The organism is Mesorhizobium sp. STM 4661, from assembly GCF_000359125.1.
In the GTDB taxonomy this organism is placed as follows: Bacteria; Pseudomonadota; Alphaproteobacteria; order Rhizobiales; family Rhizobiaceae; genus Mesorhizobium.
On the sequence record NZ_CAAF010000044.1, the window covers coordinates 1 to 41,299 of the forward strand.

General features: G+C 63.5%; 42 protein-coding genes. 19 read left to right on the forward strand and 23 right to left on the reverse strand.

Annotated features, from left to right (window positions below; all coding sequences use genetic code 11):
• Window positions 1-74: 74 nt before the first annotated feature.
• Window positions 75-581 (forward strand): OsmC family protein, encoded by a 507-nt coding sequence (locus MESS4_RS13605; RefSeq protein ID WP_006331490.1) that lies wholly within the window; start codon window positions 75-77, stop codon window positions 579-581.
• Between the two features lie 244 nt (window positions 582-825).
• Here MESS4_RS13605 and MESS4_RS13610 read toward each other — a convergent pair whose 3' ends face one another.
• The 14 genes from MESS4_RS13610 to MESS4_RS13675 all read right to left on the reverse strand — a co-directional run bounded on the left by MESS4_RS13610 (window position 826) and on the right by MESS4_RS13675 (window position 15,297).
• Window positions 826-1,047, reverse strand: coding sequence for a hypothetical protein (locus MESS4_RS13610; protein WP_006331491.1), 222 nt, complete (start codon window positions 1,045-1,047; stop codon window positions 826-828).
• A 174-nt stretch (window positions 1,048-1,221) separates the two neighbouring features.
• Window positions 1,222-1,851, reverse strand: a complete 630-nt coding sequence (locus tag MESS4_RS13615; protein WP_006331492.1) for a hypothetical protein — start codon at window positions 1,849-1,851, stop codon at window positions 1,222-1,224.
• 76 nt (window positions 1,852-1,927) lie between these two features.
• Complete coding sequence (locus tag MESS4_RS13620; protein WP_006331493.1) at window positions 1,928-2,674, reverse strand: SDR family NAD(P)-dependent oxidoreductase; 747 nt, start codon at window positions 2,672-2,674, stop codon at window positions 1,928-1,930.
• Between the two features lie 154 nt (window positions 2,675-2,828).
• On the reverse strand, window positions 2,829-4,310 hold the full coding sequence (gene purF / locus MESS4_RS13625) for an amidophosphoribosyltransferase (RefSeq protein ID WP_006331494.1): 1,482 nt from the start codon (window positions 4,308-4,310) through the stop codon (window positions 2,829-2,831).
• 120 nt (window positions 4,311-4,430) lie between these two features.
• Window positions 4,431-5,090 (reverse strand): CvpA family protein, encoded by a 660-nt coding sequence (locus MESS4_RS13630; protein WP_006331495.1) that lies wholly within the window; start codon window positions 5,088-5,090, stop codon window positions 4,431-4,433.
• 48 nt (window positions 5,091-5,138) lie between these two features.
• Window positions 5,139-6,557, reverse strand: a complete 1,419-nt coding sequence (gene radA / locus MESS4_RS13635; RefSeq protein WP_006331497.1) for a DNA repair protein RadA — start codon at window positions 6,555-6,557, stop codon at window positions 5,139-5,141.
• A 251-nt stretch (window positions 6,558-6,808) separates the two neighbouring features.
• The gene (locus MESS4_RS13640) at window positions 6,809-8,299 is read right to left on the reverse strand and encodes a replicative DNA helicase (protein ID WP_006331503.1); all 1,491 of its coding nucleotides are present in this window, start codon (window positions 8,297-8,299) and stop codon (window positions 6,809-6,811) included.
• A gap of 249 nt (window positions 8,300-8,548) precedes the next feature.
• On the reverse strand, window positions 8,549-9,511 hold the full coding sequence (locus MESS4_RS13645; protein WP_006331509.1) for a small ribosomal subunit Rsm22 family protein: 963 nt from the start codon (window positions 9,509-9,511) through the stop codon (window positions 8,549-8,551).
• A complete protein-coding gene (locus MESS4_RS13650) occupies window positions 9,511-9,834 on the reverse strand; it encodes a YnfA family protein (RefSeq protein WP_006331511.1) in 324 nt (107 codons plus the stop codon). The genes MESS4_RS13645 and MESS4_RS13650 overlap by 1 nt, the downstream gene beginning before the upstream one ends.
• An 81-nt stretch (window positions 9,835-9,915) precedes the next feature.
• Entirely contained in the window at window positions 9,916-11,205 is a 1,290-nt protein-coding gene (locus MESS4_RS13655; RefSeq protein WP_006331513.1) for a cyclopropane-fatty-acyl-phospholipid synthase family protein, read from the reverse strand.
• 270 nt (window positions 11,206-11,475) lie between these two features.
• Complete coding sequence (gene rplI, locus MESS4_RS13660) at window positions 11,476-12,060, reverse strand: 50S ribosomal protein L9 (RefSeq protein ID WP_006331515.1); 585 nt, start codon at window positions 12,058-12,060, stop codon at window positions 11,476-11,478.
• A 210-nt stretch (window positions 12,061-12,270) separates the two neighbouring features.
• On the reverse strand, window positions 12,271-12,519 hold the full coding sequence (gene rpsR / locus MESS4_RS13665) for a 30S ribosomal protein S18 (RefSeq protein WP_006203718.1): 249 nt from the start codon (window positions 12,517-12,519) through the stop codon (window positions 12,271-12,273).
• Window positions 12,519-13,010: a 30S ribosomal protein S6 gene (gene rpsF, locus MESS4_RS13670; RefSeq protein ID WP_006331518.1), complete on the reverse strand. Its 492-nt coding sequence runs from the start codon at window positions 13,008-13,010 to the stop codon at window positions 12,519-12,521. Before rpsF ends, rpsR begins: the two co-directional genes overlap by 1 nt.
• A gap of 361 nt (window positions 13,011-13,371) precedes the next feature.
• Window positions 13,372-15,297, reverse strand: a complete 1,926-nt coding sequence (locus tag MESS4_RS13675) for an LTA synthase family protein (protein WP_006331520.1) — start codon at window positions 15,295-15,297, stop codon at window positions 13,372-13,374.
• 265 nt (window positions 15,298-15,562) lie between these two features.
• Between MESS4_RS13675 and fabD the strand changes: the two genes are divergently transcribed.
• From fabD to gmk, 8 genes are all read left to right on the forward strand, one after another.
• Complete coding sequence (gene fabD, locus MESS4_RS13680; protein WP_006331522.1) at window positions 15,563-16,504, forward strand: ACP S-malonyltransferase; 942 nt, start codon at window positions 15,563-15,565, stop codon at window positions 16,502-16,504.
• A gap of 64 nt (window positions 16,505-16,568) precedes the next feature.
• Window positions 16,569-16,787, forward strand: coding sequence for a ribbon-helix-helix protein, CopG family (locus tag MESS4_RS13685; RefSeq protein WP_006331524.1), 219 nt, complete (start codon window positions 16,569-16,571; stop codon window positions 16,785-16,787).
• A gap of 44 nt (window positions 16,788-16,831) precedes the next feature.
• Window positions 16,832-17,569 (forward strand): 3-oxoacyl-[acyl-carrier-protein] reductase, encoded by a 738-nt coding sequence (gene fabG / locus MESS4_RS13690; RefSeq protein WP_006331526.1) that lies wholly within the window; start codon window positions 16,832-16,834, stop codon window positions 17,567-17,569.
• A 189-nt stretch (window positions 17,570-17,758) separates the two neighbouring features.
• Window positions 17,759-17,995: an acyl carrier protein gene (locus tag MESS4_RS13695; RefSeq protein ID WP_006203723.1), complete on the forward strand. Its 237-nt coding sequence runs from the start codon at window positions 17,759-17,761 to the stop codon at window positions 17,993-17,995.
• A 34-nt stretch (window positions 17,996-18,029) separates the two neighbouring features.
• On the forward strand, window positions 18,030-19,292 hold the full coding sequence (gene fabF, locus MESS4_RS13700) for a beta-ketoacyl-ACP synthase II (RefSeq protein WP_006331528.1): 1,263 nt from the start codon (window positions 18,030-18,032) through the stop codon (window positions 19,290-19,292).
• A gap of 102 nt (window positions 19,293-19,394) precedes the next feature.
• Window positions 19,395-20,615, forward strand: a complete 1,221-nt coding sequence (gene mltG / locus MESS4_RS13705) for an endolytic transglycosylase MltG (RefSeq protein ID WP_006331530.1) — start codon at window positions 19,395-19,397, stop codon at window positions 20,613-20,615.
• 275 nt (window positions 20,616-20,890) lie between these two features.
• Complete coding sequence (locus tag MESS4_RS13710) at window positions 20,891-21,781, forward strand: YicC/YloC family endoribonuclease (RefSeq protein WP_006331537.1); 891 nt, start codon at window positions 20,891-20,893, stop codon at window positions 21,779-21,781.
• Window positions 21,782-21,820: 39 nt separating this feature from the next.
• Window positions 21,821-22,477: a guanylate kinase gene (gene gmk, locus MESS4_RS13715; RefSeq protein WP_081609732.1), complete on the forward strand. Its 657-nt coding sequence runs from the start codon at window positions 21,821-21,823 to the stop codon at window positions 22,475-22,477.
• Between the two features lie 176 nt (window positions 22,478-22,653).
• On the opposite strand, the gene rsmA is transcribed toward gmk, so the two are convergent.
• From rsmA to lptF, 6 genes are all read right to left on the reverse strand, one after another.
• Complete coding sequence (rsmA, locus tag MESS4_RS13720) at window positions 22,654-23,487, reverse strand: 16S rRNA (adenine(1518)-N(6)/adenine(1519)-N(6))-dimethyltransferase RsmA (protein ID WP_006331543.1); 834 nt, start codon at window positions 23,485-23,487, stop codon at window positions 22,654-22,656.
• A gap of 24 nt (window positions 23,488-23,511) precedes the next feature.
• Window positions 23,512-24,540 (reverse strand): 4-hydroxythreonine-4-phosphate dehydrogenase PdxA, encoded by a 1,029-nt coding sequence (gene pdxA, locus MESS4_RS13725; protein WP_006331545.1) that lies wholly within the window; start codon window positions 24,538-24,540, stop codon window positions 23,512-23,514.
• A gap of 13 nt (window positions 24,541-24,553) precedes the next feature.
• Entirely contained in the window at window positions 24,554-25,486 is a 933-nt protein-coding gene (locus MESS4_RS13730; protein WP_006331546.1) for a peptidylprolyl isomerase, read from the reverse strand.
• Window positions 25,487-25,695: 209 nt separating this feature from the next.
• Window positions 25,696-28,113, reverse strand: coding sequence for an LPS-assembly protein LptD (locus tag MESS4_RS13735; protein WP_036241244.1), 2,418 nt, complete (start codon window positions 28,111-28,113; stop codon window positions 25,696-25,698).
• Entirely contained in the window at window positions 28,113-29,198 is a 1,086-nt protein-coding gene (gene lptG, locus MESS4_RS13740) for an LPS export ABC transporter permease LptG (protein ID WP_198292754.1), read from the reverse strand. Before lptG ends, MESS4_RS13735 begins: the two co-directional genes overlap by 1 nt.
• Entirely contained in the window at window positions 29,195-30,397 is a 1,203-nt protein-coding gene (gene lptF / locus MESS4_RS13745; RefSeq protein ID WP_006331559.1) for an LPS export ABC transporter permease LptF, read from the reverse strand. The genes lptG and lptF overlap by 4 nt, the downstream gene beginning before the upstream one ends.
• A gap of 351 nt (window positions 30,398-30,748) precedes the next feature.
• Here lptF and MESS4_RS13750 point away from each other — a divergent pair, with 351 nt between their 5' ends.
• From MESS4_RS13750 to MESS4_RS13785, 8 genes are all read left to right on the forward strand, one after another.
• Complete coding sequence (locus MESS4_RS13750; RefSeq protein WP_006331560.1) at window positions 30,749-31,918, forward strand: NAD(P)/FAD-dependent oxidoreductase; 1,170 nt, start codon at window positions 30,749-30,751, stop codon at window positions 31,916-31,918.
• A gap of 196 nt (window positions 31,919-32,114) precedes the next feature.
• Window positions 32,115-33,638 carry a leucyl aminopeptidase gene (locus tag MESS4_RS13755; protein WP_006331561.1) on the forward strand — a complete coding sequence of 508 codons (1,524 nt, stop codon included), beginning with the start codon at window positions 32,115-32,117 and terminating at the stop codon, window positions 33,636-33,638.
• Between the two features lie 166 nt (window positions 33,639-33,804).
• Window positions 33,805-34,254 carry a DNA polymerase III subunit chi gene (locus MESS4_RS13760; protein ID WP_006331562.1) on the forward strand — a complete coding sequence of 150 codons (450 nt, stop codon included), beginning with the start codon at window positions 33,805-33,807 and terminating at the stop codon, window positions 34,252-34,254.
• A gap of 40 nt (window positions 34,255-34,294) precedes the next feature.
• On the forward strand, window positions 34,295-34,915 hold the full coding sequence (locus MESS4_RS13765) for a hypothetical protein (protein WP_006331563.1): 621 nt from the start codon (window positions 34,295-34,297) through the stop codon (window positions 34,913-34,915).
• 8 nt (window positions 34,916-34,923) lie between these two features.
• Window positions 34,924-35,790: a 23S rRNA (adenine(2030)-N(6))-methyltransferase RlmJ gene (locus tag MESS4_RS13770; RefSeq protein ID WP_006331566.1), complete on the forward strand. Its 867-nt coding sequence runs from the start codon at window positions 34,924-34,926 to the stop codon at window positions 35,788-35,790.
• Between the two features lie 132 nt (window positions 35,791-35,922).
• Window positions 35,923-36,375, forward strand: a complete 453-nt coding sequence (locus MESS4_RS13775) for a hypothetical protein (protein WP_006331567.1) — start codon at window positions 35,923-35,925, stop codon at window positions 36,373-36,375.
• A gap of 142 nt (window positions 36,376-36,517) precedes the next feature.
• Window positions 36,518-37,093 carry a TetR/AcrR family transcriptional regulator gene (locus tag MESS4_RS13780; protein ID WP_036241246.1) on the forward strand — a complete coding sequence of 192 codons (576 nt, stop codon included), beginning with the start codon at window positions 36,518-36,520 and terminating at the stop codon, window positions 37,091-37,093.
• Window positions 37,090-37,926, forward strand: coding sequence for a DMT family transporter (locus MESS4_RS13785; protein WP_006331572.1), 837 nt, complete (start codon window positions 37,090-37,092; stop codon window positions 37,924-37,926). Before MESS4_RS13780 ends, MESS4_RS13785 begins: the two co-directional genes overlap by 4 nt.
• Before the next feature lie 7 nt (window positions 37,927-37,933).
• On the opposite strand, the gene MESS4_RS13790 is transcribed toward MESS4_RS13785, so the two are convergent.
• Window positions 37,934-38,533 (reverse strand): TetR/AcrR family transcriptional regulator, encoded by a 600-nt coding sequence (locus tag MESS4_RS13790; RefSeq protein WP_006331574.1) that lies wholly within the window; start codon window positions 38,531-38,533, stop codon window positions 37,934-37,936.
• Window positions 38,534-38,648: 115 nt separating this feature from the next.
• Between MESS4_RS13790 and MESS4_RS13795 the strand changes: the two genes are divergently transcribed.
• Window positions 38,649-39,182, forward strand: coding sequence for a DinB family protein (locus tag MESS4_RS13795; RefSeq protein ID WP_006331576.1), 534 nt, complete (start codon window positions 38,649-38,651; stop codon window positions 39,180-39,182).
• On the opposite strand, the gene MESS4_RS13800 is transcribed toward MESS4_RS13795, so the two are convergent.
• Both MESS4_RS13800 and MESS4_RS33945 read right to left on the reverse strand, forming a co-directional pair.
• On the reverse strand, window positions 39,177-39,464 hold the full coding sequence (locus tag MESS4_RS13800) for a hypothetical protein (protein WP_157385571.1): 288 nt from the start codon (window positions 39,462-39,464) through the stop codon (window positions 39,177-39,179). The genes MESS4_RS13795 and MESS4_RS13800 overlap by 6 nt on opposite strands.
• A 261-nt stretch (window positions 39,465-39,725) precedes the next feature.
• Window positions 39,726-40,145 (reverse strand): hypothetical protein, encoded by a 420-nt coding sequence (locus MESS4_RS33945; protein ID WP_198292753.1) that lies wholly within the window; start codon window positions 40,143-40,145, stop codon window positions 39,726-39,728.
• 333 nt (window positions 40,146-40,478) lie between these two features.
• On the opposite strand from MESS4_RS33945, the gene MESS4_RS13810 reads away from it, so the two are divergent.
• A complete protein-coding gene (locus MESS4_RS13810; protein ID WP_006331582.1) occupies window positions 40,479-41,075 on the forward strand; it encodes a glutathione S-transferase in 597 nt (198 codons plus the stop codon).
• The last annotated feature ends 224 nt before the right edge of the window (window positions 41,076-41,299 follow it).

Below are 41,299 nucleotides of genomic sequence, written 5' to 3' on the forward strand. Positions count from 1 at the left end.
TGGAATGACCTCGCGTTTCACACTTCTCGCTGGACAGTGCTATCAACTTGCAAGACTGTCGAAAGGAATGAAAAATGGACGTGACCGCACTCAAGGCCGTGCAGGCGCCGCTGAAGGAGGCCTATCGAGGCGATGCGTCGCGCGCGCTGATCACGCTGAGGGCCAAGGGCTCGATCGACGACGACTCGATCGCTTGCAAGGTCGAGACGGGCAGGGCGCTTGCCGTTGCCGGCCTGCATCCTGCAACCGGCGGTTCCGGGCTCGAACTCTGCTCGGGCGACATGCTGTTGCAGGCGCTGGTCGCCTGCGCCGGCGTGACGTTGAAGGCGGTTGCGACGGCGCTGGAATTCAGGCTCGGCGCCGCCACGGTGGAAGCCGAAGGCGATCTCGATTTTCGCGGCACGCTTGGCGTGGCAAAAGATGCGCCGATCGGCTTCCGCGCCATCCGGCTGAATTTCGGCCTCGACACCGACGAGCCGCAGGAGCGCATCGATGCGCTGCTGAAGCTGACCGAACGCTACTGCGTGGTGCTCCAGACTATCAACCAGAAGCCTGAATTGACGGTAAGCGCACAGCGCTGACGCTGCTATTCTCCCCCCTTGCGGGGGAGATGCCTGGCAAGGCAGAGGGGGGTGCTGTCCCTCGGCCTGCCAGTCGATCATATCCGCGTCATCGGCCGTTTTGTGGTTGGCGCAGGACAATGTGAAGGTTGGCGATCCTTCCCACCCCCTCTGTCCTGCCGGACATCTCCCCCGCAAGGGGGGAGATTGGCTCTCATTCCAGCCTTCGCCGATCACGAAGGAGAAGAAGGCGAGCCGAAATTGCCTACTGTGCCGATGGTTCCTCGGCGTCGCCTTCATCGGTAAAGGGCGAAGCGCTCGGCACGCACTGCACCGACCAGCCGGTCGGTGTCGGCTGCTTCTGGTATTCGGTGACGGCGTTGGTGCACTGTTCGCGGGTGTCGAAGGTGCTGGGCAGCACGACCATCCCGCCCTGAGGACCGGCAATCACCAGATACCAGACCAACGCTACGCTCGAAGCCGCCATGGGAATTTCCTCGCTGTGATTGTTGTGGGAGTTGCGGTGATCCTATCAACTCCGCACGACAGACGAAAGCACGGCAGGGGCGCGGATGGTGCGCCACGGCATCACAGCCGCGTGATAGCTGATCCTTTCCGATTTCCGGAAAGGATCATGCGCTAAGCGTTTGCGGATAACGGCTCAGTTCGTTGCAAAGCAGTAGAACAGGCCGTCGCCGCCGGTGCCCCTCAGTGCCTCCTGGTTGCAGCCGCCGCGTGAAGCGTGCGAGGAATTCCACGATTTGGCGGCAGCCGAATCGTCGAGGCCGGTGCGGTCATGATGTCCCATCATCGCCGCGCCTTCGGCGCCGCTCATAGTCCAGTCGCCGCAGGTCTGGTCGGCGATCTTCGTGCCATCGGGCTTGGAGCCGGTCAGTATGTCGTGCCGGTTGGGCTTGTCGCCGCGGCCGTTGACGACTTCGCCCTTTTCGTCGAGCGCTGTCTGCTTGGTGATGGCATTGGCGTCGCTGTGCAGCGAAGCGACGTCGTCGGCGATCTTGACGCCCTTGGCGTCGAACCATGGCCCCTTGCCGATGCGGTCGCGTGCATCGGTATCGCTGGTCGAGAGATAGGCAGCCCAGGTCTTGCCGGTGATGCCGGCGGCTTCGGCCAGCGAGGCGCAATGCGCGTCCGCACCCTTCAGCCCACCGAGATCGGCGCCCTTGCCGGATCCCACGCTGGTGACGAAGAAACTCATCGTCGCATCCTGTGACGAGGCGACGCCGGCGGCTGCAAGCAAGGTGGCGGCGGTAACGAGAAGCAGTCTGCGCATGGTGGTCCTCCGGTTTCGAATGTTACATTCGAAGAACGTAGCCGGAGGCCTATTTCATCCCTCCTGGACTCAGGTTTTATTCCGGCTGCCGGTAGGCGACAAAGCGGTTGTGCTTGGCCTGGAAGATCAGCCCGGTTTCCTTCAGGTCCGGGCTGGCCAGCGGCACGATGCGCTTGGCGATCTCTGAGGGGTGCGGCAGCGTTTCCGGATCCTCGCCGGGCACCGCCTGCGCGCGCATGGCGGTGCGGGTGGCGCCGGGGTCGGCGGCGTTGACGCGTAGCGGCAGGTTTTCCGCCTCATGCGCCCAGGAGCGCATCATCGCTTCGACCGCCGCCTTCGAGGCCGCGTAGGGTGCCCAGAAGGCGCGCGCCGAATGCGCGGCGTTCGACGACAGGATGATGGCGCGGCCGGCGTCGGAAAGCCTCAGCAGCGGGTCGACCGAGCGGATCAGCCGCCAGGTCGAGGTGACGTTGATGGTCATCACCTTCTCGAAGGTCTTGGCCTCGACATGGCCGATCGGCGAGATGACGCCGAGCACGGCGGCGTTGGCGACGAGGATGTCGAGCTTGCCCCAGCGCTCATGGATGGCGCCGCCCAGCCGGTCGATTCCTGCCATGTCGGCAAGATCGAGCGGCACCAGTGTCGCTTGTCCGCCAGCCGCCTTGATCTGGTCGTCGAGTTCCTCCAGCCCGCCGACAGTGCGGGCGACCGCAATCACATGCGCACCGGCGGCGGCCAACTCCTTGGCGATGAAATAACCGATGCCGCGCGAGGCGCCGGTGACGACCGCAACGCGGCCGGAGAGGTCGAGGTCAGGGGTCACCGGGCAACTCCAAAGGTTAGTGCTCTATGGCGGACTTGGCTCTGCCTCTTCAATTGGCGAAAGCGAAGATGAGGGTGCAATCTCCCCCCTTGCGCCCCTTGCGGGGGAGATCGGATATTCCGCCGGTTTCGCCAATCACAGTTGCGACAGGACCCTAAGCCCCGCTCGCTGCCAGCAGCGACAGCGTGCGCACATTGTCGGAGCCTTCGAAGTCGGCAAGCCGCGTCGGGTATTGCCCCGTAAAACAGGCGTCGCAGAATTGCGGCTGTTCATTGTCGCGCCCGGCTTCGCCGACAGCGCGGTAGAGCCCGTCGATACTGAGGAAGCCGAGCGAATCGACGCGGATGAAATCGGCCATCTCCTCCACCGACATGCGCGACGCGAGCAGCTTCGATTTCTCCGGCGTGTCGACGCCATAGAAGCAGGAGGCGCGCGTCGGCGGCGAGGCGATGCGCATATGCACTTCCTTGGCGCCGGCGTCGCGCACCATCTGCACGATCTTCTGGCTGGTGGTGCCGCGCACGATCGAGTCGTCGACCAGCACCACGCGCTTGCCCTCTATCATGCGGCGGTTGGCGTTGTGCTTGAGCTTGACGCCCATGTGGCGGATGGAATCGCCGGGCTGGATGAAGGTGCGGCCGACATAGTGGTTGCGGATGATGCCGAGCTCGAACGGAATGCCCGCCGCCTGGGAGAAGCCGATTGCCGCCGGCGTGCCCGAATCCGGCACCGGCACGACGATGTCGGCCTCCACGGGGCTTTCGAGCGCCAGCTCGGCGCCGATGCGCTTGCGCACTTCGTAGACATTGCGGCCTTCGACCGAGGAATCGGGACGCGCGAAATAGACATATTCGAAGATGCAGAAGCGGGTCTTCTGCGGCTCGAAGGGGAACAGGCTCTCAATGCCCTTGGCGGTGACGACGACCATCTCGCCCGGTTTCAGGTCGCGCACGAAACGCGCGCCGATGATGTCGAGCGCGCAGGTTTCGGAAGCCAGGATCCAGGCGCCGTCGAGATCGCCCAGCACCAGCGGGCGGATGCCGAGCGGATCGCGGCAGCCGATCATCTTCTTGGCCGTCATCGCCACCAGCGAGAAGGCGCCTTCGACCTGGCGCACCGCGTCGATGAAGCGCGAATTCAGGTCGCGCTCCTTGCTGGTGGCGACCAGATGCAGAAGCGTCTCGGTGTCGGAGGTCGACGAAAAGATCGCGCCCTGTTTCTGCAGCGCCCGCTGCACGGTCATGGCGTTGGTGAGGTTGCCATTGTGGGCGACGGCGAAACCGCCATCGGCGAGTTCGGCGAAAAATGGCTGGATGTTGCGCAGGCCGGCGCCGCCGGTGGTGGCATAGCGCGTGTGGCCGATGGCCCGGTTGCCTTGCAGGCTGTCGATGACATGCTGCTTGGTGAAAGTGTCGCCGATCAGGCCGACATGGCGTTCGACATGGAACTGGGTGCCGTCATAGGAGACGATGCCGGCCGCTTCCTGGCCACGATGCTGCAAAGCGTGCAGACCGAGTGTGACGATGGCCGCGGCGTCCTGCCGGCCAAAAATGCCGAACACCCCGCATTCGTCATGGAAATGGTCGTCGGCTTCGGCGGAAAGCACGTCGTCTGCGTCTGCCTTCGAAACTGCCATCGGGCTCAAGCTCCGCTAAAAACGCCATATAGGGCGATCACGCGTCGAAAGCAACGCACGCCGTGCGGCATTCACATCATCGTTGGTCCCGTCGCGCCGCGGATCGTGGGCTGTCCGGCCTCAGTTTGCCGGCGCCGGAGTGGCGGGCGGGTTGGCTGGCGCGTTGTCGGCCGGCGCGTCGGTTTCGCTGTCGTCGGGCGCCGGGGCGTCAGCCGCCGGTGCGTCGGGAGCCGCCGGCGTCTCGGCGCCGGCCTCGGGGGCGGCCGGCTGATTCGGATTGAGCCTCTTGAGGATGGTGTTTTCCGGATCCTCGGGCAGCAGGCTTTCGAGCTTGGCGCCGATCGATTCGAGCAGCGGCCGCGATTTGGCGTTGGCGACCCAGCCTGGAGCCTTAGTGCCGGCCAGCCAGTTGAAGAACAGCAAGGCCACGGCAACGACCAGGATGCCGCGCGCCGCGCCATAGAGGAAGCCCAGCGTGCGGTCGAGCGCACCGATCCTGGAATCGATGATCCAGTCCGCGAGCTTCATGGTGATGACGGAAACCACGATCAGCGCGACGACGAAGACGATGCCGGCGGACGCCGCCATGGCGATCTTCTCATTCTCGATATAGGGCTGAACGTAAGGCAGGACCGGCTTGTAGAGGAAGAACGCCGCGGCCGCCGCTGCTATCCAGGCGATGATGGACAGGATCTCGCGTGAAAAGCCGCGGACCATGGCGAGCATCGCCGAGACCAGGGTGAAGCCGACGAGAATTCCGTCAAGCAGCGTAATCGGCATGTCTTTTGCCCCACTCCGATCTCTTTTTCACGACTCGGGCGAGCCGCGTCACTCTTGCTCGTCGGCGCGGCTGCGCCGTGAGCCGGCTATGCGCGCCACGAGGTCGGCAAGCTCGGTGGGCTGGAAAGCGCCGGCCCCTATCCCCCCGGCCCCATTGCCACCAACAAGTTCCTCGCTGCCCAAGGGCAGAACCGCGCTTCCAAAACCCAGCTTTTCGGCTTCCTTGAGGCGCTGCTGCGCGTGCGCAACCGGCCTCACGGCGCCCGAAAGGCTGATTTCGCCGAAATAGACGCAATCGGCCGGAAGGGCAAGACCGGTGAGCGAGGAAACCAACGCCGCCGCCACCGCAAGATCGGCAGCCGGCTCCGTGATGCGGTAGCCGCCGGCGACGTTGAGATAGACATCGTGCGTGCCGAAGCGGACCCCGCAATGGGCTTCGAGAACGGCGAGGATCATCGACAGCCGGGCGCCGTCCCAGCCGACGACGGCGCGGCGCGGCGTGCCCAGCGACGACGGCGCCACCAGCGCCTGGATCTCGACCAGCACCGGACGCGTGCCTTCCATGCCGGCGAAAACCGCCGCACCCGGCGATTTTGCATGGCGTTCGCCGAGAAACAGCTCGGACGGATTGGCGACCTCGCGCAGGCCCTTGTCCGACATTTCGAAGACACCGATCTCGTCGGTCGGCCCGAACCGGTTCTTCACCGTGCGCAGGATGCGGTAGTGGTGGCCGCCTTCGCCCTCGAAATAGAGCACGGCGTCGACCATGTGCTCGACGACGCGCGGCCCGGCGATCTGGCCTTCCTTGGTGACGTGGCCGACGAGCACGATCGCCGCGCCTGTGGATTTCGCATAGCGGATCATCGCCTGGGCGGCGGCGCGCACCTGGGTGACGGTGCCGGGCGCCGAATCGGCCATGTCGGTCCACAGGGTCTGGATCGAATCGAGGATCACCAGGTCCGGCCGCTTGCCGTCGGCGATGGTGGCCAGGATGTCCTCGACATTGGTCTCGGCCGCAAGCTCGACCGGCGTGTCGGCGACGCCGAGCCGCTGCGCCCGCAGCCTGATCTGGGCGACGGCCTCTTCGCCCGAGACATAGACGATGCGGTGGCCCTTTGCGGCGAGTGCCGCGGCCGCCTGGGTCAAAAGTGTCGACTTGCCGATCCCCGGATCACCGCCGACCAGCAGCGCTGAGCCCCGCACGAAACCGCCGCCGGTGGCGCGGTCGAGCTCGCCGATGCCGGAGACGATGCGCGGCGCATCCTCGATGTCGCCCGACAGGCTGGTCAGCACAACGGCGCGGCCCTTGCGGGCGTTGCGCGTGTTGGCCGGACCCGAGCCGATGCCGCCTGCCGTGCCTTCCTCGACCAGCGTATTCCACTCGCCGCAGGCATCGCATTTGCCGGCCCAGCGCTGGTGCACCGATCCGCAATTCTGGCAGATGAACTGGACGCGGGACTTGGCCAAACTGCTACCTTCCCGCCAATTGGCGCGCGCCGTGATCCTTCGCGCCCCCCTCTGTCCTGCCGGACATCTCCCCCACGAGGGGGGAGATCGGATTGCGCGTCGGGCTTCGCCAATTTTCAGCGTTGCAGAAAAGAAGGCTGGCGTAGGTGACGGCCAATCTCCCCCCTTGTGGGGGAGATGTCCGGCAGGACAGAGGGGGGCGCCGTAGAGCGCTTCTGTCCCGCATCTCTGGTGCGACGTCGGACAAGCGGCTACTCAAACCTCTCCGCGATATGATGCTCCTCGGCAAGGTCGGAGAAGCGGGTGAACTCGCCCTGGAAGGCGAGGCTGACCGAGCCGGTCGGCCCATGGCGCTGCTTGGCGACGATGACCTCGGCCTTGCCGCGCATCTCGTTCATCTCGTTTTCCCATTTGATATATTCGTCGGTGCCGGGCTTCGGCTCGCGGTTCTTCAGATAATATTCCTCGCGGAAGACGAACATCACCACGTCGGCGTCCTGCTCGATCGAGCCCGATTCGCGCAGATCCGAGAGCTGCGGGCGCTTGTCGTCGCGGCTTTCGACCTGACGCGACAACTGCGACAGCGCAATGATCGGCACGGCAAGCTCCTTGGCCAGCGCCTTCAGCCCGGTGGTGATCTCGGTGATTTCCTGCACGCGGTTCTGCGAGGATTTCGAGCTCGATCCCTGCATGAGCTGGATATAGTCGATGACGATGACGTCGAGGCCGCGCTGGCGCTTCAGGCGACGCGCGCGGGCCGACAACTGGGCAATGGAGATACCGCCGGTCTGGTCGATGAACAGCGGGATCTTCTGCATGGTCTGCGAGCAGGCGACCAGCTTCTCGAAATCCATTTCGGAAATCTCGCCGCGGCGGATCTTCGACGACGGGATTTCGGTCTGCTCGGAAATGATGCGGGTGGCGAGCTGTTCCGACGACATTTCGAGCGAGAAGAAGCCGACGACGCCGCCATTGGCCGCCTTGAACGAGCCGTCGGCCTGCTGCGCCGGCACATAGGCCTCGGCGATGTTGAAGGCCATGTTGGTGGCAAGCGAGGTCTTGCCCATGCCGGGCCGGCCGGCGATGATGATCAGGTCGGACGGCTGCAGGCCGCCCATGCGGCGATCGAGATCGCGCAAGCCCGTGGCGACGCCCGACAAATGCCCGTCGCGCATATAGGCGGCGTTGGCCATGTCGACGGCGGTCTTGACCGCGTCGGTGAAGCTCTCGAAGCCGCCATCGTAGCGGCCGGTCTCGGCCAGCTCGAACAGGCGCCGCTCGGCATCCTCGATCTGCTCGGATGGCGACATGTCGACCGGCGCGTCATAGGCGATGTTGACCATGTCCTCGCCGACGGTGATCAGCGCGCGCCGCGTGGCGAGATCGTAGATGGCGCGGCCATAATCGGCGGCGTTGACGACGGTGACCGCCTCGACGGCCAGCCGCACGACATACTGTGCCACCGTCATGTCGCCGACCTTCTCGTCGGCCGGCAGGAACGTCTTCAGCGTGATCGGCGTCGCCACCTTGCCCATGCGGATGAGTTCAGCCGCGACCTCGAAGATCTTTCTGTGCAGCGGCTCGTAGAAATGGCCTGACTTGAGGAAGTCCGAGACGCGGTAGAAGGCATCGTTGTTGACGAGGATGGCGCCGAGCAGCGCCTGCTCGGCCTCGATATTGTTCGGTGCCTCGCGATAGAGCGGTTGCTCCGCGACGCCGAATTTTCGCGCTGCCTCAGCCATGATGTCCCCGATTTCGATCCCGGCTTTTCGATAACAGAACGAGAAAGAGCCGGTGCTGACTTATATACATCACTCGTGCTCAATCAGCGTTGATGCCCGCTGTTCACAGGGACGGCAAACCGTCCACAGGACAGAATTCCGGGGCTCTGATTCCAGTTGACTCGGCAAGGTCGCGATTCTACGCGATGCGTTGAACAAATCAAGAACAAAATCGAAGAGGAGGAAGCGGCACCAGGAATCGGCGCGAGACTAGATTGTGTCGCCCCAGTCGAGCCGGCGCGCCAGCCTGAACGCATCGCCATCGCGCTTGGTGAACAGTTTTTCGCCGGCGCTGCCGTCCTTTTCGCAAAGCTTGAGCAGAACCTTGCCTGAACCGGATTTCGGCGGCGCGATCACCCGCGCGGCACGGGATGGGGCAGGGTGCCGCGAGGCGGCGACATAGATGAATTTCTCGTCCTCCCATGGCACGTCGGCATCCTTGGCCAGCCGGTGCAGGCGCGAGCGGGCGACGCGGCGCGAAAAATGGCACCAGTCGGGCGCCGCGAGCGGGCAGGGCAACTCATGCGGGCAAGGGGCAAGGACATGCGCGCCGGCCTCGATCAATTGCCGGCGAACGGCAAGGATGCGCTGCCATCCGGCCGGCGTGCCCGGCTCGACGACGAGGAGTGTATCGGCCGTGAGCTGCCAGAGTCGATCGACGAGTTTGGGCAGTGACGCCGGCGCGATTTCGTCCAGCACATAGGCACAGGTGACAAGATCGGCCGGCTCGAGATCGCCAAGGTCGATGGTGACATCGCCGGTCAGCCAGGTGGTGCCGGCGGTGATGGCGTCAGTGGCAAGCGTTTCCCCGATCTTGCGCACAGTGGCGCTGGCCTCCAGCAACACCGCCTGTTGGAGATCGGGCCAGAGGTCGACCGTGGCCCAAAGCACCGTACCAGGCCCGGCGCCGACATCGAGCAGGGTTTTTGGCGCATAATCGGGCCGCGCCTCGCTGATCGCGTCCAGGCTGGCGCGGACGGCGGCGTAGGTCGCCGGCAGCCGCGTCGCCAGATAGGCCTTCACCGCCATCTCCTCGGCCATGTGCAGGCGGCCGTCGCGAAGCTCGGCGCGGTAGCGGTCCGACAGCGTCCTTGCCGCTTGCTTGAGCACCGGCAGCGGCACCTTTTCGAGGAGGCGCTCGACGCCTTGCCGAAGTGGACCGGGCAACTCCATCACGCACCCCGAGGCGCAAGCAGGATGACCGAGGCGCCGATGATGCAGAGCGCGGCGCCGGCAAGATCCCAGCGGTCGGGACGCACGCCTTCCAGCAGCCACAGCCAACCCAGCGATGCGGCTATGTAAATGCCGCCATAGGCGGCATAGGCGCGGCCGGCGGTTGACGTGTCGACCAGTGCCAGCAGGAAGGCGAACAAAGCGAGGCAGACGAGGCCCGGCGCCAGCCACAGCGGTGACTTTTCCAGCCGCCACCATGCCCAGAACGAAAAACAGCCGGCGATCTCGGCAAGCGCTGCGGCGACATAGAGGAGATAGGTCATGAAAAAAGGTCTCGCGGTGGCGAGACCTTTTTCAGCATGCGGGCGTGTAATGGCAAGCGGCAATGGCGCAGTCGCCGGGGTCTATTCCGGATCCGCGACTTTGCGGCGGCGGGCGGGCTTGGCGACCGGGGCTTTTTCGCGATGACCCATATCGCGCATCTCCAGCGCTTTCTCGCATTTGGCCATGTAGTCGCGGGTCATCGGCAGCGTGTCGTTCCTCTTGGCGATCTGGATCTGGAAGATCACCAGATCCTGCCAGCGGAAGGCGGCCTCGGAGGCTGCGAGATAAAACTCCCACATGCGGCAGAAACGCTCGTCATAGATCGCCTTGGCCTTGTCGCGGTTGGCGGCGAAGCGCTGGCCCCAGTGCTTCAGCGTGTCGGCATAGTGCAGCCGCAGCATCTCGATGTCGGTGACCACCAGCCCCGACTTCTCGATCGCCGGCATCACTTCCGAGAGCGAGGGAATGTAGCCGCCCGGGAAGATATATTTGCGGATGAAGGCGCTGGTTGCCCACGGCACGCCGGATCGGCCGATCGTGTGCAGCAGCATGACGCCATCCGGCTTCAGCAGCGTCGCCGATTTTTCGAAGAAGGTGCGGAAATGGTTGACGCCGACATGCTCGAACATGCCGACCGAGACGATGCGGTCGAAACGCTCGTTGAGTTCGCGATAGTCCTTCAATTCGAAATGCACCCGGTTTTCCAGGCCTTGCGCATGAGCGCGGTCGGTCGCGACGCCATGCTGCTCGGTCGACAAGGTTACGCCCTGGACATCGACGTCGAAGGATTTCGCCAGATACAGGCCGAGCCCGCCCCAGCCGGAGCCGATGTCGAGCACCGTCTGGCCGGCCTTCAGCCTGAGCTTGGCGGCGATGTGGCGCTTCTTGGCGGCCTGCGCCTCGTCGAGCGTCATGTCGGGCTGCTCGAAATAGGCGCAGGAATACTGCATGTCCTGATCGAGAAAGAGTTGGTAGAGGTCGCCCGACAGATCGTAGTGGCGCTGCACGTTGCGGCGCGAACGCGACGCCGTGTTGATCTGATGCAGGCGGCGGAAGGCGTGGCGCAGGCCCTCGATCGCCTTCGACCAGGTGGCGTCGATGCCGCCGCTGCCCATGTTCTGGAAGGCAATGCGCATCAGTCCGAGAACGCCCCCTTCAAGGATGTCGAGCTCGCCGTCCATATAGGCTTCCGGTACCGCCAGCATCGGATCGAAGGTGATGGCACGCTCGGCATGCCTGGTCTTGATGTGCATGTGCACCGGTTCGCCGGAGCCATCGCCGAAAATCACCGTCAAGCCCTTCGGCCCGGTTACCTTGAGATGGCCTGTGCGCACCAGGCGGTCGAGTACGCGCTTCAACAGAATATTCATGACCAAACGTCCCCTCTCAGTCAGACAGGCTGTTCGCGCATGAAATCGCTACCGAATTTCGGCAAGGGAGCATGCGCCCTAGTCAACATCCACAACGTCCGTTGCGCTTCCAAAGGACGCGCAACGCTGCAGTCTGCAACAATATATAGGGGTTCGAAAAGTTCCTTTTGGCACAAAAATGCCCGGGCGAGAGGCCCGGGCATTGGTCCAGAAAGGACTGGAAGCCGACGAATTGATTTAGGCGCCGATCCGACGCTTCGTAAGGCGCGATTACGCGTTGTCTTCCTCGCCTTCGAACTCGACATTGGGGTCGAAGAAATTTTCCGGTCGCGCATTGTCGTTGATGTCGTCGCCATAGATGGCTTCGGCGGTGGTCAGCGTCTCGCCCTTGGCCTGGCGCTCGGCTTCGTCGGCCGTGCGGGCGATGTTGAGCGTTACGGTGACCTCGACTTCCGGATGCAGCGCGATCGCCACATTGGTGACACCGATGGTCTTGATCGGCTGGTTGAGCAGGATCTGGTTGCGGTTGACCGAGAAGCCTTCCGCTGTCAGCAGCTCGGCGATGTCGCGGGTCGACACCGAACCGTAGAGCTGGCCGGTCTCGCCGGCCGAACGCACGGCGATGAAGCTCTTGCCGTCTAGCTTTTCCGAAACCTGCGCGGCTTCCGACTTGCGCTCGAGGTTGCGGGCTTCGAGCTGGGCGCGCTGTCCCTCGAACTTCTTCTTGTTGGCTTCGTTGGCGCGCAGCGCCTTGCCCTGCGGCAAAAGGAAATTGCGGGCAAACCCGTCCTTGACCTTGACGGTATCGCCCATCTGGCCGAGGCGGGAAACGCGTTCGAGAAGAATGACTTCCATGGTTTTGTCCTTCTGTTTGGGCGCCAATCACCGGGATCGACGCCGAATTGTTTGGAACAGGACAGGAAGCTTGAGCGCCTTGGCGCCTATGTCGCTGTCCTGCCTGTCGCGGCAGTTAGGGGCATGTTTGCCCCAACCCGGGATTTGATGCAGACCCTGCGGCGCCCGTCGCCGTGGGAAGAAGCGGGCGGCGAACCGCCCGCTTGGGTTTTACCGAACCACGTAGGGCAGCAGGCCGAGGAAGCGGGCGCGCTTGATCGCCTTGGCGAGTTCGCGCTGCTTCTTCTGGCTGACCGCGGTGATGCGCGACGGCACGATCTTGCCGCGCTCGGAAATGTAGCGCTGCAGCAGACGCACGTCCTTGTAGTCGATCTTGGGCGCGTTGGCGCCGGAGAACGGGCAGGTCTTGCGGCGGCGATGGAACGGGCGCCGGGTCGGGATCTGATTGATGTCGACCATTATTCTGCACCCCCTTCAAGGCTGCGTGGCGGACGGTCACCGCGGTCGCGATCGCCGAAGCTGCGCGGCGGACGATCGCCACGGTCGCCGCGATCGCGGTCGCCGAACGAGCGCGGGCCGCGGTCGCCACGGTCGCGGTCGCCGAAGCCGCCGCGCTCCGAGCGCTCTTCGCGCTTCTGCATCATCGCCGACGGGCCTTCCTCATGCGCATCGACCTTGATGGTGAGGAAACGCAGCACATCCTCGGACAGGCCCATCTGGCGCTCCATCTCGTTGAGCGCGGCGGGCGGGCAGGTGATGTCCATCAGCGTGTAATAGGCCTTCCGGTTTTTGTTGACCCGGTAGGTGAGGGACTTCAGTCCCCAATTCTCAACCCGGCCGACGGACCCGCCATTCGCGGAGATGACGCCCTTGTACTGTTCGACAAGCGCATCGACCTGCTGCTGCGAGAGGTCCTGCCGGGCAAGAAACACATGTTCGTAGAGAGCCATACAGTTCTTTGCCTTTCTTCGTTTCTCTCCCGGTTCCCGGCGGCAAAAGCCTCTGCAACTTCTCTGACCCGCTGGTCCCGAAAGGGGGCGGGGAAGAAAGGAGCATCACGAGACGGTCGAGAGCGGAGACACGGGAGGCGGAAACGCTTCTGGCTTCACACGAAGATTTTCGAAAAAACCTCCGGCCCTCCGTTCAGCCCCCAGCAAGGACCGGCAGATTGCGGGCGTCTATACAGCAATCCGGCGAGAAGGCAAGGGCACGCGGAAAGCTTGTCGTAAGCACACGAGTTGTCCGGATTAGGTGGCAGATGAGTTGTCCGGTTTTCTGTCTCTGACGAGGAGACGTCGCGCCGGCGCAGGCTCAGCTTGTATGCGGGCCAAGCTTGTCCACCGTTTCGGGGAAGAAGTCGGGCGCCGCGCGGCGCTTGCCGAACATCATATCGTATTGCAGCAGGCGGAAATTGTTGATGGCCGGGTCGATGTTCTTCTGCCGTGCCCAGTCGGGGATGGCCTCGCCCGCCGGCGTCAGCAACAAATTGCGGTCGACGACGCGGTAGCGCTCTCGCATCTGGCCAAGGAAACCGGTGTAGTAGGGATGGCTGATCCCGGCCGTGGTCAGGATATGATAGGGCAGGAAAGCCGGGCTCACCGCGCCCATATCCTCGGCCGGACCGGTGCGGTTCGACCATATGATCAGCGGCGTCTGGTGATGCAGCAGCATCTGGTCGGCCGGCTCCTTGCGCGGCGCGACATTGTCCTTCATGAAGCCCGTCTCGACATAGACCGGGCCAAGCGGCGGCAGATGGTCGCCGAAGAAGGCGATGACCGTCGGTCGGTCGCGTTTCTTGGCCCATTCGATGAGGCGCTCAAGGCCGCGATCCGCATCCGAAGAGCCTTCCGTGTAGCTCAACAGCGATTCACGCGCCCACTGGCTGATCGGCGCCTGCACCTTGTGGGTCGGGTTGTAGTAGCGGTAGGGCTCGTAGGGCCCGTGGTTCTGCAGGCTGACGGCGAAGAAGAAGACGGGATCGGCGCTGGCGTCGGCCTCGCGGATGATCTCGTCGGTCATCGACGCGTCGGATGCCAGCGGCCCGCGCTTTTGCATCGGCGGCAATGTCTCGTCCGACTTGAAGTCGTTGAAGCCGAAATCGGCGTAGACCGCGCCCCGGTTCCAGAACCAGTTGGTGCCCGGATGAATGGCGCGGGCCCGGTAGCCCTCGCTCTTCAGGAAGGTCGCAAGCGAGGGGGTCGTTGTGCGCACATATTGCTGATAGGGAATGCTGCCCGCCGGCAGGAAGGCGTTCGAAAAGCCGGTCAGCGCCTCGAACTCGATGTTGGCGGTCATGCCGCCGAATTCCGGCGAGAACATGTAGCCCGAGCGCAGCGCCCGCACATTGGGGATCGGGTCGGGTGTGATGGTGACGCCCGGCAGCCTGGTCGAATCCCAGAAGGATTCGCTCATGACGACGATGATGTCGGGCTTCTCGGCCGGCATCGTGGCCGTCACACCGGGCCTGTCGATCGCCGCGATCGCCTTGTCGGAATAACCGGCGGGCGCCGAGACATGCGCCATCGGCACGTTGAGCGCGAAGGCGAGCGCAAAACCGTTGGAGGCGTAGTTTTCCTTCTGGTCCCACATGATCGGAATGATCTGCAGCCGGTCGCGGGTCCACGAGAAGGTGGCGTAATCCATGATCGAGACGAAAAACGCGAGCAGCGGCACCGTCAGCGTCAGCCGCGCAAGGCGGCCCTTGCGGCTGAGCGCCGGCACCCGGCGGCGCCACACCCGCCAGCCATAGACGAGCAGCGACAGGCCGCCGACGATGCCGATCGCCATGGCGATGGCGGTCCCCGGGCGCTCGCGCACCAGAAGCGGCATCAGCGCCACGATCTGGCGGGAATAGAGGAAATCGGTCGGATAGAGCGGATCGCCGAGATAAAGCGACTTCTGGTGGCCGACAAAGGCCAGCGCCAGCGTCAGCGGCGCGACGATCATCAGGCTCTGGTGACTGCGGCCGAGCACGGCGTCGAGCCCGATCAGGACCAGCGCGAAAATGATGATGGTGGTCCAGCCCGGCTTGAAGGGCTGCAGGAAGAAGGAGACAGTACCGGCGAAGTCGCCGCGTACGATCAATTCGATCGCAAACACCAGGATGGCGGCGGCGAGCAGGCTGGCGAGGCCATAGCGGATAACCGGCCATTTCCGCCCCGGCAAATAGCCGGTGGACGGATCGCCTTCCAGAAACTGTGGCGCAGCCTTGCCTGCGCCTTTCCTAATCCTTGCCACCTTGATCTTTCCCCGGCCCGTAACATTAGCTTCACTGAAATGTCATCGTACTGTCACGAAAAGCTAGCGCCTGTGGCGAAAATAAGAAGAGCCAGCAAACGAATCGTGAGCGATTTTCATCATGAGTGATCGCCAAAAAGCCTTTTGGAACAGGCGCTCGGCCGCCGCCACTGTGCCGAAACCGTCGCGGATCGGCCTATCGCGGACTTGACTTGGCCGGCCGCCTTGGTCACAGGCAGGGAAAACCAGCCTCTGGGGAGCAGCTATGGCCGTCGCATTCACCTTTCCGGGACAAGGCAGCCAGGCTGTCGGCATGGGCAAGGATCTCGCCGAAGCTTTTGTCGAATCGCGAAAAATCTTCGAAGAGGTCGACGACGCGCTTGGTGAAAACCTGTCGAAGCTGATCTGGGAGGGGCCGGAAGAGACGCTGACGCTGACCGCCAATGCCCAGCCGGCGCTGATGGCGGTCTCGCTTGCCGCGATCCGGGCGCTGGAATCGCGCGCCTTCTCGCTGAAGGACAAGGTCGCCTATGTCGCCGGACATTCGCTCGGCGAATATTCGGCACTTGCCGCCGCCGGTTTCGTTTCGGTCGCGGACGCTGCCCGGCTGCTGCGCATCCGCGGCAACGCCATGCAGGCGGCGGTGCCGGCCGGCGAGGGCGCCATGGCGGCGATCATCGGGCTGGAACAGGCCGACGTCGAAGCCGCCTGCGCAGAGGCGTCCAAGGGTTCCATCTGCCAGATCGCCAACGACAATGGCGGTGGCCAGTTGGTGATTTCCGGCGCCAGGGCCGCGGTCGAGCTGGCGGCGAAACTGTGCACGGAAAAGGGCGCCAAGCGGGCATTGATGCTGCAGGTCTCGGCGCCTTTCCATTCGGCGCTGATGAAGCCGGCCGCCGAGATCATGCGCGAGGCGCTTGCCGGGGTCACCAAGAACGCGCCGGTCGTGCCCGTGGTCTCGAACGTTACGGTCGCCCCGACCAGCGATCCGGACGAGATCGCGCGGCGCCTGGTCGAGCAGGTAACGGGACGCGTGCGCTGGCGCGAAACGGTGGAATGGTTCGGCGCCAACGGCGTTTTGACGCTCTATGAAATCGGCGCCGGCAAGGTGCTGTCGGGACTAGCGCGGCGCATCAACCGCGACATCGCCACCGGCGCCGTCGGCACGGCGGCCGATGTCGAGGCGGCACTGGCGGCGCTTGGTTGAGCCACTTCACTTGAATTGACCGACGCTCGGCCACGTGAATACATGCATCGCAACAAGGTGCGACATGCCCACATCGATCCGTCTTTCTCCTAAAGTCGAGCAGCGCCTGGATTTTCTCGTGGCCAAGACCGGCCGCAGCGAGGCTGATCATGTGCGTGAGTTTGTCGAGCGCGGGCTGGAGGACATTGAGGACTATTATCTTGCCGCGGAGATGCTGGAGCGGATAAGGCGCGGCGAGGACGAAATCGTGAAAGCCGAGGAATTCTGGCGCGGCGACACCTAAAGTCGAATCAGCCGGCCTGCCTGATTTTGAGAAGAGGATAGGATATGTTCGAACTGACCGGCCGCAAGGCGCTCGTCACCGGCGCATCTGGAGGCATCGGCGAGGCGATCGCCAGGGTGCTGCATGCGCAAGGCGCCATCGTCGGCCTGCATGGCACCCGTGTCGAGAAACTCGAGGCGCTGGCCGCTGAACTCGGCGATCGGGTCAAGCTGTTTCCCGCCAATCTTGCCGATCGCGACGAGGTCAAGGTGCTCGGCCAGAAGGCGGAGGCCGATCTCGAAGGTGTCGACATCCTGGTCAACAATGCCGGCATCACCAAGGACGGACTGTTCGTGCGCATGGCGGACGCCGATTGGGATAGCGTGCTCGAGGTCAATCTGACCGCAATGTTCCGGCTGACCCGCGAGCTCACCCATCCGATGATGCGGCGCCGGCACGGCCGCATCATCAACATCACCTCGGTCGTCGGCGTCACCGGCAATCCCGGCCAAACCAATTACTGCGCCTCCAAGGCCGGCATGATCGGTTTTTCCAAGTCGCTGGCGCAGGAGATCGCGACCCGCAACATAACCGTCAATTGCGTCGCCCCGGGCTTTATCGAATCGGCGATGACCGACAAGCTCAACGACAAGCAGAAGGAGGCGATCATGGCGGCGATCCCGAGCCGGCGCATGGGCACCAGTGCCGAAGTGGCCTCCGCCGTCGCCTACCTCGCCTCCAACGAGGCTGCCTATGTCACCGGCCAGACCATTCACGTGAATGGCGGCATGGCGATGATTTGACAGTTGCGGGAAAACACCCCATTTCGCCTTGGACCCAGACCGATTTTCGTGTAATGCGGCCCGCAACCCGGCGGTTCGGGCAAAACCGGTCTGGTGCCGTTGCGTTTCTGGCAGGACCATCTTTCAGCTTGATTAGCGGCATTCTGCCCGCTAACGAAGACAGACAAACAAAAGACGAGGATGCCCCAAATGAGTGACACCGCAGAGCGCGTCAAGAAGATCGTCATCGAGCACCTTGGCGTCGATGCCGACAAGGTGACGGAGCAGGCGAGCTTCATCGATGATCTGGGCGCGGACAGCCTCGACACGGTCGAACTCGTCATGGCGTTCGAAGAAGAGTTCGGCGTCGAGATTCCCGACGATGCGGCCGAGACCATCCTGACAGTCGGCGACGCCGTCAAGTACATCGACAAGGCCTCGGCCTGAGGCTTTCCGCAGGCATCACCGGGGAGGACCTGCGATGAGGCGTGTCGTCGTCACGGGCCTTGGGCTGCTTTCGCCGTTCGGCATGGGCTTCGAGCATAGCTGGAAGGAACTCCTGACCGGCCGCAGCGCCGCCAAGCGCATCACCGAGTTCGAAGTGGAGGATCTTGCCTGCAAGATCGCCCATGTCATTCCACGCGGCAACGGCGAGAACGCTACCTTCAATCCCGAGGCCGTTCTCGAGCCGAAGGAACTGCGCAAGATCGGCGACTTCATCCTTTACGGGATCGCGGCCGCCGACGAGGCGCTTAAGGACTCTGGCTGGGCGCCGAAGACGCATGAGGAGCAGTGCGCCACCGGCGTGCTGATCGGGTCCGGCATCGGCGGCATCGAAGGCATCGCCGAGAACGCGATGATCCTGAAGGAGCGTGGTCCGCGCCGCATCAGCCCGTTCTTCATCCCCGGCCAAATCATCAATCTCGTCTCCGGCCAGGTTTCGATCCGGCACGGGTTGAAAGGCCCCAACCACGCCGTCGTCACCGCTTGCTCCACTGGCGCCCACGCCATCGGCGATGCCGCCCGGCTGATCATGTGGGGCGATGCCGACGTCATGGTCGCGGGCGGCGCCGAAGCGCCGGTGACGCGGCTGTCGATCGCCGGCTTCGCCGCTTGCCGGGCGCTGTCCACCGACCGCAACGACGCTCCGCAAACGGCATCGCGTCCCTATGACCGCGACCGCGACGGCTTCGTCATGGGCGAGGGCGCCGGCGTCGTCGTGCTGGAGGCCCTCGAACATGCCATGGCGCGTGGCGCCAGGATCTATGCCGAGGTCACCGGTTACGGCCTGACCGGCGATGCCTATCACATCACAGCACCCGCCGAAGACGGTGACGGCGCCTTCCGCTGCATGACGGCGGCACTGAACCGCGCCAAGCTGACGCCCGCCGATGTCGATTACATCAACGCGCACGGCACTTCGACCATGGCCGATACGATCGAGCTCGGCGCCGTCGAGCGCCTGGTCGGCAACGCCGCGTCGAAAATATCGATGTCGTCGACCAAGTCGTCGATCGGCCATCTTCTGGGAGCGGCGGGCGCCGCCGAGGCGATCTTTTCGATCCTCGCCATCCGCGACAACATCGCGCCGGCCACCATCAACCTCGACAACCCCGAGCGCGAAACGGCGATCGACCTGGTGCCACACAAGCCACGGGCGCGCCAGATCGACGTGGCACTGTCCAATTCCTTCGGCTTCGGCGGCACCAACGCCTCGCTCGTCTTCCAGCGTTACAATGGCTGACCGGTCCGCCGACCGGCATGGCCCATGCGTGTCGTCAATTTTGCCATATTCGCCCCTACTCTGCCGCGGGGGATTCGTTGCAAGATCAAACGGTAGGGCGCTATGAACACAAATCCGGCGGACAACGGAGAATTCGGGCAACGGCAGGCGGCGCCCGGCCCGATCGTGCCGAAGACGGCCAGCGAGGCATTGCGGCCTGAAGCCGGCACGCCGCCGCCCAAGCGCTCGCGCGCCTCGCGCGGCCAGTTCGTCGTATTCATGAACTTCGTCATCTCCTCGATAATGCTGGTGGTTCTGGCGGCTGGTGTTGCCCTGTATTTCGGCAAGCAGGAATTCAACGAGCCCGGCCCGTCGGCCAATGCCGACACATTCCCGGTCAAGCCGAATTCCGGCGTCCAGGATATCGCCGACCAGCTCGAGCGGCGCGGATTGATCAGCGATGCCCGCATCTTCCGCCTTGGCGTGCGCGCTTACGGCAATGATTCGGCGCTCAAGGCCGGTGAATACGAGATCAAGCCGCGCGCTTCCATGCACGACATCATGGAGTTGCTGAAGAGCGGCAAGTCGGTGATGTATTCGCTGACCATCCCGGAGGGACTGACGGTCGAGCAGGCGCTGCAGCGCATAGCCGACCAAAGCGGGCTTGCCGGCGATATGCCGGCAACCGTTCCGCCCGAGGGCAGCCTCGCCACCGACACGCTGCGCTTCACCCGCGGCGCAACACGCCAGCAAATGGTCGACAAATTGCTGGCTGACCAGGAGAAGCTGGTCGACGATGTCTGGCAGCGGCGTGCCCCCGACCTGCCTCTGGCCAATGTCGAAGACTTCGTCATCCTGGCCTCGATCGTCGAGAAGGAGACGGGCAAGGGCGATGAACGCTCGCGGGTCGCCGCCGTTTTCCTCAACCGGCTGGCCAAAGGCATGCGGCTGCAATCGGATCCGACCATCATCTATGGTCTGTTTGGCGGCAAGGGCAAACCCGCCGATCGCCCGATCTACCAGTCGGACATCAAGAAGCCGACGCCCTACAATACCTATCTGATCAATGGCCTGCCGCCGACACCGATCGCCAATCCCGGCCGCGCCTCACTGGAGGCCGTGGCCAATCCGTCGAAGACCGACGACCTTTATTTCGTTGCCGACGGTACCGGCGGCCACGTTTTTGCCGCAACGCTTGCCGAGCACAATGAAAACGTCGCTCGGTACCGGGCACTGCAGAAGAAGCAGGCTGAGGACGCCGCCAAGGCCGATGACGCCAAGGTGGACGGTCAAACCGATGCTCCGGTGGAAGGCGGCGATGGCGATGCGGGCGCCGCTCAGTAGCGCCAGCTATTTGAAATCGTCCCTTGCGGATGCCGCGAGGGACGCACTGATATTTTGACAGGAGCGTCCTCAAGTCGGATTGGACGTGCGGGAAACGCTTTGGCTAATGCATGTCGCGCAAAAGTGCGCAGCGGTTTTGCGATAAAGACATGCATAAAAACAGGAACTTAAAGCGCGTCGCATGAATCCGTTCAAACGTGACGCGCTTTAAAGCCGCGTATGGTCCGGTCCGAAGACCGCGTCCGGGATCATGCGCCAGGGGGAAACGCGGCATCATGAATTTGCAAAGCATGACCGGTTTTGCGCGTGCTGTCGCCGAGCACGACGGCACATCGATCGCCTGGGAGGTCAAATCCGTCAACGGCAAGAGCGTCGAGGTCAGGCTGCGGCTGCCGCAGGGCTTCGAGCGGCTGGAGCCGGCCGTCAGGCAGACGGTACAGAAGCGCTTTGCGCGCGGCAATTTCCAGGCGACGCTGACCATCGGCCGCGCCGCCGGCCAGCAGGTGCAGCCGATTGTTAACGAAGCCTTCCTGAAAGACCTGGCGGGGCTGGCCAAGCGGCTGCAAGAGCAGTTCGGCGTGGCGCCCGCGACAGCCGACGGGCTGCTTTCGCTACGCGGCGTGCTCGACATCCCGGAAACCACCGAGACCGAAGAGGCGCGAGCCGCGCTCGACGCCGCGATAGTGTCGGCGCTGGAGATTGCGCTGAGCGGGCTGGAGCAGGCGCGCCAGGGTGAGGGCACAGCGCTTCGTTCGTTGCTGTCCGGCCATATCGACGCGATCGAGGCGCTGACGCTCAGAGCCGAGGCCGATCCCTCGCGCGAGCCGGCGGCGATCCGCGAAAGGATTGCCGAGCAGGTGCGATTGCTGCTGGACGCTTCCGCCAATCTCGACGCCAGCCGCTTGCACATGGAAGCGGCGTTCCTGGCCACCAAGGCCGACATCCGTGAGGAGATTGACCGGTTGAAGACGCATGTGGCGTCGGGCCGGGTGCTTCTGGCCGGCGGCGGCGCCATCGGCCGCAAGCTCGATTTTCTGGCGCAGGAATTCAATCGCGAATCGAATACGCTGTGTTCGAAGTCGAATGCCGCCGCGGTGACCGCCATCGGGCTGGAACTGAAGGCGGTCGTCGACCAGTTTCGCGAACAGGTTCAGAATCTGGAGTAACCCATGGTTGCCAAGGAGCCCTTGATTGCCAAGGACCCCATGACTGCAAAGGATTTGGGTTCGCGCATCCGCCGCCGTGGGCTGATGCTGGTGCTGTCGTCGCCATCCGGCGCCGGCAAGTCGACGATCGCGCGCAATCTGCTGGAAAGCGATGGCAGCCTCGAACTGTCGGTCTCCGTCACCACGCGGCCGCGCCGCGGCAGCGAGATCGAGGGCGTCCACTATCACTTCCGCAGCATGCGCGAGTTCGAGCGGCTGCGCGATTCCGACGCGCTGCTCGAATGGGCCGAAGTGCATGGCAATTGCTACGCGACGCCGCGCGAGCCGGCGGAACTGGCGCTGGCGCAGGGGCGCGACATGCTGTTCGACATCGACTGGCAGGGCGCCCAGCAGCTCAAGGAGAAGATGCGCGCCGACATCGTCTCGATCTTCATCCTGCCGCCGTCGATGAAGGAGTTGAAGGCGCGGCTGAAGCGCCGCGCCGAGGACCAGGAAACAGTGATCGAGACGCGGCTGAAGAACGCCCGCAACGAGATCGAGCACTGGAAGGAATATGATTTCGTCATCATCAACGACGATCTCGACCGTGCCTTCGCCGAGGTGCGCGGCATCGTCACCGCCGAGCGGCTCAGGCGCGACCGCCGGCCCGGTCTGTTCGATTTCGTCTCGGGGCTGTTGGACGAGAAGACGGATTGAGGCGGTGGCGCCTCTCCTTTTCCCCTTTTGGGAGAAGGTGGATCGGCGCGCAGCGCCGAGACGGTTGAGGGGTGCTGGACGGATCACTGTCATTGCCAAGCTGGAACGCCCCTCATCCGACCGAGCTTCGCTCGGCCACCTTCTCCCACAAGAAGGGGAGAAGGGAAGATCGGCGCTCACACCGCGTTGGTCAGCCGCACGAATTCCTCGACGCTCAAGGTTTCGGCGCGGCGGGTCGGATCGATGCCAGCGCGGGTGAGCAGGGCTTCGCCGCCGAGGCTTTTCACGCTCTGCCGCAGCATCTTTCTGCGCTGGCCGAAGGCCGCTTCGGTGACGCGGCCGAGTTTTTTCACTTCAGCGGGAAGGGGGCTGGCGCGCGGCACCAGATGCACCACCGAGGACATTACCTTGGGCGGTGGCGTAAACGCTTGTGGCGGCACGTCGAAGGCGATTTTTGCCTCCGTCCGCCAGCCGGCCAGCACGCCGAGCCGGCCATAGGCATCGCTGCCGGGGCGGGCGACGATGCGCTCGGCCACCTCACGCTGGAACATCAGCGTCATCGAGGTATAGAAGGGCGGCCACTCAGTGACCGTCAGCCAGCGGATCAGGAGCTCGGTGCCGATATTGTAGGGCAGATTGGCGACGATCTTCATGGGACCGCCGCTTGCCGCGCCGGCAAGCGCGGCGAAATCCGTCTTCAGCGCATCGCCGGCAATGACCTCGAGCCGACCGGGATAATGGTTTGAGACTTCGGCCAGCGCTTCCAGGCACCGGTCGTCGCGCTCGATGGCGATCACCCGTCGCGCGCCGCTGAAGAGCAGCGCCCTGGTCAGCCCGCCGGGGCCAGGACCGACCTCGATCACCGTTGCCTCGGTCAGGTCGCCGGCGGCGCGCGCGATCTTGCCGGTCAGGTTGAGGTCGAGCAGGAAATTCTGGCCGAGCGCCTTCTTCGCTTGTAGCCCATGGCTCTCGATCACAGCGCGCAGCGGCGGCAGCCCATCCATGCTCATGCGGCCACTTTCATGCTAACGCGCTCATGCGGCTGCGGCCTTCGTTCCGCTATCGGCCAGCCGGCGGGCGAGTCTCAGCGCTGCAATCAGGCTGTCGGCCCGGGCGATGCCCTTGCCGGCAATGTCGAAAGCAGTGCCGTGGTCTGGCGAAGTGCGGATGAAGGGCAGGCCGAGCGTCACGTTGACCGCTTCGTCGAAAGCCAGCGCCTTGGCGGGGATCAGCGCCTGGTCGTGATACATGCAGATTGCCACGTCGTAGCCGGCCCGTGCACGGGCATGGAACATTGTATCGGCCGGCAGCGGCCCGAAAGCGTCGATGCCCTCCGCCCTCAGCCTCTCGATTGCCGGGCGGATGATATGCTCGTCCTCCGCACCCATCGTGCCGCCTTCGCCGGCATGCGGATTGAGGCCGGCAATGGCAAGCCGCGGCCTGGCGATGCCGAAGCGATGTTCGAGATCGGTGGCGGTGATGCGGGCGGTCGCCACGATCAGGTCGCTCGTCAGCGCCTTCGGCACCTCGGATAACGCGATGTGGATGGTGACCGGGACCGTGCGCAACTCTGGGCCGGCAAGCAGCATCACCGGCATCGCGTCCGCGCCGGTATGGAGCGATGCCAGATGCGCCAGATATTCGGTATGGCCGGGAAAACGGAAGCCGGCATCGTAGAGCGGCTTCTTGGCAATCGGGCACGTCACCACCGCGGCGGCGCGGCCGCCAAGGCAGTCGGCAACGGCGCGGTCGATGGCCTCGATGGTGCCGGCGGCGTTAGCTGGATCCGGCCGGCCGGGACTGTCGATCGAGCGGGCAGTAAGTGGCACGATCGGCAGGGCCTGCGAAAAGATCCGCTGCGCTTGCTCCGGCGTGGTTTCCGCAATCGCCACGCTGGCGCCGAGCCGGCGCCCCCGTGCTTCAATCAGTGCCGGATCGGCGAGGAGATAAAAGGGCGCCACGCCGGCGCTGTCACGCGCCTGCCAGGCGGCGATGGCGATTTCCGGCCCCACACCGGACGGATCGCCGACGCTCAACGCTAGCGGAAGCTTTGCGTCCGCCACGGCTATGCCGACTTCAGCGCTCGACGATGCGGGCTTTCTTCCGCAACTCCTCGACATATTTCTTGGAGAGTTCGTCGGCGTCCTTGTCGTTGGAGCCTTCGCTCTGGAACACCATTTGGGCGGCCTTGTCGTCCGACACTTCGCGCGACGAGCAGATGCCGATGAACTCGACGCCGCGATCCGTCTCGCGCGTTGCGGTAGCGCCGCCAACCTTGGTGGCCTTGATCTGGTCGGCCCAATCCGGCGGCAATTGCGGCGCCAGTATCCGGCCGAGATCGCGAACGGTGACGTCGATCAGGCCCTTGGCGAATTCGCGCGTGGTGTTGCAGCCATTGAATCGGGCGCGCATGGCGTCGGCCTCGCGCTTGCGTTTGGCCAGCGTCGCGCCGCGCTCGGCCGCCGGCACGACGAAGATGACCTGCTGCAGCATATATTCCATGGCGGAGGGCTTGGCCCCGCCTTTGTCGAGCATGCGCCTGACCGCGTCCTGCTCGCTCACGGAGTCGCCTTCGCCGGAACGGTAGCGCGCGCTCAGCGCCTGATTCCAGGCCATCTGGGCGCGGATGAATTCCTTGAAATGCTCCTTGCTGACGCCGGACTGCGCCATGACGCCATCGAGCTGCTTGAGCTGCATCTTGTTGGTCGTGGCAAAGCGCTGGTAGGCGGCGTCGACCTGGGCGTCGCTGACGCGGATGCCGAGACGCTTGGCTTCGGCGACGCGCAGCGTCTGGTCGATCATTTCGTCGGCGGCGCTGCCCTTCTTGCGCTGCAGTTTCAGGAACGCGGCCCGGTGCGCGATGTCGCCGGTGGTGATCGGTACATTGTTGATGACATATTTGATCTCGCTGGCGAAAGCCGGCGACGCCGTTGCGGTGATCGATACAGAGGCCGCCGCCACCAGCAGCGCCAACCCTGCCGAAAAGAGGTAATTCCTCATCGAAAGCATCCCAATTCTATCCCGGTTTGGCTCATTCTATTTTAATCAAGGGAGCCGAAACCCGTGCCTACTTTATGCGGCGAAACGATGTCGTCGGCGCATGACCCCGAAATCGGAATCGATTTTCGCTGGGGATCATGCGCCAAATCAAAGTTCTACGGCGTCCCTTGCGCGTCCGAAAGGACGCGCGGCGCCGTAGCTGCTCGTCCAGTCGCCTGCTACTGGATGGTGTCGATGGAGCTTTGCGACGAGCCGAAATCACCGAGCGTGCGGAACGACAGGTTGAAGCCGATGTTCTGCGACACCTCCTTGGTGTCCAGGTCCCGGGTTTCCGAGAACGTCATCAAATAGGTGAAGCACGAGTCACTATAGGCAAAGCCGATCCCGTCCTTGACCAGGACACTTTGCTGCAGATCGTAGGTGCCGGTGCCGAAGACGCGCCAGTTCTCGGCAAGACGCGTCGACGCGCCGAGCGTGACTTCGTGGCGATCGGTGTCGAAGCCGTAGAGCGGCTGCGCCTGGATGAAGGCGTATTTGGCGCTCAGCGAAACCGGCAGGCCGGAATAGGCGGCCTTCACCTCGGCGCGGCGGACCTCCAGGCTCTGCTCGTCGAAACGGCCACTGAGCGAGCCGGAAAACCCGCTGGGGCTGTTGAAACCGACGAGGCCGACATAGTCGGAGGTAGCGGTCTCAAGGCCGGAATAGGCGCCGACGTTGACCAGATCCGGCGCGGCGAAGGAATTCTGGCCGCCTAGCTGATAAGATTGGCCGAACAGCGCGTTGGTGCTCCAGCCATTGTCGTAGGCGCCGGAATAGCGCAGGCCGACATTGGCGCGTGTACCGCCTTCCATGCGGTCGTAACCGGAGAACTTGTCGCGTTCGAACAATGTCGTGGCATCGAAGACGAAACTCTGGGCGTCTTCGTTGGGCACCGCGAGGCCACCGACATATTGCTCGTTCGGACGCACGAAGACCTGGGCCATTGGTTCGAGGATGTGGCTCGAACTTGGCATCGAGAACAGCACCGGCCAGCGCATTTCAAGTCCGGCGGTCGCCATGTAGCGGGCGAGCGAGGTACCCAGATCGTCACTGACGCCGAGATTCGTCGCCATCTGGTTGACCGCGGCGAGCGAGCCAGAGGAGGCGTTGAGATAGCTGGCATCGCCGCGCAGCGCCAGGAGCGGCGTCAGGAGCAGTCCGCCATCGGTGGTGAAGGTGCGCTTCCATTCGGCCTCGGCGGTGATGCGGCCGGATTGGCCCTCGATACCGCGGACGTTGTTGATTGAGCTGGAGTCCGCCGAGTCAGCCAGAGCCGTATCCAGCCTGTCGCGGCTGATGGCCCGTGCATTGACATTGAACGACAATTGTCCCCCGGCCACCGCCATGTCGGGAATGTAGGCGTAGTCGAGCGAGGGCAGCACCCAGGGCTGCTTGGCGGCGCGTGCGGTTGGATCGCTGGCGAGCGTGTTTTCCTGGACCTCGAAGCGCATGGCGCGCACGTCGAAATAGTTGCGGCCGTTGAGGCCGGTCAGGTAGATCGAGGACTGGTGGACGCTCTCGTTGAAGTCCTGGATGGCATAAGTGCGCGAGAAGTTCTTGTCGGTCTGCAGCAGGACGTCCCAGCCGAAATCCCAGCGCGGATTGATGGCGAACTGGCCCTTGGTGCCCATCATGCCGCGGAACTTGTTGGGATCGCCGGCAGCGCCCGAATCGACATTGTTCCCGTGGCTGTCGATGAATTCGTCGGGGTCCTCCTGTCGGATACCGGCGATCTTCAGGCTGTACTGGCCGTTGTTGAAGCGCTGGCGCCACTCGGCCTCGCCAAGGAAGCCCTGCTTGGTATAGCCGCTGCCGGTGACGGTGAGGTCATAGGTCGGCGAGAGCGCGAAATAATAGGGGACCTTGATACCGATGCCGAGGTCGCTGCTGTAGGCAATGCCGGGGATCAGGAAGCCGCTCTTGCGCTTGACGGTCGGGTCGGCGATCTCGAAGGCCGGCAGATAGGCCAGCGGAAAGCCGAAGAACTCGAAATTCGAATTCTCGAAGCGAACCGTCTTCTTCTCGCCGTTCCAGATGATCTTCCTGGCCTTGATGCGCCAGGTCGGCGCCTTGTCGGGCTTGTCCTCGCACGGTTCGCAGGCCGTGTAGACGCCATTGTGGAACGTCGTCAGCACGCCGCCCATGCGTTCGGCGCTTTCGGCGGCGAAATACGCCTTGTCGATGGTTTCGACACGCAGCGCATTGACGAAACCATCGGCGAAATCGTCGGTGATGTCGACATGCTGCGAATAGATCTTGGTGCCGTCGCTGTTGACGACCGCGACATTACCGCTGGCGACGAGGCGCTTGGTGTTGCGATCGTATTCGACCCGCTGGGCGACGAGGCGGTTGCCGCCATAATCGATCTGGACGCCGCCGACGGCCGTTACCGTGTTGTTATCGTTGTCGTAGACCAGCGTATCCGCAGCCAGCAGCATTTGCGAGCCGGCGGGAACATTCGCTGCCATGTCGCCGATTTCCTGGGCGGAAACCGGGACATTGAGGGCGACGCAAGCAAACAGGCACGCCAAGGCGCTCGCCCCATAGAGGCGTGCCAAACGGGCTTGCCTATGGCTGCGCAAAACCGCCTCCCTCACTAGCCGTCTTCCTTGTACAGCAGGAACGTCACCCCGAAGAACATAGCCACGACAACCGGAACCCATGCAGCCACGGCTGTGGGTACGAATCCCGCCACGCCGAATGCCTTGACCAGCACCGATACGACATAAAGCAGAAACCCGGCCATGACGCCACCCAGAATCATCGTCGCCGATTGCCCCATCCTCGCAAATCGCATTGAAACTGTTGCCGCAATCAGCGTCATGGCGACAAGCAGGAACGGCAGCGCCACCAGCGAATCGAACTGCATGGCAAAGGCATTTGCCTTGAGGCCGAAGGAGCGGGCAACTTCGATCTTGCCGGGCAGATCGTAGAAAGGGATGGTTTCCGGGCGCGCCAGCCGCTCTTGCACGAATTCGGGCTTGAGATTGGTCGCAAGCCGGTCGCTCTCCAGCGATTCGATGTTGCCGTCGCGAAAGACCTTGACGTCCCGCAACTCCCAATAGCCATCCCGCAAAAAGGCGTGCGCGGCGTCCTTGCGTTCGACGATGTCGCCCTGCGGGCTGAGGACGAAGAAGACCGCGTCGGCCATCTCCAGGCCCTGGTTGAGGATCGAGCGCGCACCGATGATTGTGTCGCCCGAACTGGTTTTCTGCCGGATCCATGGCGCGGCGTCGGCCGACACGGCGTTCGACTTGCCGGAACGGAGCTGGGTCTCGATCTGCTCGGACCAGGAAAAGGCATGCGCGGCGATCGGGTTGATGACGCCGACCGACAACACGCCGAACAATAGCGCCCCGATGCAGCACGGCAGCAGGAACTGCCATGCTGAAACGCCGGCCGAACGCGCGATGACCAGTTCATATTTGCGATTGAGCGAGACCAGCGTCGCCATCGCCGAGAACAGGCCGACGAACGGCACCGTCTGCAGCATGATCATCGGCATTCTCAATCCCGAAATCGCGAGCGCCGTCCCGTAGGTGAACCCCGGCAGGCCGGTCGTGCGGCCGGAAAGCTCGGTGAAATCGATCAGGAACACCAGCGCCAGCAGGCCGATGAAGAACCAGACGGTAATCGTCACGTAACGGAAGAAGAAGTACCTGCCCAGAGTCCAGCCCATCAGCCAACCTCCTGGCCGGAAGTGCCGCGCCTGGCGAAGCGGAGCTTGAGAGCGTTCCAGCCGTCAGTGAAGCGGCTGGCGAAATTCGTCATCCAGTCGGCCCAGGCGACCGGCAGTTCCATGGTCCGGTTGGAGACGATGAACCATATTGAGACCGCCGACGCGACGATCGGAACGCCGTAGACCATATAGGCGTATTGCGGAACCTTGTCGGCCTTCCCCGCCGCAAAGAAACCAAGCCAGCGCACGAAAAGCGCAATCGCGATGGCCGTGATCAAGGGATGGACGCGCGCCTCGCGATGCGAGCGCGCGTCTCCCGCGACCGCCAGCGCGATCAGCGCGAAAACGAGCGAATAGGACCATTCGGAAAAGCGTTGATTGAGCTCGGCCAGATATCTGTTCGGCCTTTGCTGGTACATCTTGTCGTTCGGACTGGGATTGAGCAGGTACTGGGTGGTCCGGTCCTTCGGCAGAAGCAATATGTCCGAGGAAGCAGACATGAAGGCGGACAGATCGAAGGCATAGGAGGTGAAGCGGATGACCGACAGATCGCCGGCCAGCGTTTCGCGATGGATGACGCCGTCATTCATCATCAGCACCTTCTCGTCGCCGCGTTCGATGACGCTGCCGGTCTTGGCGTAGTAGATGAGGTTGACGCCTTCCTCGCGTGAATCCGCCACGAAGATGCCGCCGAGGCGGTTGTCCGGAAGCCTTTCGCCAATCTGCAGGAACAGGCCATCGTCGATCTTGCGGAAAGTGCCTTCCTGGATGATCAGCGACAACAGGTCGGCACGCGACGACGCCACCAGCTCGCGGTTTTTCTGGCGGGCATAGGGGTCGACGCCATTGTCGACGGCGAACGAAAAGACGCTGGCTGCCAGCGCCAGAAGCATGATCGGCCTGACGATGGTCCAGCGCGAGGCGCCGGCGGCGTTGATCACCGCCAGTTCCGAATCGGTGTTCATGACGCTGAGCGTCTGGGCGACCGCCACCACCAGGGCGAACGGCACGACGATCGGAACGATCGATGGAATGATCAGCGCCGCGACCTCGAAAAAGGTCAGTGCCGACTGGCCACTGTCGGTGACGAGGTCGATGCGGGCGAGCACTTGCGTCGTCCAAACGATCGCCAGCGTCCAGATGAGCGCTGCCAGGAAGACCGCCAGCGCGCGACGCATGATGTAGCGTTCAACGACCTTCATGCAGGCTTTTCTCGATTTTGCCGAACGGCATCATGCCTCCGGACAAGGTAGTCATCCGGCGACGCCTGTACAACTGGCTCCATTGGGCGGTTCCATCAGGCGCTTCGATCCGGCCACCGTCCCATGCCCGTCCCGCGGGCCGGAGTGTCGGCGGCAATGGATAAGAAAGGGCCAACATCGATGGTTAACAACAAGTTGCGGCAGGAAGCGGGGCCGTGCCGCGACGAATCGCCCGTCGATTCCATGTGCCATATGGGGTGTGATTCCGGCAAAGTCTTGCCAAATGAGGGAAAACGACCAAATGTCGCGCCGGCCACGGTTGCGGCCGCCGTGACTGCGACAGGTGCAAGTATGGACGTCAGAGAATTGCACGGTCAAACCGGACAGGTATCGATCTCGCACGGTGCGATCGTGATCGGCGCCGGCTCTGCCGGGCTGGCCGCCGCCCATGCGCTGATCGAGGCCGGCGTTCCGACGGTTGTCCTGGAAAAGGAAAGCCGGCTTGCCGAGCCCTGGCATCGGCGGCACGAAGGGTTGCACCTCAACACGCACCGCGACCTCTCTGCGCTGCCTGGCGCCGGCTACCCCGCGGGCACTCCCGCTTTTCCCCACAGGACCGCCGTCATCCGCCATCTGAATGATTTTAGCCAGGCGCACAATCTGCCGGTGGAGTTCGGCGTGATCGTCGAGGAGGTTGTGTTCAAAGGCGATCATTGGATTGTGCAGACCAATGCAGGACCCCGGCTGGCGCGCCACGTCGTCGTCGCCACGGGCCGTGACCGGCAGCCATTCATTCCCGAATGGAAAGGCATAAAGGATTTTACCGGCCGGATCGTCCATTCGGCGGATTTTGGCGGCGCCAGGAACTATGCCGGAAAAAAGGTGCTGGTCGTCGGCGCCGGCAATTCGGGCTTCGACGTGCTCAATCATCTGGCTGAAATAGAGACCAGGAATATCTGGCTGTCGGCCCGCAATGGTCCCTCGATCCTGCCCAAGCGCATCGGCAAGATCGCCGTCCACAGGCTTTCGCCGTTCATGGCGCGCCTGCCGCTGCGGGTCGCCGATGTGGCGATGGCCGCAACGCAGCGTATCGTTTTCGGCGACCTGACGAAATTCGGCCTGCCGAAAGCGCCTTCGGGAGGCGCGAGCCGCCTGACCGCGGACTACACGGCCATCGCAACCGACGATGGCGCGGTCAGCGCCATCAAGGCCGGCAAGATCGTCGTAGTGCCGGCAGTGCGGGAATTTACCCGTGACGGCGTGATCCTGGGCAACGGCAAGCTGATCGCCCCCGATATCGTCATCGCGGCGACCGGCTACCGCGCCGGGCTCGAACGCATGGTCGGCAAGCTCGGTGTGCTGGACGGCAAGGGCGTGCCGCTTTTCAACGGCGGCGAGACCGACCTGAAACTGCCCGGCCTGTGGTTTACCGGCATGCGGCCAAGCATTCGCGGCTGTTTCGCCAATGCCGGCATTCAGGCCAAGGCGATCGCCCGGCAGATCGTCAGGCGGGGGCGATGATTTGCGACGCGCCGTGATGCCAACGCGAGCGCCCGGAACTGTCATGAGGGATAGCAGGGCAAAAACCGGCAAAAAGGCGAACAAAATCAAGGCCCGAAAAAGAGGGTGGTTTTTTTGGTCGGAAAACGGGCAAATGTCGTGCATCTTCAACGCGCTCCCCTGAAAACCCAACGCACTTCCCCGAAAGCAGGACATGATGACTTCGAGACCTTCGATCGCTTTTGCCAAATTCGCGGCGCCCAAAAAGGGCAGCGTCTTCGTGCTGGCGGCCGACGATGGCGGCCTCAGCGAGGCGGCAAGGATCTGCGATCCGGCAAAAACCTTGGAGCGGGCGTTTCCGGTGGCCGACTTTTCCGGCAAATTCGCCAGCATGGTTGAAGTGCTGGCGCCGGAGGGGACGTCGCTCGATCGGCTGGTGGCGGTCGGCGCCGGCAAGCTCACGGGGCTCGACGACTATGCCTGGTTGAAGCTTGGCGGCACCATCGCCGCGTCCTTGCGCAAGGCGACCGAGGTGGCCGTCGTGCTCGACCTGCCGGGTGTAGCCACCGGCGGCAGACAAGCGGCGCAACTTGCCGCTGGTATTCTTCTGCGCAGCTATGTCTTCGACAAGTACAAGACGAAAAAGGACAATGGCGACGGCCAGAACGACGGCCAGCACGACGGCAAGAAGGCCGAGCCCAAAAAGTCGGTCAAGGTGACCATCCAAACCACCGATCCGGCGGCGGCGAAAAAGGCCTTTGCCGACGAGGTGGCGGTGATCGACGGCGTGCTCCTGGCACGCGATCTGGTCAATGAACCGGCCAACATGCTTGGCCCGGTGGAATTCGCCGCCCGCGTCAGCGAACTGGAAGCGCTTGGCGTCACCGTCGACATCCTGGCCGAAAAAGAGATGAAGAAGCTCGGCATGGGCTCGCTGCTTGGCGTTGCGCAAGGCTCGCCGCGCGGCGCCCGCATGGCCGTCATGCAGTGGAACGGCGGCAAGGCCAAGGACAGCCCGGTCGCTTTCGTCGGAAAGGGCGTCACTTTCGACACCGGCGGCAATTCGATGAAGCCGGCCTCCGGCATGGAGGACATGAAGGGCGACATGGGCGGTGCGGCCGCCGTGACCGGGCTGATGCATGCACTCGCCTCACGCAAGGCCAAGGCCAATGTGATCGGCGTCATCGGTCTGGTCGAAAATGCCGTCGACGGCCATGCCCAGCGTCCCGGCGACATCGTCACCTCGATGTCTGGCCAGACCATCGAGGTGCTGAACACCGATGCCGAAGGTCGCCTCGTTCTGGCCGATGCGCTTTGGTACTGCAACGATCGTTTCCAGCCGAAATTCATGGTCAATCTGGCGACGCTGACCGGCGCCATCATGGTTGCGCTCGGCCAGCACTATGCCGGCCTTTTCTCCAACAATGACGAACTGGCGGACAGGCTGACCAGCGCCGGGCAGGCGACGCAGGAACGGCTGTGGCGCATGCCGCTCGGCACCGAATACGACAAGCTGATCGATTCGAAAAATGCCGACATGAAGAACATCGGCGGCCGCTACGGCGGCGCCATCATCGCGGCGCAGTTCCTGCAGCGCTTCGTCAAGGACACGCCTTGGGCGCATCTCGACATCGCCGGCACCGCGATGGGCGCGCCATCCAGCGAGATCAACCAGTCGTGGGCCTCCGGCTTCGGCGTCAGGCTGCTCGACCGGCTGGTGCGCGACAATTACGAGGGGTAAGAGACTGTTTCGAGAGTCGCTCCGGCGAGTCATATGGTGGTGGTTTCGAGAATCGGAGCGCAGCGGACGTTTGGGTCCGTGTTGGGGTGGAAGCGCAGAAAACGCCATCAGATGGCCGCCGGAGTAGAGGTTCCAAACAGTCTCGAAGGTCTTTCAAGGCACGATCATGGCCGAAGTCCTGTTCTATCACCTGACCGAATCGACGCTGGAGGATGCGCTGCCCGGCCTGCTCGAGCGCAGCGTCGATCGCGGTTGGCGCGTGGTGGTGCAGACCGGCACCGAGGAGCGGCGCGATGCGCTGGACCAGCATCTGTGGACATTCCGGGACGATTCGTTCCTGGCGCATGCGACAGACCGCGAAGCCTATCCCGCCGAGCAGCCGATCCTTCTGACCACGGGCCAGGAAAATCCGAACGAGGCGCGGATACGCTTCCTTGTCGACGGCGCGCCGCCGCCCGAGCTTGCCGGTTATGAACGAGCTGTCTTCCTGTTCGACGGCCACGACGCGGCCCAGGTCGAGGCCGCGCGCACCCACTGGAAGATAATGAAGGACGCCGGCCATGCGGTCACCTACTGGCAGCAGACACCAGACCGGCGCTGGGAACGCAAGGCGTGAGGTGCGCTGCTGCTCACGCCCATATCTCATGGAATGAACGATGCGCTTTCTGTTTCTTCTGATCCTGCTCGCCGGCATTGGCATCGGCATCGCCTATCCCTGGGCGATGAGCAATTTCTCCGGCCATGAGATCGGCACCAGGCGGGTCTATGAGCAGGGCCGGTTCAAGCCGGTGACGGTGCCGCTTGCCGTGAGCGATGCACCGGTCAGGGTGCTGGTCGACCTCACCGCCAGGGCCGAGCGCATCGTCGTCTCGCAACAGCGCACCTTGCTGACATTGACCGCCGCCACCGGCGGCCGGACCATGCTTGCCTCGACGCTTGCGTTCAACCATTCCGAAAATCCGCGCCAGCCCAGTCCGCAATCGCCGGACAAGATCTTTCGCGATGAGGCTGGCGTGATCCAGACGGTCAGTCCCGGTCCTTACACCTTCACGGTCGGTCCCGGCGACGCCGAGGACATCCCCATGCGTGCCGTGGACCTCGTGCTGCGCGGCGGCGCCGGCGAGGCCGATCAACGGGCGCAGCCGGTCGGCTTCTCCTTGATGGCGGTCGGCCTGATCGGGATGGTGCTGGCGTTTCGCTTCGGCGGCGGCCGGCCGCAGAATCCGAACTCGCAGCCGCCACCGCCACGCTGGGGCCGCAACGGTTCTTCGAGCTAGTTGATGGCATGAATTACCGTCACGCCTATCACGCCGGAAACTTCGCCGATGTCGTCAAGCATGTCGTGCTGAGCCGGCTCGTCGAATATCTGAAGCAGAAGGACAAGGCGTTCCGCGTCATCGACACCCATGCCGGCATCGGCCGCTATGATCTGTCATCGACGGAAGCGCAGAAGACCGGCGAGTGGCAAGGCGGCATCGGCAGGCTGATCGATGCCCCGCTCGACGCGAAGGCGGCGGCACTGCTGGCCCCCTATCTCGATGTGGTCCGCTCGCTCAATCCGCAGGGCGGCCCGGAGGGCGGGGTGAAAAAATATCCGGGCTCGCCGCTGATCGCCAGGCAGCTCATGCGCAAGCAGGACCGGCTGTCGGCGGTCGAACTGCACCAGGACGATGCGGCGAAGCTGAAAACGCTGTTTGCCGGCGACTTCCAGACAAGGGTCATCGAACTCGACGGCTGGCTGGCGCTCGGCGCGCATCTGCCGCCCAAGGAAAAGCGCGGTCTCGTGCTCATCGATCCGCCCTTCGAGGAGGAGGGCGAGTTCGGCCGGCTCGTCGATGGGCTGCAAAGGGCGCACAAGCGCTGGCCGGGCGGCATCTATGCGCTGTGGTATCCGGTGAAGAACCGCAAGGCGGTGATCGCCTTCAGGAAGGCGCTCAAGCAATCGGGTATCCCGAAGCTGCTCGACATCGACTTCGAGATCAAACCCGCATCGGCCGAACCCGGCCTCGATGGCAGCGGCATGGTGGTGGTCAACCCGCCATTCACGCTGGAAGGTGAATTGCGCATTGTGCTGCCGGTTCTGCACCGGCTGCTGGTCGTCGAGAAGCCGGCGGACTGGAGGATGGAGTGGCTGTCGGGGGAGGCGGCGTAGAGCGACAGCAGGCGCGCGCGCCTGCCTTGGCTAAAAAGATAGTTTCAAACTGGGAAACCATCGTCTCCGCAACCGCTTGACCGCGCGCAAGCGAATCCGCACAGTGCACAGAGTCGACCATGAGAGGCTGCCATGACTCGCTTCGCCAGATCCGCCCTTGCCGCACTGATTGCCCTTTGCACACCGCTCGGCACGTCGCTTGGCGTTACACAGGCCGTGCACGCGGCCGACCTTGGCGTCTATTCCGACGACGACGGCAGCGTCTGCGGCGAGCCATGGGTGCTGAAAAAGATCAGCAGCCGCTTCAGCTATCAGGTGCATCACGTGCCGCATCTGCCCGATGTCGAGATCACCGATTTCCAGCGCATCCGCCAGCATCGCTATCTGCCGGCCGACGAAACCCGGCCGATCGGTCGTCGCTATTGCGGCGCCACCGTCAGCCTGTCAGACGGCCGCGCCCGCACCATCTGGTATCTGATCGAGGAAGGGCAGGGCTTTGCCTCGATCGGCGACAATGTCGAATTCTGCGTCTCGGGCTTCGACCGCTGGATGGTCTATAACGGCCGCTGCCGCGTCCTGCGCTGATCGCGGCTTTCCCCTCCTAATTTCTCTTTAGCCTGCTTAGCCTGCGGCGACATCGCCGCGGGCTTTCCTTCGGCGTGTTGACACCCGGCGCGATCCGTCGCATAGGTATGAGACAGACCTGTCTCATCACCGAATGAATGCCATGACGCCATCGCCCACGACCAACAAACGCCAGCATGTCGTCGACACCGCCTATGCGCTGTTCAAGCGCGACGGCTTCCACGCCACCGGCATCGACCGGATCATCGCCGAGGCCGACATCGCCAAGATGACGATGTACCGCCATTTCCCGAGCAAGGACGAGTTGATCGTCGAGGTGCTGGAGCATCGCGCCCGACGTTTCGAGCGTCAGCTCGACCGCCTCGCGCAAGAGGTCGCCACGCCCGAGCAGAAGATCGGAAAAATCTTCGACTGGCATGAGCGCTGGTTCCGCAGCGCCGATTTCCACGGCTGTCTGTTCGCGCATGCGCTGGCCGAATTCGGCGACCCCGGCCATCCGGTGTTCAAGGCTGTTGCCAGGCAGAAGAACGGCCTCAAGCGACGCATGCAGTCGATCCTCGAGGAGGTGATGCCGCCCGGGCAGGCCGAGAGCGCAGCAGCGGCGCTACTGATGCTGATCGAGGGCGCGACGCTGATGGCGCAGATGGGGCAGCCCGCCATCGACGGTGCCCGCAAGGCGGCCGCCGCCATCATCGCCAGCGCGCGCACACCGCAATGAGCACGACAGTCATTGCGCTTGCGCTGTTCGCGGCCGTCCTCCATGCGAGCTGGAACGCCTTCCTGCGGACCCGGGCCGACAGGCTGTGGACGGTCACCGTCATGAGTTTTTCCAGCACGCTGGTTTCCATCCCCTTTGCACTTTTCCACGCGCTTCCGGCGGCAGCGGCCTGGCCCTATGTCGTGCTTTCGGCCGGCTTGCAGGTCGGCTACAGCGTCTTCCTGGTGGCCGCTTACAGATATGGCGAGCTGGGGCAGGTCTATCCGATCGTTCGCGGCAGCGTGCCGCTGCTGGTCACGCTCGGTGGCTATTTTCTGGCTGGCCAGCAACTCACCGGGCCAGAGATCCTCGGCGTTGCGCTCGTTGCGGGCGGCATCATGGGCCTTTCGCTGGGCAGGGGGAGGGCGTCGACGACATCGATCCTCTACGCGCTGGCGACGGGCGCGATCATTGCCGCCTACGCGACGGTTGACGCGATCGGCGTTCGCACGGCGCAAGACAGCGGCGCCTATACGGCCTGGGTGCTGGTGCTCTACGGCGCCTTGCTGCCGGCGACCTTCGTCGCCTTGCGCGGCAGGCTCGCCGTTGATCTTAGAGCGCCGGAAACCTGGAAGGCACTGGGCGGCGGCCTGTTCGCGCTGCTCGCCTATGGCGTCGTCGTTGCCGCCTTCGCGCTCGGACCGGCCGGCCCGATCACCGCGATCCGCGAAACCAGCGTCTTCTTCGCCGCTTTCATCGGCAGGCTGTTCCTTGGCGAGGCGCTGACGCCAAGACGCCTCAGCGCCTGCGCTGTCGTCGCGCTCGGCGCCATCTGCCTCGGCTACCAGGCGTGATTGCGTTTCACTGCTGCGCGGTTCTGGGGCGTCCAGACAGGTAAGCGCAGATCAGCTCGACGAGCTGCTTCTGCAGGTCGGCGGCATCCAGCATGTCCCGGCGCGCCGCATTGTGGATCACGCCCTCGACCGCGGAGGAAAGCACGCGTGCGACCGTCTCGGTGTCTTTCCTGCGCCTGCGATACTGCGCCACGGCGGCAGCGTAGTGTTCGAGATACCGCGACTGGAACGCGGCATGGGCGGCCCGCGAGCCGCGATCGCCCGGCGCCTCGTCGAGCAGCACCTGGTGCAGCGTCGGGTGGACGCTGTGCGCCGCGATCATGCCGCGCACCAGCTCGCGCGCGAATTGCCTGAGCGGCTTTTCGTCCGCCGCCGCTTCGCAGATGACCGACAGCACGTGATCGAAGTGACGGCGCCGGATCGCCTCGACCAGAGCGAGCTTGTCGGGGAAATATTGATAGAGCGAGCCGATGCTGACGCCGGCTGCCTCGGCCACCTTGTTGGTGGTGAAGCCGGCCCACCCAAGCTCGCTTAGAATATGAGCACCGGCTTCGATGATTGCTTCGACGGTCGCGATCGAGCGCGCCTGACGCGGCTGCTTGCGCATGCGCGGGCGCGATTTAGCAATGCGAGTAGACACGTTTGCTCGTCCCCACGAAAATCTAAACAACGAAAATATAAACAACATACTCACATTTTTCCGGACCGGAAGGAAACAGATCATGAGCGCCTTGACTTTGCTTCGCAGCCTCTTTGCCTATCAGGCCTGGGCCAATGACGAGCTGCTGGAGAAACTCGAGAGCCTGGATCAGCATGTGCACAATGAGGAACGGCACGCCGCGATACGGCTGATCCATCATAACCATGTGGTGGCGCGGATATTTTCGGCGCATCTCGGCGGCGCAAGCCATGGTTACTCCGCTGACAACACGGCGGACACGCCGGCGCTCGCCGAATTGCGCGCGGCTGTCGCGACGAGCGATCGCTGGTACCTGGACTATCTCGAAATCCTTTCGCCGCCGCATCTTTCGGAACCCGTCGCCTTCACCTTCACCGACGGCGACAAGGGCTGCATGACACGACAGGAAATGCTGACGCACGTCGTCCTTCACGGCGGCTACCATCGTGGCGAGATCGGCCGCATTCTGGCGCAGCTTTCCATCACGCCGCAATGGGACACCTTCGCCGTCCACCTCCATCAGGCCGAGCCGACTAGAGCGACGTTCATCCATATGGATGCACAACGAACGCTATAACACTTTGAATCTGCTGCATGATTTCTGAACTGAAAGATCAGCAAAGCAAAAATAAATTCCGATTTCCGGGCCGATGCGTCGGTGCTCGACTGACTGAGGGTCGCCAATGTTTGCAACGTCAACTTCACTGTCGAAAGCAAAACCCCGATCTTGCAAAATGTGAGTTTTAAGCTCGCTTTCATCGCGCAAGGTGATGCGGCGGTGCTCGTCTTGTTGCTTCTGTCCACGCCTGTAGTTCACCGCGTTTGACAAGACCAAGCGGGCGGCGTTGCAGCTCTTCATGGTCGTCGCGACCAGCAGCCGATGTCTGCGGAGGAGGCCATTCAAAAAAGAGTCTGCGCTTATCGAGAAGACCGACCAAGATAGAGCGCGCAGAATTTCCGTCGCAGAATTTCACCGCGCAGGTCGAAGATCCCAGGTGGATTTTTGCGACAATCTGCATGATCGTGCGCATGACGTAACCAAAATTTAAGCTGCGAAAATCATTGTAATGCTTCGCTGGCTAGACACGCGCGAGTCAGATATGCATTACAAGCCGGGTCACTAATGGCCATCGGCACAACGCAAGGGGCATCGCATGGCTAAGACGTCATCCAAAGCGCCGGCATCCAAGGCACCGGCAAAGAAAGCACCAGTAAAGGCAGCGGCGGCGAAAGCCGCGACTGCGGTTAAGAAAGCAGCACCTGCTGCCAAGCCTAAGGCAAAAGCGGCACCTGCCAAGAAGCCGGCCGCAAAGGCCGCGGCAAAACCGGCAGTGAAGAAAGCGGCACCGGCCAAGGCCAAGGCTGCACCGGCGAAGAAGGCCGCACCGGCTAAGAAGCCGGCACCGGCTAAGAAGCCGGCTGCAAAGGCAGCGGCGAAGCCCGCCGCCAAGAAGGCAGCGCCGGCAAAGGCCAAGGCTCCGGTAAAGGCAGCCGCGGCGAAGTCTTCGGCGGCGGTGAAGAAAGCAGCACCTGCCGCCAAGAAGGCAGCGCCTGCCAAGGCGAAGGCCGCGAAGAAGTAGTCGCGTTTCCTAGCGCGCCGGGGACAGTGCCGGAACATATGAGGGCGGATGCCGTCAAGGCGCCGCGCTCTTTGCTTCGGTATTGAGGCGCCTGAAAAGAGGGGCGGAGGTATCTTTCGCAGCTCCCAGGACTTCGCCGCGCGGCGAAGTCCGGTGGGGCTTTTTTGTTGCGCCTCAACAGCGCATCGCGTCACGATCGATGTCGCCTCTGGCGGCCGATTTTTCCGTTGCTGGCCTTTGCCTCGTCAAAGGCGATCGGTAAAACCGCATTGTCCGCAAACAGGAAACCGATCATGCCAAAGCTGCTCTATGCGTCCACTTCCCCCTATAGCTCCAAGGTGCGCATGGCGGCACTTTATGCCGGCATCGCCGTCGATCTCGTGCCTGTCAAGACCGAGGACAAGCCAGCCGAGCTGATCGGCGCCAATCCGCTCGGCAAGATCCCGGTGCTGGTGCTCGACGATGGCCGCTCGATCCACGACAGCCGCGCCATTACCCAGCATCTCAACCGGGTGTCGAAGAACGCGCTGTTTCCGCGCAATCCCGACAAGCGCCTCGAGGCTGAAGTGCTGGAGGCGCTGGCCGACGGCATCTGCGACTGCGCGCTCTCGATGGTCTATGAGCGGCGCACCCGTCCGGAGGAGATGGTCTACCAGCCCTGGCTCGACCGCCAGTGGGCAAAGATCGCCGCGGCACTCGATCTGCTCAACGCCAATCCGCCGAAGCTGAAGAAGAAGATCACCGCCGGCCAGATAGCGCTGCGCGCCTGCCTCGGTTATCTCTCACTGCGCTTTGCCGGAAAATGGGAGAAAGGCCGCAGCCGGCTGATCCGCTGGGCGGCACGTTTTGATGAGAAATTTCCCGAGCTGAAGCCGGCGATTCCGGGCTGAGGATGGCGCAAGGCGCCGACCGGCGCTAATTGCTCTTCGACATTGGCGATTGGCGAAAGGCGAAGTGACGGCCAATCTCTCCCCTTGCGGGGGAGATGCCCGGCAGGGCAGAGGGGGGTGCTGTCCCGCCAACCTGTCCGTTGGGTAGCATCTCCGCGCATAGCTCAAACGAGAGTGCTGGGGACGGAGGCCGAGTTCCTTCGCACCCCCCTCTGGCCTGCCGG

Coding starts and splice junctions, on each gene's coding strand:
- MESS4_RS13605 (WP_006331490.1), top strand. CDS start 75: ATGGACGTGACCGCACTCAAGGCCGTGCAGGCGCCGCTGAAGGAGGCC.
- MESS4_RS13610 (WP_006331491.1), bottom strand. CDS start 1,047: ATGGCGGCTTCGAGCGTAGCGTTGGTCTGGTATCTGGTGATTGCCGGT.
- MESS4_RS13615 (WP_006331492.1), bottom strand. CDS start 1,851: ATGCGCAGACTGCTTCTCGTTACCGCCGCCACCTTGCTTGCAGCCGCC.
- purF (WP_006331494.1), bottom strand. CDS start 4,310: ATGGCAGTTTCGAAGGCAGACGCAGACGACGTGCTTTCCGCCGAAGCC.
- MESS4_RS13630 (WP_006331495.1), bottom strand. CDS start 5,090: ATGCCGATTACGCTGCTTGACGGAATTCTCGTCGGCTTCACCCTGGTC.
- MESS4_RS13640 (WP_006331503.1), bottom strand. CDS start 8,299: ATGGCTGAGGCAGCGCGAAAATTCGGCGTCGCGGAGCAACCGCTCTAT.
- MESS4_RS13645 (WP_006331509.1), bottom strand. CDS start 9,511: ATGGAGTTGCCCGGTCCACTTCGGCAAGGCGTCGAGCGCCTCCTCGAA.
- MESS4_RS13650 (WP_006331511.1), bottom strand. CDS start 9,834: ATGACCTATCTCCTCTATGTCGCCGCAGCGCTTGCCGAGATCGCCGGC.
- MESS4_RS13655 (WP_006331513.1), bottom strand. CDS start 11,205: ATGAATATTCTGTTGAAGCGCGTACTCGACCGCCTGGTGCGCACAGGC.
- rplI (WP_006331515.1), bottom strand. CDS start 12,060: ATGGAAGTCATTCTTCTCGAACGCGTTTCCCGCCTCGGCCAGATGGGC.
- rpsR (WP_006203718.1), bottom strand. CDS start 12,519: ATGGTCGACATCAATCAGATCCCGACCCGGCGCCCGTTCCATCGCCGC.
- rpsF (WP_006331518.1), bottom strand. CDS start 13,010: ATGGCTCTCTACGAACATGTGTTTCTTGCCCGGCAGGACCTCTCGCAG.
- fabD (WP_006331522.1), top strand. CDS start 15,563: ATGGCCGTCGCATTCACCTTTCCGGGACAAGGCAGCCAGGCTGTCGGC.
- MESS4_RS13685 (WP_006331524.1), top strand. CDS start 16,569: ATGCCCACATCGATCCGTCTTTCTCCTAAAGTCGAGCAGCGCCTGGAT.
- fabG (WP_006331526.1), top strand. CDS start 16,832: ATGTTCGAACTGACCGGCCGCAAGGCGCTCGTCACCGGCGCATCTGGA.
- MESS4_RS13695 (WP_006203723.1), top strand. CDS start 17,759: ATGAGTGACACCGCAGAGCGCGTCAAGAAGATCGTCATCGAGCACCTT.
- fabF (WP_006331528.1), top strand. CDS start 18,030: ATGAGGCGTGTCGTCGTCACGGGCCTTGGGCTGCTTTCGCCGTTCGGC.
- mltG (WP_006331530.1), top strand. CDS start 19,395: ATGAACACAAATCCGGCGGACAACGGAGAATTCGGGCAACGGCAGGCG.
- MESS4_RS13710 (WP_006331537.1), top strand. CDS start 20,891: ATGAATTTGCAAAGCATGACCGGTTTTGCGCGTGCTGTCGCCGAGCAC.
- gmk (WP_081609732.1), top strand. CDS start 21,821: ATGACTGCAAAGGATTTGGGTTCGCGCATCCGCCGCCGTGGGCTGATG.
- rsmA (WP_006331543.1), bottom strand. CDS start 23,487: ATGAGCATGGATGGGCTGCCGCCGCTGCGCGCTGTGATCGAGAGCCAT.
- MESS4_RS13730 (WP_006331546.1), bottom strand. CDS start 25,486: ATGCTTTCGATGAGGAATTACCTCTTTTCGGCAGGGTTGGCGCTGCTG.
- lptF (WP_006331559.1), bottom strand. CDS start 30,397: ATGAAGGTCGTTGAACGCTACATCATGCGTCGCGCGCTGGCGGTCTTC.
- MESS4_RS13750 (WP_006331560.1), top strand. CDS start 30,749: ATGGACGTCAGAGAATTGCACGGTCAAACCGGACAGGTATCGATCTCG.
- MESS4_RS13755 (WP_006331561.1), top strand. CDS start 32,115: ATGACTTCGAGACCTTCGATCGCTTTTGCCAAATTCGCGGCGCCCAAA.
- MESS4_RS13760 (WP_006331562.1), top strand. CDS start 33,805: ATGGCCGAAGTCCTGTTCTATCACCTGACCGAATCGACGCTGGAGGAT.
- MESS4_RS13765 (WP_006331563.1), top strand. CDS start 34,295: ATGCGCTTTCTGTTTCTTCTGATCCTGCTCGCCGGCATTGGCATCGGC.
- MESS4_RS13770 (WP_006331566.1), top strand. CDS start 34,924: ATGAATTACCGTCACGCCTATCACGCCGGAAACTTCGCCGATGTCGTC.
- MESS4_RS13775 (WP_006331567.1), top strand. CDS start 35,923: ATGACTCGCTTCGCCAGATCCGCCCTTGCCGCACTGATTGCCCTTTGC.
- MESS4_RS13780 (WP_036241246.1), top strand. CDS start 36,518: ATGACGCCATCGCCCACGACCAACAAACGCCAGCATGTCGTCGACACC.
- MESS4_RS13785 (WP_006331572.1), top strand. CDS start 37,090: ATGAGCACGACAGTCATTGCGCTTGCGCTGTTCGCGGCCGTCCTCCAT.
- MESS4_RS13790 (WP_006331574.1), bottom strand. CDS start 38,533: ATGCGCAAGCAGCCGCGTCAGGCGCGCTCGATCGCGACCGTCGAAGCA.
- MESS4_RS13795 (WP_006331576.1), top strand. CDS start 38,649: ATGAGCGCCTTGACTTTGCTTCGCAGCCTCTTTGCCTATCAGGCCTGG.
- MESS4_RS13800 (WP_157385571.1), bottom strand. CDS start 39,464: ATGAAGAGCTGCAACGCCGCCCGCTTGGTCTTGTCAAACGCGGTGAAC.
- MESS4_RS13810 (WP_006331582.1), top strand. CDS start 40,479: ATGCCAAAGCTGCTCTATGCGTCCACTTCCCCCTATAGCTCCAAGGTG.